General features: G+C 72.3%; 40 protein-coding genes. 16 read left to right on the top strand and 24 right to left on the bottom strand.

The annotated features are described in order from the left end of the window. Positions 1 to 382: 382 nt before the first annotated feature. The gene (locus C1I92_RS20665; RefSeq protein WP_111256571.1) at positions 383 to 1294 is read left to right on the top strand and encodes a COX15/CtaA family protein; all 912 of its coding nucleotides are present in this window, start codon (positions 383 to 385) and stop codon (positions 1292 to 1294) included. A gap of 119 nt (positions 1295 to 1413) precedes the next feature. Then, entirely contained in the window at positions 1414 to 1644 is a 231-nt protein-coding gene (locus C1I92_RS20670) for a DUF6458 family protein (RefSeq protein WP_111256572.1), read from the top strand. A gap of 84 nt (positions 1645 to 1728) precedes the next feature. Here the strand turns inward: C1I92_RS20670 and C1I92_RS20675 are convergent, their stop codons facing one another. Genes C1I92_RS20675 through C1I92_RS20685 form a run of 3 tightly spaced genes read right to left on the bottom strand, consistent with a single transcriptional unit; the run spans position 1729 to position 4582 of the window. Then, on the bottom strand, positions 1729 to 2676 hold the full coding sequence (locus C1I92_RS20675) for a MerR family transcriptional regulator (protein ID WP_199521427.1): 948 nt from the start codon (positions 2674 to 2676) through the stop codon (positions 1729 to 1731). A gap of 58 nt (positions 2677 to 2734) precedes the next feature. Further along, the gene (locus C1I92_RS20680; protein WP_146605219.1) at positions 2735 to 3586 is read right to left on the bottom strand and encodes a hypothetical protein; all 852 of its coding nucleotides are present in this window, start codon (positions 3584 to 3586) and stop codon (positions 2735 to 2737) included. A 42-nt stretch (positions 3587 to 3628) separates the two neighbouring features. Continuing rightward, positions 3629 to 4582, bottom strand: a complete 954-nt coding sequence (locus C1I92_RS20685; protein WP_199521428.1) for a heme o synthase — start codon at positions 4580 to 4582, stop codon at positions 3629 to 3631. Positions 4583 to 4790: 208 nt separating this feature from the next. Between C1I92_RS20685 and tkt the strand changes: the two genes are divergently transcribed. The 7 genes from tkt to C1I92_RS34560 are packed head-to-tail and all read left to right on the top strand — an operon-like array spanning position 4791 to position 13071. Next, positions 4791 to 6884: a transketolase gene (gene tkt, locus C1I92_RS20690; protein ID WP_233507128.1), complete on the top strand. Its 2094-nt coding sequence runs from the start codon at positions 4791 to 4793 to the stop codon at positions 6882 to 6884. Between the two features lie 10 nt (positions 6885 to 6894). After that, positions 6895 to 8007 carry a transaldolase gene (gene tal / locus C1I92_RS20695; protein ID WP_111256542.1) on the top strand — a complete coding sequence of 371 codons (1113 nt, stop codon included), beginning with the start codon at positions 6895 to 6897 and terminating at the stop codon, positions 8005 to 8007. Beyond that, positions 8004 to 9596: a phosphoglucose isomerase-related protein gene (locus tag C1I92_RS20700; protein WP_111256543.1), complete on the top strand. Its 1593-nt coding sequence runs from the start codon at positions 8004 to 8006 to the stop codon at positions 9594 to 9596. Before tal ends, C1I92_RS20700 begins: the two co-directional genes overlap by 4 nt. Continuing rightward, positions 9593 to 11122, top strand: a complete 1530-nt coding sequence (zwf, locus tag C1I92_RS20705) for a glucose-6-phosphate dehydrogenase (RefSeq protein ID WP_111256544.1) — start codon at positions 9593 to 9595, stop codon at positions 11120 to 11122. Before C1I92_RS20700 ends, zwf begins: the two co-directional genes overlap by 4 nt. Continuing rightward, positions 11119 to 12075, top strand: a complete 957-nt coding sequence (gene opcA / locus C1I92_RS20710) for a glucose-6-phosphate dehydrogenase assembly protein OpcA (protein ID WP_111256545.1) — start codon at positions 11119 to 11121, stop codon at positions 12073 to 12075. The genes zwf and opcA overlap by 4 nt, the downstream gene beginning before the upstream one ends. After that, on the top strand, positions 12072 to 12845 hold the full coding sequence (gene pgl, locus C1I92_RS20715; protein WP_111256546.1) for a 6-phosphogluconolactonase: 774 nt from the start codon (positions 12072 to 12074) through the stop codon (positions 12843 to 12845). Before opcA ends, pgl begins: the two co-directional genes overlap by 4 nt. A gap of 52 nt (positions 12846 to 12897) precedes the next feature. Next, a complete protein-coding gene (locus C1I92_RS34560) occupies positions 12898 to 13071 on the top strand; it encodes a hypothetical protein (RefSeq protein WP_199521429.1) in 174 nt (57 codons plus the stop codon). Positions 13072 to 13089: 18 nt separating this feature from the next. On the opposite strand, the gene C1I92_RS20720 is transcribed toward C1I92_RS34560, so the two are convergent. Together C1I92_RS20720 and C1I92_RS20725 are read right to left on the bottom strand one after the other, a co-directional pair. Next, positions 13090 to 14484 carry an FAD-binding oxidoreductase gene (locus tag C1I92_RS20720; RefSeq protein WP_158564217.1) on the bottom strand — a complete coding sequence of 465 codons (1395 nt, stop codon included), beginning with the start codon at positions 14482 to 14484 and terminating at the stop codon, positions 13090 to 13092. A 22-nt stretch (positions 14485 to 14506) separates the two neighbouring features. Then, positions 14507 to 15382, bottom strand: coding sequence for a DinB family protein (locus tag C1I92_RS20725; RefSeq protein ID WP_146605220.1), 876 nt, complete (start codon positions 15380 to 15382; stop codon positions 14507 to 14509). Between the two features lie 49 nt (positions 15383 to 15431). Between C1I92_RS20725 and C1I92_RS20730 the strand changes: the two genes are divergently transcribed. Beyond that, positions 15432 to 16370 carry a helix-turn-helix transcriptional regulator gene (locus tag C1I92_RS20730; RefSeq protein ID WP_111256549.1) on the top strand — a complete coding sequence of 313 codons (939 nt, stop codon included), beginning with the start codon at positions 15432 to 15434 and terminating at the stop codon, positions 16368 to 16370. On the opposite strand, the gene C1I92_RS20735 is transcribed toward C1I92_RS20730, so the two are convergent. From C1I92_RS20735 to gap, 5 genes are all read right to left on the bottom strand, one after another. Continuing rightward, positions 16367 to 16708, bottom strand: coding sequence for an RNA polymerase-binding protein RbpA (locus C1I92_RS20735; protein ID WP_111256550.1), 342 nt, complete (start codon positions 16706 to 16708; stop codon positions 16367 to 16369). The genes C1I92_RS20730 and C1I92_RS20735 overlap by 4 nt on opposite strands. A 20-nt stretch (positions 16709 to 16728) precedes the next feature. Beyond that, the gene (secG, locus tag C1I92_RS20740) at positions 16729 to 16959 is read right to left on the bottom strand and encodes a preprotein translocase subunit SecG (RefSeq protein WP_111256551.1); all 231 of its coding nucleotides are present in this window, start codon (positions 16957 to 16959) and stop codon (positions 16729 to 16731) included. 172 nt (positions 16960 to 17131) lie between these two features. Beyond that, positions 17132 to 17917, bottom strand: coding sequence for a triose-phosphate isomerase (gene tpiA, locus C1I92_RS20745; protein ID WP_111256552.1), 786 nt, complete (start codon positions 17915 to 17917; stop codon positions 17132 to 17134). Beyond that, the gene (locus C1I92_RS20750; protein WP_111256553.1) at positions 17917 to 19107 is read right to left on the bottom strand and encodes a phosphoglycerate kinase; all 1191 of its coding nucleotides are present in this window, start codon (positions 19105 to 19107) and stop codon (positions 17917 to 17919) included. Before C1I92_RS20750 ends, tpiA begins: the two co-directional genes overlap by 1 nt. A gap of 5 nt (positions 19108 to 19112) precedes the next feature. Next, a complete protein-coding gene (gene gap / locus C1I92_RS20755; protein ID WP_111256554.1) occupies positions 19113 to 20117 on the bottom strand; it encodes a type I glyceraldehyde-3-phosphate dehydrogenase in 1005 nt (334 codons plus the stop codon). Positions 20118 to 20313: 196 nt separating this feature from the next. Between gap and C1I92_RS20760 the strand changes: the two genes are divergently transcribed. Together C1I92_RS20760 and C1I92_RS20765 are read left to right on the top strand one after the other, a co-directional pair. Next, complete coding sequence (locus C1I92_RS20760; RefSeq protein ID WP_111256555.1) at positions 20314 to 20799, top strand: NfeD C-terminal domain-containing protein; 486 nt, start codon at positions 20314 to 20316, stop codon at positions 20797 to 20799. 18 nt (positions 20800 to 20817) lie between these two features. Continuing rightward, on the top strand, positions 20818 to 22353 hold the full coding sequence (locus C1I92_RS20765; RefSeq protein ID WP_111256556.1) for a flotillin family protein: 1536 nt from the start codon (positions 20818 to 20820) through the stop codon (positions 22351 to 22353). A gap of 4 nt (positions 22354 to 22357) precedes the next feature. Here C1I92_RS20765 and C1I92_RS20770 read toward each other — a convergent pair whose 3' ends face one another. The 5 genes from C1I92_RS20770 to uvrC form a co-directional block, all read right to left on the bottom strand. Then, positions 22358 to 23029 (bottom strand): aminoacyl-tRNA hydrolase, encoded by a 672-nt coding sequence (locus tag C1I92_RS20770; protein ID WP_199521430.1) that lies wholly within the window; start codon positions 23027 to 23029, stop codon positions 22358 to 22360. Next, the gene (gene whiA / locus C1I92_RS20775; protein WP_111256557.1) at positions 23026 to 24006 is read right to left on the bottom strand and encodes a DNA-binding protein WhiA; all 981 of its coding nucleotides are present in this window, start codon (positions 24004 to 24006) and stop codon (positions 23026 to 23028) included. The genes C1I92_RS20770 and whiA overlap by 4 nt, the downstream gene beginning before the upstream one ends. A gap of 63 nt (positions 24007 to 24069) precedes the next feature. Beyond that, positions 24070 to 25083 (bottom strand): gluconeogenesis factor YvcK family protein, encoded by a 1014-nt coding sequence (locus C1I92_RS20780; protein WP_111256558.1) that lies wholly within the window; start codon positions 25081 to 25083, stop codon positions 24070 to 24072. Further along, positions 25080 to 25967 carry an RNase adapter RapZ gene (rapZ, locus tag C1I92_RS20785; RefSeq protein WP_111256559.1) on the bottom strand — a complete coding sequence of 296 codons (888 nt, stop codon included), beginning with the start codon at positions 25965 to 25967 and terminating at the stop codon, positions 25080 to 25082. Before rapZ ends, C1I92_RS20780 begins: the two co-directional genes overlap by 4 nt. A 76-nt stretch (positions 25968 to 26043) precedes the next feature. Next, a complete protein-coding gene (uvrC, locus tag C1I92_RS20790; protein ID WP_111256560.1) occupies positions 26044 to 28020 on the bottom strand; it encodes an excinuclease ABC subunit UvrC in 1977 nt (658 codons plus the stop codon). A 212-nt stretch (positions 28021 to 28232) separates the two neighbouring features. Here uvrC and C1I92_RS20795 point away from each other — a divergent pair, with 212 nt between their 5' ends. Further along, a complete protein-coding gene (locus C1I92_RS20795) occupies positions 28233 to 29045 on the top strand; it encodes a mechanosensitive ion channel family protein (RefSeq protein ID WP_158564218.1) in 813 nt (270 codons plus the stop codon). 217 nt (positions 29046 to 29262) lie between these two features. On the opposite strand, the gene C1I92_RS20800 is transcribed toward C1I92_RS20795, so the two are convergent. Both C1I92_RS20800 and uvrA read right to left on the bottom strand, forming a co-directional pair. Next, on the bottom strand, positions 29263 to 29820 hold the full coding sequence (locus tag C1I92_RS20800; RefSeq protein ID WP_199521431.1) for a Rieske (2Fe-2S) protein: 558 nt from the start codon (positions 29818 to 29820) through the stop codon (positions 29263 to 29265). Between the two features lie 80 nt (positions 29821 to 29900). Next, complete coding sequence (uvrA, locus tag C1I92_RS20805) at positions 29901 to 32765, bottom strand: excinuclease ABC subunit UvrA (protein WP_111256562.1); 2865 nt, start codon at positions 32763 to 32765, stop codon at positions 29901 to 29903. A gap of 191 nt (positions 32766 to 32956) precedes the next feature. On the opposite strand from uvrA, the gene C1I92_RS20810 reads away from it, so the two are divergent. Both C1I92_RS20810 and C1I92_RS20815 read left to right on the top strand, forming a co-directional pair. Further along, positions 32957 to 33688, top strand: coding sequence for a maleylpyruvate isomerase family mycothiol-dependent enzyme (locus C1I92_RS20810; protein ID WP_111256577.1), 732 nt, complete (start codon positions 32957 to 32959; stop codon positions 33686 to 33688). Between the two features lie 2 nt (positions 33689 to 33690). Continuing rightward, complete coding sequence (locus C1I92_RS20815) at positions 33691 to 34347, top strand: MBL fold metallo-hydrolase (protein WP_111256563.1); 657 nt, start codon at positions 33691 to 33693, stop codon at positions 34345 to 34347. Positions 34348 to 34371: 24 nt separating this feature from the next. On the opposite strand, the gene C1I92_RS20820 is transcribed toward C1I92_RS20815, so the two are convergent. The 6 genes from C1I92_RS20820 to uvrB form a co-directional block, all read right to left on the bottom strand. After that, positions 34372 to 35037 carry a hypothetical protein gene (locus tag C1I92_RS20820; protein WP_111256564.1) on the bottom strand — a complete coding sequence of 222 codons (666 nt, stop codon included), beginning with the start codon at positions 35035 to 35037 and terminating at the stop codon, positions 34372 to 34374. Then, positions 35021 to 35218 (bottom strand): hypothetical protein, encoded by a 198-nt coding sequence (locus C1I92_RS20825; protein WP_111256565.1) that lies wholly within the window; start codon positions 35216 to 35218, stop codon positions 35021 to 35023. Before C1I92_RS20825 ends, C1I92_RS20820 begins: the two co-directional genes overlap by 17 nt. 216 nt (positions 35219 to 35434) lie before the next feature. After that, a complete protein-coding gene (locus tag C1I92_RS20830; protein WP_111256578.1) occupies positions 35435 to 36496 on the bottom strand; it encodes a TerC family protein in 1062 nt (353 codons plus the stop codon). A gap of 235 nt (positions 36497 to 36731) precedes the next feature. Beyond that, complete coding sequence (locus C1I92_RS20835; RefSeq protein WP_111256566.1) at positions 36732 to 37085, bottom strand: MmcQ/YjbR family DNA-binding protein; 354 nt, start codon at positions 37083 to 37085, stop codon at positions 36732 to 36734. 7 nt (positions 37086 to 37092) lie between these two features. Then, entirely contained in the window at positions 37093 to 38040 is a 948-nt protein-coding gene (locus tag C1I92_RS20840; RefSeq protein WP_158564219.1) for a helix-turn-helix domain-containing protein, read from the bottom strand. A 114-nt stretch (positions 38041 to 38154) separates the two neighbouring features. Next, positions 38155 to 40266, bottom strand: coding sequence for an excinuclease ABC subunit UvrB (gene uvrB, locus C1I92_RS20845; RefSeq protein WP_111256568.1), 2112 nt, complete (start codon positions 40264 to 40266; stop codon positions 38155 to 38157). A 59-nt stretch (positions 40267 to 40325) separates the two neighbouring features. Between uvrB and C1I92_RS20850 the strand changes: the two genes are divergently transcribed. Further along, positions 40326 to 41762: an AAA family ATPase gene (locus C1I92_RS20850; protein ID WP_111256569.1), complete on the top strand. Its 1437-nt coding sequence runs from the start codon at positions 40326 to 40328 to the stop codon at positions 41760 to 41762. Between the two features lie 901 nt (positions 41763 to 42663). Here C1I92_RS20850 and coaE read toward each other — a convergent pair. Continuing rightward, the gene (gene coaE / locus C1I92_RS20855) at positions 42664 to 43842 is read right to left on the bottom strand and encodes a dephospho-CoA kinase (RefSeq protein ID WP_111256570.1); all 1179 of its coding nucleotides are present in this window, start codon (positions 43840 to 43842) and stop codon (positions 42664 to 42666) included. Positions 43843 to 44055 lie beyond the last annotated feature (213 nt).

Raw genomic sequence — 44055 nt, forward strand, 5'->3', positions numbered from 1 at the left:
CCGTCCCACCCACCACCTGCCAGGGCAGCGGCGAGCGCCGCGACCACGGCCAGCGTGGCGCGAAGAGGAACGGATCGAAGAGCCATGCCTCGGACGCTAAGCGCGGATCCGGCCGTTCCAGCGGTTCGGGCGTTTGCCCGAACGGCCAGGGCGTTTGCCCGAATCCGGGCTAGTCGTGGCTGCCGCCGCCGGCGGGGAGGGCTAACTTCCGGGCTAACGCTGCGCAGGGTCGGGCAAAGCGCGGGCTCTTGACAGATCCGCGATCGTGAGGTTGCCCACGTCGGCCGGGAGATCGGCGCCGGATGCCGGGTCCTACCATGACGTGGTGACCGCGACCCTCCCGACGACTCCGGCACCGGCGCCCGGCCGGGCCGCCCGGCTCGTGCGGCGGCTGCCGCTTCCGTCGGAGGCGACGTTGCGGCGACTGGCGGTGGCGTCGCTGGTCACCCAGGCCGGCATCATCGTGACCGGCGGGGCCGTCCGGCTCACCGACTCCGGGCTCGGCTGCCCGGACTGGCCGCACTGCACCGCCGGCTCGATCGCCGCGACTCCCGAGATGGGGCTGCACGGCGCGATCGAGTTCGGCAACCGGCTGCTCACCTTCGTGGTGGGCGCCGTTGCGCTGGCGATGCTGGTCGCGGTGCTGCGGACGCTCACCTCGGACCGGCCGCGGCGTGACCTGCTGGTCCTGTCGATGGTCCTGCTCGGCGTCGTGCCGGCGCAGGCCGTGATCGGCGGCGTGACCGTCTGGACCGACCTGAACCCGTGGGTCGTCATGTTCCACTTCCTGGTGTCGGCGGCACTGGTCGGTGTCGCGACGGTGCTGGTCAGGCGCACGCAGCGACCGCTCGGGGTGGTTCCGGCGCGGGTCGGGCTGCCGTGGCTGGAACGGCTCGGCCTGCTCACGCTCGTGGTCACGGCGGTCGCCGTGTACCTGGGCGCCGTGGTCACCGGCAGCGGCCCGCACTCCGGCGATCCCGACTCCAAGCGCACCGGCCTCGACGTGGCGGTCGTGACCCAAGTGCATGCCGACTCGGTCCTGCTGCTGATGGGCATCTCCATCGGCCTCTACTTCACCGCGCGAGCGGTCGGCGCTCCCGGCCGGGCCGCGCGCGCGGCCGCCGTCCTGCTCGCCGTCGAGTTCGGGCAGGGGCTCATCGGGCTGGTCCAGTACCGGCTGGAGCTGCCGGAACTGCTCGTCGGCCTGCACATGCTCGGCGCGGCGCTGATGGTCATGGCCGCGACCGACGCCTGGTACGCGACGCGCTGGATGCCCTCGCGCCGGCCGGCCTGACGGCTGGGCGGAGCGGGCGCACGGCTCGGCCCGGCTCGGGGTGGGCGGGTCTCGTCGTTTGCTGATCGGCGGGCCGGGTAACTCGTCATGAGTTCGCCGATATGGGAGGTGTGTCCGACATGAGTATCGGCCTTGGAGTCTTCCTGATGGCGCTGGGCCTCATCCTGGCGCTCGGGGTCCGGGATCGGCTCTCCGACTTCGACCTCAGCATGATCGGCTGGGTCCTGACCGGCGTAGGCGCGCTGGCCATCGTCGTCTCGGTGATGGTCGCCTCGATGCGCACCCGCCGCGGCGTAGGCGGCCGCACGACCGAGTACGTCGAGCGACGCGACGACATCGACCCGCTCTGACGGGAGGGAAACGGACCACGGGTGGGTCCGCGCCACTGGAGCTCTGCCATGAAGCAGCTGGCAGAGCTCCAGTGCTGTGTCGGCTCAGCTCTCCCCGGCCGACGCGGTCAATGCGGCCGCGAACCACTCCATCGCGGCGACGCTGCCGGAGCCGGCCTGCCGAGCCGGCCAGCCGTTGATGACGCCGACCAGCTCCCAGTACCGCTCCACCCGGCGATCGGAGAACAGGGCGATCTGCTCACCGAGCTCGCGCCGGAACCCGTCGGTGTCGTCGACGCCGCGAGCGTGGGCGTAGCGGGGCGCCAGCTGGTCCACGACGAGGCGGGCCTCGGCGGCGGTGGGCGGGGTGCCGGCGCTCTGCAGCGGCGTCACCAGTTCCAGCACGCTCTCGTAGAGAGCGGTCTCGGCGGGCGACGGGGCGCCGGAGCGGGCGCCGGCCTCGGCCATCTGCCGCACCCGGGCCCGGTAGTCCGGGTCCTGCACCAGCTCCGCCAGCTCCACCCAGGCCTCCACCTGGGCCGGCGTCGGGTCGTCGGGAAGGTCGACGCGGACCGAACGCATGCGGTCGGCGAACGCGGGGTCGGTGTCGAGGCCCTCGAAGGCCGACGACCAGTAGTCGTCGATGATCTGCTGCCGTTCGGCGGCGGACAGATGGGCCAGGCGGTTCATGAGATCCAACTCCTCGTGGTCGTGGATCCCCAGCGCGGCCACCGCACGCAGCACCGAGCGCCGGGTCCGGAGCAGCCGGATCTGCGCGTCGAGAGCAGCCGCGTGCGCCGTCGCCATCTCGGCCAGCGACAGGGTCCGGTCGAGGACCTGCCGCACGGTCGCGAGGTCGATGCCGAGCTCGCGAAGCGTGCGGACGAGGTCCAGCCGGGCCACGGCGACGGCGTCGTAGCGGCGGTAGCCGGCCGGGGATCGGCCGGTCGGCGGCACCAACCCGATGTCGGCGTAGTACCTGATCGTCTTCACCGGGAGTCCGGTGCGCCGGGCCAGGTCGCCGATGCTCAGGAAGGCGTCGTCGTCGTTCACGAGAACCACGGTGGAGTCTCCAGCGACTGGAGAGTCAAGTCGGACACGAACACGCACGTCATGCGAGCACCTCGCCGGCACGGAGCCGATGCAGGGCGGTCCCGCCGGCCAGTTCGTGGCGGCACTCCGGGTGCTGCAGGTAGAACCGAAGCGCCCAGTACACCAGCACCGGGTCGTTCACGAGCCGGGAGGTGAGGATGGTCGCGACGGAGCCGGGCGGCGCGCCGGCGGCCTGGCGCCAGAGGGCGTCGACGGTGCCGGCCTCGTCGTGCAGGTCCACCGGCGACACCTCGACGACCACGCAGTTCGGAGTGGCCCAGCCCAGCGACATCAGGCCCTGCCGGCGTGCGGCGGAACTGATCCGCCGGACCTGTTCCCACTCCAGGACGACGGGGTGGCGGCTGACGCGAAGCACGAGGTGGGACGGCGTCAGCTCGATCGCGTCGCTCCTCCCCCAGGCGGCCAGCCCGACGAACCCGGACCCCACCAGGGCGGCCACGGCGCCGGCGCCGATCGTCAGTATGACGGCCCGGTCCCACCCGCCGTCGACCGATCCGGCCATGGCGCCGGTCACCAGGGCCGCCGCCAGCCCGGCGACGAGGAACGCGACGGCCGCCGCCGGTGAGATCGTGCGGACGGGGAACCGCAGACCCCAGGACGCGACGCGCGCGATGTCGACCCGCACGGGCGGACCCACCGGCCGGTGTCGCCGCGGCAGGACATGCCGGGCGAGCGCGCCGGCGACCAGAGCAGCCCCGGCGGCGCCGGCGGCGGTGACCCAGTTCCCCGCCGCGATGCTGACCGCCGTCCCGAACAGGCACTGCAGCGCGACGAAGGCGAGGAACACCGTCATGAACCAGCCGCCGATCGGCGGGCGCGCCCAGTTCTCGGGCCGGGGCAACTCGACCATGACGCCCATAGTGGCAGCAGTCCCGCGTCCGCGGGACGGACGTCAGCCCAGGATGAGAACGTCGGCCATCACGGCGGCGAACACCACCGTCAGGTAGGTGATCGAGCCGTGGAAGAGGCGCATCGCGGACAGCCCGGCGCCGTCGGGGGCGCGCCGCGCCTGGCGGTACAGCCGGTGCGCCTCGACGAGGAACCAGACGCCGGTCAGCGCCGACGCCAGCCCGAAGATCCAGCCCAGCGACGCCACCGGCCACAGCACGAACGTCGTCGCGACCATGGCCCACGAGTAGAGCAGGATCTGCAGCGCGACGGTCCGCGCCGACGCCACCACCGGCAGCATCGGCACGCCGGCCCGGGCGTAGTCCTCGCGGTAGCGCATCGCCAGCGGCCAGTAGTGCGGCGGCGTCCAGAAGAAGACGATGAGGAACAGCAGCACCGGCGGCCAGTCCAGCGACCCGGTGACGGCGGCCCAGCCGATCAGCGTCGGCACGCAGCCGGCCACCCCGCCCCACACGATGTTCTGCGACGTGCGCCGCTTGAGCAGCATCGTGTAGACGAGCACGTAGAACAGGTTGGCCGCGATGGTCAGCGCCGCCGCCAGCGGGTTGACCCACGCGAGCATGATCGCGACCGACGCCGCCAGCAGGACCGCGGCGAACGCGAACGCCCGGTATGGCGAGACGACGGCGCGGGCCAGCGGCCGGCGCCGGGTGCGGTGCATGACGGCGTCGATGTCGCGCTCGAGCACCTGGTTGAACGCGTGCGCGCTACCGCCGGCCAGCGTGCCGGCCCCCAGCGTCGCCAGGACGAGGCCCAGCGACGGCAGCCCGCGCTCGGCGAGCACCATGGCCGGCAGCGTCGTGACGAGGAGCAGCTCGACGACGCGAAGCTTCATCAGCGACGCGTACGCGCCGACGACGGCAGCGAGCCGTCCCCACCGCCCACGCGGCACCGGTGCGCGCCGGGTCGCCGCAGGGCTCGGCTCGACGGACGTCAACGTTCACCTTCGTGTGGTCGAAGAGACAGCTGGGAGTGGGAACATCCCCCAGCATGGCCTGTTGAGTCTAACGGTGCCCCCAAACCGCCGAGCGGCCGGGCACGCGTGCGGGTGACGTCGATACGCTCGACCGTGGAAGGGCCGTCTCGCCGACGGCGCCATGAGCAGAGACGCAGGGATCCATCCGTCTGAGAGGAACGTCACGCCGGTGAACACGACACCCGAGAACAGCGCAGACTTCGAGTGGACGGAGCTCGACGACCGGGCGGTCGACACCGTGCGGTTGCTGGCGATGGACGCCGTCGAGAAGACCGGCAACGGGCACCCGGGCACCGCGATGAGCCTGGCCCCCGTCGCCTACACCCTGTACCAGCGGGTGCTCCGGCACGACCCGTCCGACCAGCACTGGCTGGGCCGCGACCGGTTCGTGCTGTCCGCCGGCCACAGCAGCCTGACGCAGTACATCCAGCTGTACCTGTCCGGCTACAACGTCACGCTGGACGACCTCAAGGCGTTCCGCACCTGGGGCTCGTCCACCCCCGGCCACCCGGAGTACCGGCACACCGACGGCGTCGAGGTGACGACGGGCCCGCTCGGCTCCGGCTTCGGCACCGCGGTCGGCATGGCGTTCGCGCAGCGCCGGGTCCGCGGCCTGCTCGACCCGGACGCGCTGCCGGGCGAGAGCGTGTTCGACCACCACGTCTACGTGATCGCCTCCGACGGTGACCTGGAGGAGGGCGTGTCGAGCGAGGCCAGCTCGCTGGCCGGCACGCAGGAGCTGGGCAACCTCGTCGTGCTGTGGGACGACAACCACATCTCGATCGAGGACGACACCAACATCGCCTTCACCGAGGACACCGTCGCCCGCTACGAGGCCTATGGCTGGCACACCCAGGTCGTCGACTTCACCGCGGACGGCGAGTACAAGGAGAATCCGCGGGCCGTCTACGAGGCCCTCGCGAACGCGAAGGCCGTCACCGACCGCCCGTCGTTCATCGCGGTGCGGACGATCATCGGCTGGCCGGCGCCGAACAAGCAGAACACCGGCGCGATCCACGGCTCCGCGCTGGGCGCCGACGAGGTCGCCGCCACCAAGCGCGTGCTGGGCGCCGACCCGGACAAGCACTTCGACGTCGCCGACGACGTGCTCGCGCACGCCCGTGAGGTGACCGCCCGCGGCAAGGCCATCCGCACGGAGTGGGACGAGCGCTACGCCGCCTGGCGCGCCGCGAACCCCGAGCGTGCCGAGCTGCTCGACCGGCTGCAGAACCGCGAGCTGCCGGCCGGCTGGGCCGACGCGCTCCCGACGTTCGAGGCCTCGGAGAAGGGCGTCGCCACCCGGGCCGCGTCGGGCAAGGTCATCAACGCCATCGCGCCGGTGCTGCCGGAGCTGTGGGGCGGCTCGGCCGACCTCGCCGGCTCCACCAACACGACGGTCGAGGGCGAGCCGAGCTTCCTGCCGGAGAAGCGCTCCAGCAAGATGTTCCCCGGCGACCCGTACGGCCGCACGCTGCACTTCGGCGTCCGCGAGTTCGCCTCCGGCCTGATCGTCAACGGCATCGCGCTCAACGGCCTGACCCGCCCGTACGCGGCGACGTTCCTGGTGTTCAGCGACTACCAGCGGGCCGCGGTCCGGCTGGCGGCGCTGCAGCAACTGCCGGTGACGTTCGTGTGGACGCACGACTCCATCGGCCTGGGCGAGGACGGCCCGACGCACCAGCCGGTCGAGCACCTGTCGGCGCTGCGGGCCATCCCCGGCCTCGACGTCGTCCGCCCGGCCGACGCGAACGAGACGGCGGTCGCGTGGCGGACGATCCTGGAGCGGCAGCACCCGGCCGGGCTGGCGCTGACCAGGCAGAACGTCCCGACGTTCGACCGTAGCGTGTACGGCGACCCCGAGGGCACCGCTCGCGGTGGCTACGTGTTCGCCGAGGCCGACGGCGGCACGCCGCAGGTGATCCTCATCGGCACCGGCTCGGAGCTGCAGCTGGCCGTCGAGGCCCGCGAGACGCTGCAGGCCGACGGCGTGCCCACCCGCGTCGTGTCGATGCCGTCGCAGGAGTGGTTCGAGGAGCAGGACGCCGAGTACCGCGAGTCGGTGCTCCCCGCCGCCGTCACCGCCCGTGTCTCCGTCGAGGCCGGCATCGCGATGAGCTGGCACCGCTACCTCGGCTCCGCAGGCCGCGCGGTCAGCCTCGAGCACTTCGGCGCGTCGGCCGACTACCAGACCCTGTACCGCGAGTTCGGCATCACGGCCGACGCCGTGGTGGCCGCGGCCCGCGAGTCCATCGCCAACGCCTGAGAGGGACATCATGAACACCAACGATCCGCTCGGCCGGCTCTCCGCGGAGGGCGTCGCCATCTGGCTCGACGACCTGTCCCGCGACCGCCTGACCACCGGCAACCTGCAGTCGCTGATCGACGAGAAGCACGTCGTCGGCGTCACCACGAACCCGTCGATCTTCCAGGCCGCGATCACCAAGAGCAGCCTGTACGACGACGACCTGCGCCGTCACGCCGGGCTGGGCTCCGACGCCGACGCCGCCGTGCGCGACCTCACCACCGACGACGTCCGCGCCGCCGCCGACCTGTTCGCGCCGGTCGCGCAGCGCAGCACGAACGGCGACGGCCGGGTCTCGATCGAGGTCGACCCGCGGCTGGCGCACGACACCGACGGCACCATCGCCCAGGCCAACGAGCTCTGGGCCGAGGTCGACCGGCCGAACGTGTTCGTGAAGATCCCGGCGACGAAGGCCGGCCTGCCCGCGATCACCGCCGGCATCGCGGCGGGAATCAGCGTGAACGTCACGCTGATCTTCTCCATCGACCGCTACCGTGAGGTCATGGACGCCTACCAGGCGGGGCTGGAGCAGCGGCTCGCCGCCGGTGAGTCGCTCGACGGCATCGCCTCGGTCGCGTCCTTCTTCGTGAGCCGGGTCGACTCCGAGATCGACAAGCGGCTGGAGGCCATCGGCTCCGACGAGGCGCTGGCGCTGCGCGGCAAGTCGGCCATCGCCAACGCCCGGCTGGCCTACGCCGCCTACGAGGACGTCATCGCCGCCGACCGCTGGCAGCGGCTGGAGGCGGCCGGCGCGCAGCGGCAGCGGCCGCTGTGGGCGTCGACGTCGACGAAGAACCCCGACTACGACGACACGATGTACGTCACCCAGCTCGTCGCGCCGGACACCGTCAACACGATGCCCGAGGCCACCATCGAGGCGGTCGCCGACCACGGCGAGATCACCGGCGACACGATCCGGCCCCACCGCGAGAACGCGTGGAACACGCTGGCCGCGGTCCGCGCCGCCGGCGTCGACCTCGACGACGTCAGCGAGGTCCTCGAGCGCGAGGGCGTGGAGAAGTTCGAGACCAGTTGGAACGACCTGCTGGAGTCCGTCGACGCCAAGCTGGAGGCGGCCAAGTGACCGCACTGTCCGTCAGCACGTACGGGCTCGACGCGGACGCCGTCGTCGACGGCCTGGTCGGGGAGAAGGTCGCGTCGCGCATCGCGGCGAAGGACGCCACGCTGTGGGGTCCGGAGGCCGAGCCCGAGGCGTCCATCCGGCTGGGCTGGACCGACCTGCACGAGACGTCGCGGCCGCTGCTGGCCGAGATCGAGGCGCTGTCCGCCGAGCTGCGCTCGGAGGGCCTGGACCGGATCGTGCTGGCCGGCATGGGCGGCTCGTCGCTGGCGCCGGAGGTCATCACCCGGTCGGCCGGCGTCGAGCTGACGGTGCTGGACACCACCGACCCGGGCGCGGTCGAACGGGCGCTGGCCGACCGGCTGGACCGCACCGTCATCGTCGTCTCCAGCAAGTCCGGCTCGACGGTCGAGACCGACAGCCAGCGACGCGTCTTCGCGGCCGCGTTCGAGGCGGCCGGCATCGACCCGGCCAGCCGCATCGTCGCCGTCACCGACCCGGGGTCGGGCCTGGCCGAGCTGGCCGAGACCGGCGGCTACCGCAAGCTGTTCCTCGCCGACCCGAATGTCGGCGGCCGCTACTCCGCGCTGACGGCGTTCGGCCTGGTCCCGAGCGGGCTGGCCGGCGCCGACATCGCCGCGCTGCTGGACGAGGCGGCCGCCGTCGCCGAGCGGCTGGGCGGCGACGTCCCGGACAACCCCGCACTGCGCCTCGGGGCCGCGCTCGCCGGCGCGCACGAGCAGGGCCGGGACAAGGTCGCGATCGCCGACGCCGGCTCCGGCATCGTGGGGTTCGCCGACTGGGCCGAGCAGCTGATCGCCGAGTCCACCGGCAAGCAGGGCACCGGCGTCCTTCCGATCGCCAGCGGCAGCGTCGACGACCCCGAGGTCGCCCACCCGGCCGACGATGTCCTCCCGGCCATCGTCGGCGAGCCGGCGCAGCCGCCGGCGAAGGGCGTCGTCGTCGCCGGTGAGCTGGGCGCGCAGTTCCTGCTCTGGGAGTACGCGACCGCCGTCGCCGGCAAGCTGCTGGGCATCAACCCGTTCGACCAGCCCGACGTCGAGAGCGCGAAGGTCGCCGCCCGCGGCCTGCTCGACGCGACGCCGGAGCCGGAGCCGGCCGCGTTCACCGACGGCGGCATCGAGGTGCGCGGCTCGGCCGGACTGCTGGACGGGGTCGACTCCCTGGCCGGTGCCGTCGACGCGCTGCTCGGCCGGCTGGCGCCGGACGGCTACCTCGCCGTCATGGCTTACCTCGACCGCCAGGGCCCCGACGCCGGCCTGGCCGACGTCCGCGTCCCGCTGGAGCGGCGGACCGAGCGACCCGTCACGTTCGGCTGGGGCCCGCGGTTCCTGCACTCCACCGGCCAGTACCACAAGGGCGGCCCGGCGCAGGGCGTGTACCTGCAGGTCACGGGCGCGCCCGCGAACGACCTGGAGATCCCGGACCGGCCGTTCACGTTCGGGCAGCTGATCGCCGCGCAGGCCGCCGGCGACGCCCAGGTGCTGGCCGACCACGACCGTCCGGTGCTCCGTCTGCACCTGACCGACCGCACCGCCGGCATCGACACCCTGAGGGGCATCCTGAGGTGAGCTACCAGAACCCGCTGCGCGACAAACGCGACAAGCGGCTGCCACGCATCGCCGGCCCGTCCGGGCTGGTGATCTTCGGCGTCACCGGCGACCTGGCCCGCAAGAAGCTGATGCCTGCGGTGTACGACCTCGCCAACCGCGGCCTGCTGCCGCCGGGCTTCTCGCTGGTGGGCTTCGCCCGGCGCGACTGGGCCACACAGGACTTCGGCAAGATCGTGCACGACGCCGTCAAGCAGCACGCACGCACGCCCTTTCGCGAGTCGACCTGGCGGCAGCTGGCGCAGGGGTTCCGGTTCGTGCCGGGCGACTTCTCCGACGACGACGCCTTCGATCGGCTGGCCGACACCGTCCACGAGCTCGACCGGCAGCAGGGCACCGGCGGCAACTTCGCGTTCTACCTGTCGATCCCGCCGTCGTTCTTCGACATCGTCAGCAAGCAGCTCGACCGCTCCGGCCTGGCGCATCCCGACGGCCCGGAGCAGTGGCGGCGGGTGATCATCGAGAAGCCGTTCGGCCACGACCTCGAGAGCGCGCGGCAGCTCAACGCGACGGTCGAGAGCATCTTCCCGCCCGACGCGATCTTCCGGATCGACCACTACCTGGGCAAGGAGACGGTCCAGAACATCCTGGCGCTGCGCTTCGCCAACCAGCTGTTCGAGCCGATCTGGAACGCACACTACGTCGACCACGTGCAGATCACGATGGCCGAGGACATCGGCATCGAGGGCCGGGCCGGCTACTACGACGGCATCGGCGCGGCCCGCGACGTCATCCAGAACCATCTGCTGCAGCTGCTGGCGCTGGTGGCCATGGAGGAGCCGGTCTCGTTCAACGCGTCGGACCTGCGGGCGGAGAAGGAGAAGATCCTGTCCGCGGTGCGGCTGCCCGAGGACCTCTCCCAGTACACCGCCCGCGGCCAGTACGCGTCGGGTTGGGCCGGCGGCGTCAAGGTCAACGGCTTCCTCGACGAGGACGGCATCCCCGAGGGCTCCACGACCGAGACCTACGCCGCCGTCCGCCTCGACATCGACACCCGTCGATGGGCCGGCGTGCCGTTCTACCTGCGCACCGGCAAGCGGCTGGGCCGCCGCGTCACCGAGGTGGCGATCGTGTTCAAGCGGGCGCCACACCTGCCGTTCGAGTCCACCGCCACCGAGGAGCTGGGCCAGAACGCGCTGGTCATCCGGGTGCAGCCGGACGAGGGCACGACCATCCGGTTCGGCTCCAAGGTGCCGGGGACGGCCATGGAGGTCCGCGACGTCACCATGGACTTCGGCTACGGCGGCTCGTTCACCGAGGAGAGCCCCGAGGCCTACGAGCGGCTGATCCTCGACGTCCTGCTCGGCGACCCGCCGCTGTTCCCCCGTCACGAAGAGGTGGAGCTGTCCTGGCAGATCCTCGACCCGATCGAGGAGTTCTGGGCCAAGAGCTCCGACCGGCCCGAGCAGTACGCGCCCGGCGGCTGGGGTCCGGCGTCGTCCGACGAGATGCTGGCCCGCGACGGCCGGAGCTGGAGGCGTCCGTGATCATCGACATCCCCTCGACCACCGCCGCCGCCGTCGGCAAGCGGCTGGTCGACCTGCGCGAGAAGCACGGCGCCGTCGCGCTGGGCCGCGTCCTGACGCTCGTCCTCGTCACCGAGGAGGCCAACGCCGAGGACGCGATCGAGTCGGCGAACCAGGCCAGCCACGAGCACCCGTGCCGCATCATCGCGGTCATCCGCGGCACGTCGCGCGGGTCGGCGCGGCTGGACGCGCAGATCCGGGTCGGCGGCGACGCCGGCGCCAGCGAGGTGGTCGTGCTGCGGCTGTTCGGACCACTGACGGGGCACGCGGAGTCCGTCGTGGTCCCGCTGCTGCTGCCGGACAACCCGGTGGTCGCCTGGTGGCCCGCCGAGTCGCCCGAGGTGCCCGCCGACGACCCCGTCGGGCGGCTGGCGCAGCGGCGCATCACCGACGCCGCGGCGTGCAAACGGCCGATCGCGGCCCTGCAGGAGCGGGCCGAGAGCTACCGGCCGGGCGACACCGACCTCGCGTGGACCCGGCTCACGCTGTGGCGCGCGCTGCTCGCCGCCGCCCTCGACCAGCCGCCGCACGAGGAGATCACGGCGGCCCGGGTCGTGGGCGGGCCGGACAACCCGAGCGCCGACCTGCTCGCCGCATGGCTCGCGCACACCCTGAAGGTGCCGGTGACACGGACCAAGGCGACCGGCGTCGAGGGCCTGCTCAGCGTGCGGCTGGACCGCCCCTCCGGCGCGATCGGCATCGAGCGCCCCGACGAGGAGGTGGCGACGCTGACCGTGCCCGGCCGGGCCGACCGCCGCGTGGCGCTCCCCCGCCGCTCGGCCGGCGAGTCACTGGCCGAGGAACTGCGCCGGCTCGACCCCGACGAGGTCTACGGCGAGGTCATCCACGAAGGGCTGACCGAGCTGCACGAGTTCGGCAAGGTCACCCGGACCAAGGCGAAGGTCAAGCGGTGACGACGCCCACGATCGTCATCCACCACGACGCCGGCGTGCTGGTCCAGGCCGTGGCGGCCCGGCTGATCACCCGCCTGGTCGACGCCCAGGCCACGCATGGCGACGCGTCGGTCGTGCTCACGGGCGGGACGGCGGGCATCGCGACGCTGCGTGCGGTGGCGGCGTCCCCGGCCTGCACGGCGGTAGACTGGTCCGCGGTGTCGGTCTGGTGGGGCGACGAGCGCTTCTTGCCCTCCGGCGACCCGGACCGCAACGAGACGCAGGCCCGCGACGCGCTGCTGGACCACGTGCCGGTGGACCCGGCCCGGGTGCACGCGATGCCGGCGGCCTCGGGCGACCTGACGCCGGAGGACGCGGCCGCGGCCTACGCCGACGTGCTGGCCGCCGCGACGGAGAAGCGGCTGCACTCCGGTGCGCCCGCGTTCGACGTCCTGCTGCTCGGCGTCGGGCCGGACGGTCACGTCGCGTCGCTGTTCCCCGAGCACCCCGCGCTGCACGACGACCGCGCCGTCGTCGGGGTGCGCGGCGCGCCCAAGCCGCCGCCGCTGCGGGTCAGCCTCAGCCTGCCGGTGATCCGGTCGGCGGACGAGGTCTGGCTGGTCGTCGCGGGTTCGGACAAGGCGCCGGCGGTGCGGCTGGCGCTCGGCGGATCGGGACCGGTGCAGATCCCGGCTGCCGGCGCGCAGGGTCAGCGGGCCACGCGGTGGCTGCTGGACCGGGCCGCCGCCGCCGAGCTGCCGCCGGGCCTCGGCCGTCCGGCGTCCCCCTGACGCCGCCGCCGTCCGATTTGTACCGCGAGGAAGGCTTGCCTATCCTTCGTGCATGGCGTCGGTGAAGGCGAAGAAGAAGTGCTGCCGGGACCGGCCGCGGTGCAAGGTGTGCCCGGTCGTGCTCAAGCGGCTGTCCGACGCCGGCCTGCTGGAGCGCGAGGGCAAGCGTAAGTACTCGTTCGACACGAAGCCGCCGAAGGCCGCCGTCGCCGCCGCCCGCGCCTGACGCCGTCGCTCAGCCGGTTCAGCCCGCCGGCGTCACCGACTGCGGGAACCGGAACCAGTCGTCGGGGTCGTAGCGGCGCTTGACCGCCCGCAGCCGGGCGAGGTTCGCACCGTGGTACGCGGTCTCGCCGTCGTCGAGCAGCCGGTCGGGGAAGTTCACGTAGGCGCCGCCGGTCCCGTGCCGATGCACGACGTCCCACAGCTCGGCCAGCCGGTCCGACGCGGCCGACGTCACCGGCGGCGCGGGGTCCTCGACGACGGTGGCGACGTTGACCAGGAACGACGCCTCCCGGTGCGGGAACGCCGTGGCGTCGACGGGCACCCGGCCGTAGCCGGCGGCCCAGGCGAAGAACGTGCACTCGCGGGCGAACCCGGGGGTCCGGTCCGCCACCAGCCCCTCGACCAGCGCGGACACCGTCGCCGCCGGCAGCGTGCGGTCGAAGAACATCGACCGGCCGGTGATGAGGTCGGCCGGGATCGTGCCCTCCGGCAGGGCCGAGCCGAGCAGGTTGAGCCGGCGCACGGCCGGCAGGTACGGGCCCGGCTCGTGGATCTCCCAGGTCGGCTCGATCCCCACGGCGTCGAGGACCGGCCCGAGCGCCCCGGTCGCCGTCGAAGCGTCGAGGACCATCCCGAACAGGCTCACGCCGGGCGCCTCGTCCGGGTCGGCGGGCACGACGAGGCGCAGCTCGGCGACGACCTCGTCCGGAGCCCGCGGCGCCCATTCCTGCCACGCGCCGATGACCGCGGCGGCCTGCTCGTACGGCCAGGTCACGTGGAACGCGGACACACCGGCCGGCAGCGGCACGGTGGCCAGGACCAGCGTCGTGACGACGCCGAACTGCCCGCCGCCGGAGCCGCGCAGTGCCCAGAGCAGGTCCGGCTCGCGGAGCTCGTCGCACCACACCACGCTGCCGTCGGCCAGCACCACCTCCGCGGCGACCAGACGGTCACTGGCCAGCCCGTGCCGGCGGCCGAGGAACCCCAGGCCGCCGCCCAGCACGTGCCCGGCGGCGCCGACCGTCGGGCAGGTGCCCATCGGCAGGGTGACGTCGTACGGCTCCAGCGCGCCGTAGAGCGGCCCGAGCCGGACGCCCGCGCCGACGGTGACGCGGCCGTCCGCGACCGACACCTGGTCCAGCGGCGTGACGTCGACCAGCAGCCCGGACGTCGACGACCGGCCCGCGTAGCAGTGGCCGCCGCTGCGCGGCACCGTCGGGATGTCGTGCTCGCGGCCGAACGCGATCGCCGTCGCCACGTCGGCCGCGCCGACGGCCCGGACGATCGCGGCCGGCTGGAGGTCGACCGGCTGCCGCCGCATCGTCCGGCGCGCCGTCTCGTAGCCCTCGTCGCCGGCCAGCAGCAGCGTGCCCTTCAGCGACGCCGAGAGGCGTTCCCACGCCGGTGGATTCATGCTCCCCCACCCTAGAGGGAGCTCAGCTCCGGAGGTAGGCCGCGACATCGGGGTGCTGGAAGAAGTCGGCCCAGCCGGCCGGGTCGAGCTGGAAGCGGTCGTCGATCGCGGTGATGTCGGCGCCGTGCTCGACCAGCAGCTTCACCACGTCCAGCTCGCCCGCGCCGGCGGCGTAGTGCAGCGCGCCGTCCACCGGCGCGCCGGCCTCGACCAGTGCCCGGACCACGTCCCACCGGTGCAGCCCGGCCGCCTCGGCGACGAGCGACGCAGACACGCCGCCGCCCACGCCGACGGCCGTGACCGCGGCCGCGTCGCCCCGGCGCACCGCCGCCACCAGCGGGTCGCGGGCGTCGGCCCGGGCCCGGTAGAGGTCGCGCAGCAGGCAGATCTCCGCGCCGTGCGCCATCACCTCCCGGTTGACGTGCTGGACCAGCGCCGCCATCGAGTCCTCGGCGTACGGCCCGCCGCGCGGCCCGAGCGGGCGCAGCAGCGCGTCGTCGTCCAACGCGGCGACCCCGTCGCGCCACAGCGCGTACGCCTCGTCCAGCAGCGCCACCGCGCCGGCCGCGGTGTCCGGCAGCGGCGACGGCCAGTGCCGCGCGTCGAACATGACGGCGTCGGCGGCGGCCGGGTCGAAGAACGCGCGGGCCCGCTTGCCGAGCACGTCCCGGCCGACGTGCATCGCTCGCCAGGCGATCGTCGTCACCGGCGGGACCGGCGGCTCGGGCCGGACGAACTCCGGCTCCAGCGCGCCGCCGGGCCCGGTGGGACGCAGGCTCCAGGCCCCGTCGGCCGGCTCCCACCAGTACTCGTCGTCGGTGAGACCGGCCAGCCGCGGCCGGAAATGGGCGGTCCAGTAGAACTCGAGCTGGTCGAGGAGCAGCGCACGCCATGTCATGCCGGCCACGGTAGGACCTGAATAGGACACCGTCTGTCATATTGGGGAGATGCGCGCCGAACGCCTGGTCCGGATCGTCCTGCTGCTGCAGACGCACGGCCGGCTGACGGCCGGCGAGCTGGCCCGGCGGCTGGAGGTGTCGGCCCGGACGGTGCAGCGCGACCTCGACGCGCTGAGCGGCGCCGGCTTCCCCGTCTACGCCGACCGCGGCAGCGGCGGCGGCTGGTCGCTGGCCAGCGACTACCGGACCCGGCTGACCGGCCTCTCCCCCGCCGAGACCGCCGCGCTGTTCGTCGCCTCGACGGCGCACGTGCTGGCCGACCTCGGGCTGGACGCGGCGGCGGACACGGCCGAGACGAAGCTGCTGGCGACGGTCCCGGCGCACGCCCGGCGGCAGGCCGACCTCGCCCGGGAGCGGGTCCTCGTCGACCACGCCGACTGGCTGGAGAAGCGCGAGCAGTCACCCTGGCTGACGGTGCTGCGGCAGGCCGTGTGGGACGACGTCCGCGTCCGCCTCACCTACGGCAGCGCGCCCGAGGCGGTCACCGTCGAGCCACTGGGGCTGGTCGCGAAGAAGCGGTCCTGGTACCTCGTCGCCCGCAAGCAGGACGACTACCGCACCTACCGGGTCGGCCGGATCACGCACGCCGAGACCAGCGGCGAGCGGTTCGAGCGACCGGCCGGCTTCGACCTCGCCGAGTACTGGCAGCACAACAGCGAGCGGTACTTCGCCGGCCTGCGCCGCTACCCCGTCACGCTGCGGGTCCGTGGCTACGCCGGGACCCGGCTGCGCTGGGCCCGCAACGCCGTCATCGACAGCGAGACGTGCGACGACGACGGCTGGTCCACGGTCGAGATGACGTTCGAGTCGGCGCTGGAGACGCGGATCTTCCTGCTCGGGCTGGCCGGCGACGTGGTGATCCTCGAGCCCGCGGAGCTACGAGCCGACATGCGCCGAGCGGCCCAGGCGTTCCTGGACCAGAACTAGAGCGAACGACGCTTGCGCAGCGCCTGCAGCGCCTCTTCCAGGATGGCGGCGCCGTCCTCATCGCTGCGCCGCTCCTTCACGTACGCCAGGTGCGTCTTGTACGGCTCGGTGCGCGGCGCGGCCGGCGGGTGCTCGCGGTCCTGGCTGGCCGGCAGCCCGCAGCGGATGCAGTCCCAGGAGTCGGGGATGACGGCCTCGGCGGCGAAGCTGGGCGAGCTCTCGTGCCCGTGCTCGCAGTAGTACGTCACCTTGCGGCGCGGTGCGGAATCGCCGCGCTCCGCCTCACCCATGGGACCGGCGCCCACCCGGCTGCCACGGATCGCGTTGCCTCCGACCACGGTGCGTCCTCCTGAGGGTTCTAGCTGGCGTTCAGCAGACCGAGCGCGATGATCGCGGCGGCCCACACGAGGCCCAGGGCGATGGTGAGCCGGTCGAGGTTGCGCTCGGCCACCGAGGAGCCACCCAGCGAGGTCGACACGCCGCCCCCGAACATGTCGGACAGGCCGCCACCCTTGCCCTTGTGCATGAGCACCAGCAGGATCAGCAACGCGCTGGTGATGACCAGCAGGATCGAGAATGCCAGTTCCACGGTGGTGTGCCTTCGTCCTTCCGGATCGGCGCCGGCGAGAGCCGCCGGACGCACGGTCCAAGACTACGCGTTCGAGCCTGACCTGCCGAATGGTACCTGTTCCCCGCCAAGGATCGCGTCCCCGCCCCCGGCGGGTCATATCGGCCGGGCGACGGGGACGCGAAGGCGGTGCTCAGGGGTTGCGGTGATACCGCGCGATCAGCGCGAACTCGTCGGCGTTGATGCTCGCGCCGCCGACCAGCGCGCCGTCGACGTCGGGCTGCTCCATGATCGGCTTGACGTTCGCCGCCTTCACCGAGCCGCCGTAGAGGATGCGGATGCCCGCGGCGACGTCGGCGCTGTACAGCTTGGCCAGCCGCTCCCGGATGGCCGCGGCCAGCTCCTGCGCGTCGTCGGGCGTCGCCACCTCGCCGGTGCCGATCGCCCACACCGGCTCGTAGGCGACGACGATCGTGGCGGCCTGCTCGGCGGGCAGGCCCTCGAGCGCGCCGTCCAGCTGCGCCAGCGTGTGCTCGACGTGCCGGTTCTCCTGCCGGACCTCCAGCGGCTCGCCGACGCACAGGATCGGCGTCAGCTCGTGCTGGTAGGCGGCCTTGATCTTCGCCGCGACCAGCTCGTCGGTCTCGCCGTGGTACTCGCGCCGCTCGGAGTGGCCGACGACGACGTACGTGCAGCCCAGCTTCGCCAGCATGGCGCCGGAGATGTCGCCGGTGTAGGCGCCGGACGCGTGCTGGGAGAGGTCCTGCCCGCCGTAGGCGATGTTGTACCGGTCGGCGTCGATCAGCGTCTGCACCGAGCGCAGGTCGGTGAACGGCGGCAGCACCGCCACCTCGACCTGCTCGAGGTCGTCGTCGTTGAGTGAGAACGCGAGCTTCTGCACCAGCGCGATGGCCTCGAGGTGGTTGAGGTTCATCTTCCAGTTGCCGGCCATCAGCGGCCGGCGGGACTTCGTCGCCATCAGGACTCCAGAACGGTGAGGCCGGGCAGTTCCTTGCCCTCGAGCAGCTCCAGCGAGACGCCGCCGCCGGTCGAGATATGCGTGAACGCGTCCTCGTCCAGGCCGAGCTGACGGACGGCGGCCGCGGAGTCGCCGCCGCCGACGACGCTGGTGCCGTCGACCTCGGAGACCGCGATCGCGACCTGGCGGGTGCCCTCGGCGAACGGCGCCAGCTCGAACACGCCCATCGGGCCGTTCCAGACCACCGTCTTCGCGTCGGCCAGCTTGCCGCGGAACAGCTCGATGGTGGCCGGGCCGATGTCGAGGCCCTTCTGGTCGGCCGGGATGGCCGACGCCGGCACCACCGACGTCGCCGCGTCGGCGCTGATGTCGGCCGCGACGACGACGTCGACCGGCAGCACCAGCTCCACGCCGCGGTCGGCCGCGCGCGTCAGGTACTCGCGGACGGTGTCGAGCTGGTCCTCCTCGAGCAGCGAGCCGCCCACCTCGTAGCCCTGGGCCTTGAGGAAGGTGAAGGCCATGCCGCCGCCGATGAGCAGCCGGTCGACCTTCTCCAGCAGGTTGTCGATGACGCCCAGCTTGTCCGACACCTTCGAGCCGCCCAGCACGACGACGTACGGGCGCTCAGGGTCGTCGAGGACCTTGGAGAAGGCCTGGGTCTCGGCCCGCACCAGCAGGCCGGCCGCGTGCGGCAGCGCCTGGGCGAGGTCGTAGACGCTGGCCTGCTTGCGGTGCACGACGCCGAAGCCGTCGGACACGAACAGGTCGCCGAGCTCGGCCAGCTCGGCCGCGAACGCGCCACGCTCGGCGTCGTCCTTGCTGGTCTCGCGCGCGTCGAAGCGCAGGTTCTCCAGCAGCGCGACCTCGCCGTCGGCCAGCGCGGCGACGGTCTTGCGCGCGCTCTCGCCGACGGTGTCGGCAGCGAACGCGACGTCGGCGCCGAGCAGCTCACCGAGCCGCTTGGCCACCGGCGCCAGCGAGTACTTCGCCTCCGGGGTGCCCTTCGGCCGGCCCAGGTGCGCCATCACGACGACGCGGGCGCCGGCCGCGGTCAGCTGCTGGATGGTCGGCACCGACGCGCGGACGCGGCCGTCGTCGGTGATGGTGTCGCCGTCGAGCGGCACGTTGAGGTCCGAGCGGAGGAGGACCCGCTGACCGCGCAGGTCCCCCAGCTCGTCGATTCCCCTCATCGCGCTCAGAGCGAGGTGCCGACGTAGCGGACCAGGTCCACCAGCCGGTTGGAGTAGCCCCACTCGTTGTCGTACCAGCCGACGACCTTGACCTGGTCGCCGTTGACGCGGGTCAGGCCGGCGTCGTAGATGCACGACGCGGGGTCGGTGACGATGTCGGCGGAGACGATCTCGTCCTCGGTGTAGCGCAGGTAGCCGGCCAGCGCGCCCTCGGCGGCGGCCTTGTACGCGGCGTTGACCTCGTCGAGGGTGACTTCGCGCGACAGCGTGACGGTGAGGTCGGTGGCCGAGCCGGTCGGCACCGGGACGCGCAGGGCGAAGCCGTCGAGCTTGCCCTTCAGCTCCGGCAGCACCAGGCCGATGGCCTTCGCCGCGCCCGTGCTGGTCGGCACGATGCTCAGCGCGGCCGCGCGGGCCCGGCGCAGGTCCTTGTGCGGGCCGTCCTGCAGGTTCTGGTCGGCGGTGTAGGCGTGCACCGTCGTCATCAGGCCGCGCTCGATGGTGAACGTGTCGTGCAGCACCTTGGCCAGCGGGGCCAGGCAGTTCGTGGTGCAGGACGCGTTGGAGATGATCGTGTGCGCGGCCGGGTCGTACTCGCCCTCGTTGACGCCCATGACGACGGTGACGTCCTCGTTCTTCGCCGGGGCGGAGATGACGACCTTCTGCGCGCCCGCGTCGACGTGCGCCTTCGCCTTGGCGGCGTCGGTGAAGAAGCCGGTGGACTCGAGCACGACGTCGGCGCCGAGCTCCTTCCAGGGCAGCTGGCCCGGGTCGCGCTCGGTCAGCACCTTGAACGACTGGCCGCCGGCGCTGATGGTGTCGCCCTCGTAGCTGACGTCGGCGAGGGTGCCCAGGATCGAGTCGTACTTGAGCAGGTGCGCCAGCGTCTTGGTGTCGGTGAGGTCGTTGGCGCCGACGATCTCGATGTCGCCGCCGCCCTGCGCGAAGACCGCGCGAGCGAAGTTGCGCCCGATGCGGCCGAAGCCGTTGATGCCTACACGAACGGTCATCAGGAGGTACTCCTCACGGTTCAGGGGCGTACAAGAACGGTCGTCCACCCCGTCGTGGTGACCCAGACGAAACATTAGGGCATCGCTGCCGGAAACGTTGAGTGGCCCGTCATCCGCATGCTAGTACCCACCTCGTCGCCGAGAACGCCACCCGCTACCATCGGGCCGTCCGCGCGGCCGGCAGGGGGAGCTCCGAGTGACCATCTATCTCGTCCTGGGCATCGCCGGCCTCGCGTTCCTGCTGGTGTCGCTGCTCGCCGGCGAGTTCCTGGACGGGGTCCTGCACCTCGACACGGACTGGTTCTCCAGCGCCGCCGTGGCCGCGTTCGTCTCCGCGTTCGGCTTCTGCGCCTCGCTCGCGCAGTCCGCCGACGTCGGCACGCCGGCGACGCTGGGCCTGGGCGCCGTCGCGGGCGTCGCGTTCGCCGCGCTCACCGCCTGGCTGACCCGGATGCTCAAGAACAGCGCCACCGACCAGACGCCGCGCACCGCCGACATCGTCGGCTACGACGGCGTCGTGGTGTCGTCCATCCCGGAGGCCGGGTTCGGCGTCGTCAACATCAGCGTCGGCGGTCATCTCACCCGGCTCAACGCCCGCGCGACCGAGACGATCGAGTCCGGCGCCGCGGTCACCGTCGTCGGCGTGCTGTCACCCACCGCCGTGTCCGTCGCCCGCCTGTAACCACGGGGAGTTCCACGTATGAACCAGACGACCATCACCGTCATCGGCCTGATCGTCCTGCTCGTGCTGATCGTCCTGCTGATCACCAGCCGCTACAAGGTGGCCGGGCCGAACGAGGCGTACATCGTCACCGGACGCCGCGGCAAGGCCGTGCGCAACCCGGAGACCGGCATCGTCTCCACCGACCTGTCCGGGCAGCGGGTCGTCATGGGCGGCGGCACGTTCGTCATCCCGTTCGTGCAGAAGCTGCACATCCTCGACCTCTCCAGCCGCCGGCTGTCGGTGCAGATCCGCGGCGCCGTGTCCGGCCAGGGCATCAAGCTCAACGTCGAGGGCGTCGCGATCGTCAAGGTCGGCGGCAACGAGGACCAGATCCGGGCCGCCGCGCAGCGCTTCCTCACCCAGCAGGAGGAGGTCGAGACGTTCACGCAGGAGGTGCTGGCCGGCGCGCTGCGCTCCATCGTCGGCGGCCTCTCCGTCGAGCAGATCATCCGCGATCGGGCCGCGTTCGCCCAGCGCGTGGCCGACGAGTCGGAGAACTCACTGACCGGCCAGGGCCTGGTGCTCGACACGTTCCAGATCCAGGACATCACCGACGACGGCAGCTACCTGTCCGACCTGGGCCGTCCGGAGGCCGCGCGGATCGGCCAGGAAGCGGCGATCGCCGAGGCCAACGCGAGGCAGGCCGCCGAGCAGGCCCGCATCCTGGCCGAGGAGGAGATCGCCGTCGCCCAGCGCGGGCTGGCGCTGCGCCAGGCCGAGATCAAGGCCGAGACCGACGCCGCGTCGGCGAAGGCGGCCGCTGCCGGCCCGCTGGCCCAGGCCGACCAGGACCAGGCCATCCTCGCCGAGCAGGAGAAGGTCGCCGTCCGCCAGGCGGCGCTGACCGAGCGGCAACTGGACACGCAGGTGCGCAAGCCCGCCGACGCCGAGCGGTACCGCGTCGAGCAGGAGGCCGAGGCGAAGCGCAACTCCGACATCGCCGAGGCCGAGGCGCGCAAGGCCGCGGCCATCGCCGCCGCCCAGGGCGCCGCTGAGGAGGCCCGGCTGGTCGGTGAGTCGGAGAAGGCGCGGCGGGCCGCGCTGGCCGAGGCGGAGGCGATCGAGGGCGCCAAGCGTGGTGAGGCCGAGAAGGCCCGCCGCGTCGCCGAGGCCGAGGCCGTCCGCGCCGAGGGTGACGCCGAGGCGTCGTCGATCCTGGCGCGCGGGCACGCCGAGGCGCAGGCCATGGACAAGCGGGCGGAGGCGTTCGCGCACTACAACGAGGCGGCGGTGCTCCAGATGCTGGTGGAGGTGCTGCCGGCGATCGCCCGCGAGGTGTCGGCCCCGATCGGCGCGATCGACAAGCTGACGGTGGTCTCCACCGACGGCGTCGGCTCGCTGCCGCGGCAGGTCACCGACAACGTCGTGCAGACGCTGGAGATGCTGAAGAACGCCACCGGACTCGACCTCGACCAGCTGATCAAGAGCGCGGCGTCGGGTGCGGTCGGCCGGTTGGGCGGCTCGCCCAACGGCGTGGACGGGGTCGACGGCGCCACCGTCACGCAGCCCTGACAGGTCACCACCAGGCGACGGCGGTCGTGGTGCCGGGGGCGACCTCGGTCAGGCCGCCGTCGCGGACGACGACGCCGGCCCGGGCCCACTGGTCGCCGGTGGCCGGCATGACGGCGACCGGGCAGCCGGCATCGGCCCAGGCACGCCGGCGGTCCGGCGGCATGGCATGCCAGGCCAGCTGGGCGGCGTGCCCGGTCTGGGCGGCGGCCTTGCCCGCCGTCATGGTCACCCTCGGGTTCAGGGCGACGGCGAGCGCAGCGGGGTCGGTGCGGGCCGGCGGCTCCGCGGCCGCGTCGTCCACCTCGGTCCCGCCGACCTGCAGCTTGCGTACCGCGTCGGGCAGGTCGCTGATCGGGCCGGGCAGCAGCGCCCGCACGCTCGCGCCGTCGTGCTCGACGCCGACGCCGGGTAGGTCCTGGACCCGTCGCCAGCCGACGCCGCGGGCCCGCCGGACCACCTTGCGGATCCAGCCGTCCTCGTAGCGCCGGACGGCGTCCGCCCACGCCGGGTCCGCGTCGTCGGCGTACGCCGCGTCAACCAGCCGGGCGACCGCCGTCGCGGCCGCCGCCAGCAGCGCCCGCCGGCTCGGCGGGTCGCCGTCGGGTGAGCCGGGCCGGGGCAGGTGGACGACGATCTGCATCGCCCACACGTCCCCGCCCGGCTCGGCGGAGCTCACGGGGCGAGCATGTCCGGGGTGAGGCTGGCCTCGGTGTCCGGGATGCCCTCGTCGGCGGCCTTGCGGTCGGCCATCGCGAGCAGCCGGCGGATCCGCCCCGCCACCGCGTCCTTCGTCATCGGCGGGTCGGACAGCTGGCCCAGCTCCTCGAGGCTGGCCTGCTTGTTCTCCAGCCGGAGCAGCCCGGCCGTGCGCAGGTGCTCGGGCACGTCCTCGCCGAGGATCTCCAGTGCCCGCTCGACCCGCGCACCGGCCGCGACGGCCGCCCGCGCGGACCGGCGCAGGTTGGCGTCGTCGAAGTTGGCCAGCCGGTTCGCCGTGGCCCGGACCTCGCGGCGCATCCGCCGCTCCTCCCACGCCAGCACGCTGTCGTGCGCGCCGAGCCGGGTCAGCAGCGCGCCGATCGCGTCGCCGTCGCGGACCACCACCCGGTCGGTGCCCCGCACGTCGCGCGCCTTGGCCGAGATCTCCAGCCGTCGCGCGGCGCCGACCAGCGCGAGCGCCGCCTCCGGGCCCGGGCAGGTCACCTCCAGCGCGGAGCTGCGGCCCGGCTCGGTCAGCGAGCCGTGTGCGAGGAACGCGCCCCGCCAGGCCGCCTCGGCGTCGTGGTCGGCGCCGTTCACCACCTGCGGGGGCAGCCCGCGGACCGGCCGCCCGCTGCCGTCGATCAGCCCGGTCTGCCGCGCCAGCCGCTCGCCGTCGCGCACCACGCGCACGACGTAGCGGCTCCCCTTGCGCAACCCGCCGGCCGCGACCATCGCCAGGTCGCTGTCGTGGCCGAACACCTCCGCTATGTCACGTCGCAGCCTGCGGGCCGCGACCCCCGTATCCAACTCGGCCTCGATGACGATCTTCCCACTGACGATGTGCAGGCCGCCGGCAAAGCGCAGCAGCGACGACACCTCAGCCTTACGGCAGCACGTCCTTGTCACCTCGAGGCGAGCCAGCTCGTCCTTCACGGATGCTGTCATCGCCATGCGGTGATCCTGCCACACCGGAGCGGCCGTCCGGTCACGGTCACCGCCCGCCGAACGGACGGTTCAGCGCCACGTGCCGATGCCGCCGTTGCCGAGCGTCTCGGCGTACACGCGGCCGAGCCGGACGGGGTCGTGCCGGGCGGTGCCGTCGGCCTTCGCGACGTCGGCGACGACGAGCTCGGCGCCGAACTCGCCGGCGATGCGGCGCAGCAGCTTCTCGTCGGCGCCGGACCGCCGGTCGGCGATGACGAGGTCCAGCCGCAGGTCCGGCGCGTACGCGCCCAGCACCTCCAGGTGCATCTCCGGCGTGAAGCCGGTGGTCTCGCCGCCCTCCTCGGACAGGTTCAGCGTGACGGCCCGCCGCGCGGACGTCGTCGCGAGCGCGTCGCGCAGCTCCGGGACGAGCAGGTGCGGCACGACGCTGCTGAACCAGGAGCCGGGGCCGAGCACCACCCAGTCGGCGCCGGCGATCGCGTCCAGCGCCTCCGGGCAGGCCGGCGGGTTCTCCGGCACCAGGCAGACGGCGACGATGTCGCCGTCGGTCGTCGCCACCGCGTGCTGGCCGCTGACGGTGAAGATCTCGCGCGGCTCGCCGGGCCGCGCCGCCGGCGTGCCGACCAGCGCCTCGATCGTCAGCGGGACCAGCGACATCGGGAGCACCCGGCCCTGCGCACCGAGCAGCCGGCCGACCCAGTCCAGTCCCTCGACGTGGCCGCCGAGCAGCTCCCACAGCGCGACGATGAGCAGGTTGCCGGCCGCGTGGTTGTGCAGCTCTCCCCCGCTGTGGAACCGGTGCTGCAGCACCCGCGCCCACGTCCGGCCCCAGTCGTCGTCGCCGCAGAGCGCGGCCAGCGCCATCCGCAGGTCGCCGGGCGGCAGCACCCCCAGCTCCTCGCGCAGCCGGCCGCTGGAGCCGCCGTCGTCGGCGACGGTGACGACGGCGGTCAGCCGCCCGGCCATCCGGCGCAGCGCGGACAGCGACGCGGCCAGGCCGTGCCCGCCGCCGAGCGCGACGACCTTCGGACCGGCGAGCCGGCCCCGGGCGCCGTCGACCCTGTCAGTGAGTGTTCCCGTCATTCCCGTCCGAGATCGCGATGGACCACGAGGGTCTCGATGCCCTGTTTGCGCAGCCGCTGCGCGAGCGCCTCGCTCATCGCGACGCTGCGGTGCTTGCCGCCGGTGCAGCCGATGCCGATGGTGACGAAGCGCTTGCCCTCGTGCACGTAGCCCGGCGCGACCATGGCGACCAGGTCGTTGTAGTGCTCGAGGAAGTCCTCGGCGCCCGGCTGCGCCAGCACGTAGTCGCTGACCTCGGCGTCCGTGCCGTTCTGCGGCCGCAGGTGCGGCACCCAGTGCGGGTTCGGCAGGAACCGCATGTCGGCGACCATGTCGGCGTCCACCGGCAGACCGTACTTGAACCCGAACGAGATGACGATGGCCCGCAGCCCGGTGATCTCCGGCGCGGAGAACGCCGACCGGACCCGCCCGGCCAGCTCGTGCACGTTGAGCAGTGACGTGTCGATGACGACGTCGGCGGCGGTCCGCAGCGACGCCAGCTCCTCCCGCTCCCGCTCGATCGCCTCGAGGATCCGGCCGCCGCCCTGCAGCGGGTGCGGCCGCCGCGCGGACTCGAACCGGCGCACCAGCGCCTCGTCGCCGGCCTCCAGGAACAGCACGGTCGGCCGGTAGCCCTGCTCGGTGAGCCGGTCCAGCGCGCCGCGCAGCTCGCCGAAGAACACTCCGCCGCGGACGTCGGCGACGACGGCGACGCGGCGCAGGTCGGTGCGCCGGGTGACGGTGGTGACGAGGTCCATCAGCAGCGACGGCGGCAGGTTGTCGACGACGAACCAGCCGATGTCGTCGAGGGCTGCCGTCGCCGCCGTCTTCCCGGCGCCGGACATGCCGGTGACCAGGAGCAGCTCGAGCTTCTCCGAGTCCTCCGGTCGGCCCTGGTCGGTCATGGTGCATTCCCCTTGTGCGGTGCGGCGGTGGTGTTCAGTTGTGGGGTGCGACTGGCAGGCCCGGCCCGTGAGGGTGTCACGGATCGAGGATCTCGCCGGTTGCCGTGTTGACGGCCGGGGCCGCCGGGCGCTGCGCCAGCGCCTCGACCACCGCCTGCGCCGTCGCAGGACCGAAGCCGGGGACCTCCGCGATCTGCTCCATGGTCGCAGTTCGGAGCCGTTTCAGCGAGCCGAACTCCTTCATGAGTGCCTTGCGCCGGGCCGGCCCCAGCCCCGGCACGCCGTCGAGCAGGCTGTCGACCATCGACGTCGACCGGCGCTGCCGGTGGAACGTGATGGCGAACCGGTGCGCTTCGTCCCGTACCCGCTGCAACAGGTACAACCCCTCGCTGGTGCGCGGCAGGATGATCGGGTGGTCGGAGTCGGGCGGCCAGACCTCCTCCAGCCGCTTGGCCAGCCCGACCACCGGGATGTCGCTGACGCCGGCCTCGTCCATGGCCTGACGTGCGGCGTTGACCTGCGGCTGGCCGCCGTCGACGACGACGAGGCCGGGCGCGTAGGCGAACTTGCGCGGCCGCCCGGTCTCGGGGTCGATGCCCGGCCGCAGCTCCGGCCCGGCGCCGGCCTCGTCCTGGTCGGCCTGCGGCGCCTCGCGCAGCCGGCGGAACCGGCGCGTCAGCACCTCGCGGATGGAGGCGACGTCGTCGGTGCCGCCCTGGTCGCCGCGGACGGTGAACTTGCGGTACTCGCTCTTGCGCGGCAGCCCGTCCTCGAACACGACCATCGACGCGACGACCTCGGTGCCGGCCAGGTTGGAGATGTCGTAGCACTCGATGCGCAGCGGCGGCTCGTCCAGCTCCAGCGCCTCCTGGACCTCCTGCAGCGCCCGGCTGCGGGTGGTGAGGTCGCTGGCCCGCTTCGTCTTGTGCAGGTTCAGCGACTGCTTGGCATTGGCGGCGACGGTCTGCAGGAGCGCCCGCTTGTCGCCGCGCTGCGGCACCCGGATGTCGACCCGGCCGCCGCGCAGCTCGGCCAGCAGCTCCGTCAGGGCGGCCGCCTCGCCGGCGTCGTCGGGCAGCGCCGGGACGAGGATCTCGCGGGGCACCGACTCGCCGCCCACGTCGCCGTAGAGCTGCAGCAGGAACCGCTCGACGAGCTCGCCGGCCGGCGCGTCCTCGGCCTTGTCGGCGACCCAGCCGCGCTGCCCGCGGACCCGGCCGCCGCGCACGTAGAACACCTGGACGGCGACCTCCAGCGCGTCGTCGGCCAGCGCGACGACGTCGGCGTCGGTGCCGTCGCCGAGCACGACCGCGTTGGCCTCCATGGCCCGGTCCAGCGCCGCGATGTCGTCGCGCAGCCGGGCGGCCCGCTCGAAGTCGAGGTCGGCGGCGGCGGCCTTCATCTCCTTCTCCAGCCGCCGGACATACCCCGTCGTCTTGCCGTCGAGGAAGGCGACGAGGTCGTCGGCGATGTCGCGGTGCTCGTCGGCGCCGACCCGGCCGACGCACGGCGCGGAGCACTTGCCGATGTAGCCGAGCAGGCACGGCCGGCCGATCTGCTTGGACCGGTTGAACACGCCCTTGGAGCAGCTGCGCACCGGGAACACCCGCAGCAGCTGGTCCAGCGACTCGCGGATGGCCCAGGCGTGCGCGTACGGGCCGAAGTAGCGCACGCCGCGCCTCTTCGCCCCGCGCATGACCATGGCCCGCGGGAACTCCTCGTTCAGCGTGACCGCGAGGTACGGGTAGGACTTGTCGTCGCGGTAGCGGACGTTGAACCGCGGGTCGAACTCCTTGATCCAGGAGTACTCCAGCTGCAACGCCTCGACCTCGGTGCGCACCACCGTCCACTCGACCTTCGCCGCGGTGGTGACCATGGCGAATGTGCGTGGGTGCAGCGCGGAGAGGTCCTGGAAGTACGAGTTCAGCCGGGCCCGCAGGCTCTTGGCCTTGCCGACGTAGACGACCCGGCCCTGGGCGTCGCTGAAGCGGTAGACCCCCGGCTCGACCGGGATCGACCCCGGGGCCGGTCGGTATGTCGTCGGATCGGCCACGACAGACAGCCTATGACCTCGCACCGACAGTATCGGCACGGCCATGTTCGCCGTCGGCGTGACAACGCCCGCACCGGCAATGTGCGGCGATGTGCCGACAATTCCGCCACCGAAGGCCGGAACAAATCGGAATCGCCTGATCGGCTCGGCGAGCAGAACTATCTTCGGGGCCACCTACGAGACATGGCGGGAGGCATGGAATGCCCACATCTGTGCGAACGGAGAATTTCGTCGACCAACTCGGCGACTCGTTCAGCCGGCTCGGTTCCGACATCGGCGAATTCGTGCCGCGCCTGGTGGTCGCGCTCCTTCTGCTGCTGGTCGGGCACTGGATCGCCAAGCTGATCCGGCGGCTGCTGACGGCAGGACTGAACAAGATCGGCGCCGGGCGGCTGACCGAGGCGGCCGGACTCGAGAACACGCTGCGCCAGGCCGGCACCAGCGGCGTCGCGCTCATCGGCCAGGTGGCCTATTTCCTCATCTTCATCATCTTCGTGCAGATCGCCGCGGAAGTGCTGCGGATCGATCAGCTGACGGCGATGCTGAACCGGCTCATCGCCTATCTGCCGCTGGTCGCCATTGCGCTTCTGGTGCTGTTCGTCGCGGCCGCGATCGCGAATTGGGCCGCGAATGTCGTCCGGCCGTTCGCGGAGAGCCGGAACATGGCCTGGGTCAGCAGCGCGGTGCGTATCGGCGTCCTGGTGATCGGGATCCTGGCGGCGTTCGACACGCTGAACTTCGCGTCGTCGGTGACGTCGAAGATCGAGAACACGCTGCTGCAGTACCTGCCGCTGGCGATCCTGGCCGCCGGCACGATCGCGTTCGGCGTCGGCGGGATCAACACCGCGCGCGAGTGGTGGCGCAAGCTGGCGCCGTCGAACTTCGGCTCGCCGATGGGGCAGACGGCGACGGCGTCAACGTACGGGTCCACCGGGTCGGCCGCCACGCAGGCCCCACCGGCCGAGCCGCCGGGACAGCCCCTCTTCGGCGACGAGGAGCCGCCGCCCCCGGAGCCGCGGGTCTGACCTCGCTGCTCCCCTGACGCCGCACCCGGCCGCCGGTTCACCCCGTTCGCACCGGCCGGGTGCGGCCCCGTCAGACCACCGGCTCCCGGCCGACAGCCGGGTGCGGGCCATCACAGTTCGGACACATCGGATCGGCCTCGGTCCCGCCGACCCCCGGCGTACGCGAGCCGGCCGCCGCCCCCTCAGCAACCTGGGCGGCGGCCGGCTCGCCCCCGTTTCAGCCGGCGAGGATCTGGTCGCCCTCGACGACGATCGCGACGGGCGGCAGCGGCTGCTCGGCCGGGCCGTTCGCCACGGTCCCGTCCGCGGCGTTGAACTGGCTGCCGTGGCAGTCGCAGGTGATCAGGCCGTCGGCGACCGAGGTCACCGAGCAGCCCTGGTGCGTGCAGGTGCTGCTGAAGGCGGCGAACGTGCCGGCCGACGGCTGCGTCACCACGACACCGGCGCTGTGCAGCACGACGCCGCCGCCGACCGGCACGTCGGCCGTCGTCGTCAGCGCCTCGCCGCCCGGCTCCCCCGCCGGTGTCGTCGCCTCGTCCTCGGGCGGCTCGCTGCTCGGCGGCGGCTCGCTGGCCGAGGCCTCGGGCTCGGTGGTGGCCGGCGGCGCGCCGCCCGTGCTCGGCTCGTCGTCACCGCCGCCGCAGGCCGCCAGCAGGCCCGCGACGCCGACGGCGCCCATGCCCATCAGCGCGGTCCGGCGGCCGATGCAGTGCCCGCAGCTCGCATGGTCGCCGGTCTCGCCGGTCGGAGTGGTTGCCGTGTGGTGCCGTGCCATCGATCGCCTCTCCGTAGGGGTGCCCGCACATCATCTTGTACGAACGGGCGGCCCGAACGGATTCCGCGCATTCAGGTCGGCTAGACCCCGAGGATCTCCTGGAGGAACGCGCCGGTGTGCGACGCCTTCACCTTCGCCACCTGCTCGGGCGTGCCGGTCGCGACGACGGTGCCGCCGCCGGTGCCGCCCTCGGGCCCCATGTCGACGATCCAGTCGGCGGTCTTGACGACATCGAGGTTGTGCTCGATGACGACGACCGTGTTGCCCTTGTCGACCAGTCCCTGCAGGACGCCGATGAGCTTGCGGATGTCCTCGAAGTGCAGCCCGGTGGTGGGCTCGTCGAGCACGTAGATCGTCTTGCCGGTGGACCGCTTCTGCAGCTCGGCCGCGAGCTTGACCCGCTGCGCCTCGCCGCCGGACAGCGTCGGCGCTGGCTGGCCCAGCCGCACGTAGCCCAGGCCGACCTCCTTGAGCGTGCGCAGGTGCCGGGCGATCCGCTCGACCGGCGCGAAGAAGTCGGCCGCCTCCTCGATCGGCATCTCCAGCACCTCGGAGATGCTCTTGCCCTTGTAGTGCACCTCGAGCGTCTCGCGGTTGTAGCGGGCGCCGTGGCAGACCTCGCACGGCACGTACACGTCGGGCAGGAAGTTCATCTCGATCTTGATGGTGCCGTCGCCGGTGCACGCTTCGCAGCGCCCGCCCTTGACGTTGAACGAGAACCGGCCCTGTTGGTAGCCGCGGACCTTCGCCTCCTGCGTCTCCGCGAACAGCTTGCGGATGACGTCGAACACGCCGGTGTACGTGGCCGGGTTGCTGCGCGGGGTGCGGCCGATCGGCGACTGGTCGACGTGCACGACCTTGTCGACCAGGCCCATGCCCTCGATGCGCTTGTGCCGGCCGGGCACCGCCCGGGCGTTGTAGATCTCCTTCGCCAGCGACGTGTACAGGATGTCGTTGACCAGCGTCGACTTGCCCGAGCCGCTGACGCCGGTGACGGCGACGAAGCAGCCCAGCGGGAAGCTGACGGTGACGTCCTTGAGGTTGTTCGCCCGCGCCCCGACGACCTTGATGGCGCGGTCCTTGGCCGGCGGCCGGCGCACCGCGGGGATGTCGATGCGCTTCTTCCCGGACAGGTACTGCCCGGTCAGCGAGTCCTCCTCGGCCAGCAGGTCGTCGACGGTGCCGCTGACGACGACCTGGCCGCCGTGCTCGCCGGCGCCCGGCCCGATGTCGACCACCCAGTCGGCGACCTTGATGGTGTCCTCGTCGTGCTCGACGACGATCAGCGTGTTGCCGAGGTCGCGCAGCCGGACCAGCGTCTCGATCAGCCGGTGGTTGTCACGCTGGTGCAGCCCGATGGACGGCTCGTCGAGCACGTACAGCACGCCGACCAGGCCGGACCCGATCTGCGTCGCCAGCCGGATGCGCTGCGCCTCGCCGCCGGCCAGCGTGGCCGACGCACGGTCCAGGCTCAGGTAATGCAGGCCGACGTCGACGAGGAACTGCAGCCGCTCGTTGACCTCCTTGAGCACCCGGGCGGCGATCTGCTCCTCGCGCTCGGACAGCTTCAGCTCGCGCAGGAACTCGGCGCACTCGCCGATCGGCAGCGCGGCGACGTCGGCGATGCTCTTGCCGCCCACCGTCACCGCCAGCACCACCGGCTTGAGCCGGGTGCCGCCGCAGGCCGGGCACGGCACCTCGCGCATGAAGCCCTCGAACCGCTCGCGGCTGGCGTCGGACTCGGCCTCGGCATAGCGGCGCCGCACCCACGGCAGCACGCCCTCGTAGGACGTGTAGTAGGAGCGCTCGCGGCCGTAGCGGTTCTTGTAGCGGACGTGCACCTGCTCGGGGTGGCCGTGCAGGACGGCCTCGCGGGCCTTCTTCGGCAGCGACTCGAACGGCACGTCGGTGCGGAACCCGAGGGCCTCGGACAGCGCCGTGACCAGCCGGTCGAAGTACTCCGACGTGGTGCCGGGCGCCCACGGGGCCAGCGCGCCGCCGTCGAGGCTCTTCGACGGGTCGGGGACGATCAGTTCCTCGTCGACCTCCATGCGGGTGCCCAGGCCCGTGCACTCCGGGCAGGCGCCGAACGGCGAGTTGAACGAGAACGACCGCGGCTCCAGCTCCTCGAACGACAGCTCGTCGTACGGGCAGTACAGGTGCTCGGAGTAGACCCGCTCGCGGTGCTCGTCGTCCTCGGGCAGGTCGACGAAGTCGAGTGTGACCAGGCCGCCGGACAGCCGCAGCGCCGTCTCGACCGAGTCGGTCAGCCGGCGCTTCGCGGACTCCTTCACCGCCAGCCGGTCGACCACCACCTCGATGGTGTGCTTCTCCTGCTTCTTCAGCTTCGGCACGTCGGTGAGCTGGTAGACGGTGCCGTCGACGCGGGCCCGGGAGTAGCCCTGCCCCTGCAGGGTGCGGAACAGGTCGGCGTACTCGCCCTTGCGCTCGCGGATCACCGGCGCCAGCACCTGGAACCGGGCCCCCTCCTCCAGGTCGAGCACCTGGTCGACGATCGACTGCGGCGTCTGCCGGCCGATCGGGCGGCCGCAGACCGGACAGTGCGGGTGGCCGGCGCGCGCGTAGAGCAGGCGCAGGTAGTCGTAGACCTCGGTGATGGTGCCGACGGTCGAGCGCGGGTTGCGCGACGTCGACTTCTGGTCGATGGAGACCGCCGGCGACAAACCCTCGATGAAGTCGACGTCGGGCTTGTCCATCTGCCCCAGGAACTGGCGGGCGTACGCCGAGAGGGATTCGACGTAGCGGCGCTGGCCCTCGGCGAAGATCGTGTCGAAGGCCAGGCTGGACTTCCCCGACCCGGACAACCCGGTGAACACGATGAGCGCGTCACGCGGCAGGTCGATGGAGATGTCCTTGAGGTTGTGCTCCCGTGCGCCGTGGACCACCAGGCGGTCGCCGGCGCGGGCGGCGGTTCGTTCGGTCATGGGACCCCGTGGACTCCGGTATCAGTGGGTGGTGCGGTGGGTGGTGCGGTGGGCAGGTGTACGGCTCATTGCATCGTAGGGGGAGGCTCCGACAAGGTCGCTCAGACGAACGACCCGGGAGGGCCAACCCTGTCGCCGCGGCGCGCGATGACGACTAGGTTCGAACCGTGCCCTCCGTGAACGCCGAACCGATGTCCCACGATTCCGGCGGTGACTCGCCCGCCGCCGGTCCGGTGACCGCCGCGACCGAGCGCCTCATCGCGACGGCCGCCACGCTCGACGACGCCGACCTGGCCGCGTCCAGTCTATGTCCCGGCTGGACCCGCGCCCACGTCCTCACGCATGTGGCCCGCAACGCCGACGCGCTGTCGAACCTGCTGAGCTGGGCCCGCACCGGGCGCGAGAACCCGATGTACGTCAGCGCCGAGGCCCGGGCCGCCGACATCGAGGCCGGCGCCCGCCGCTCCGGCGCCGAGATCGTCGACGACCTGCACGAGACCGCCGACCGCTTCGTCCGCGCCGTCATGGAGATGCCCGACGACGGCTGGGAGCGCCAGGTCCGCGGCGGCCCGGCCGCCACCGGCGACCCGCTGCCCGGCCGGCGGGTGCTCTGGCTGCGGCTGCGCGAACTGGAGGTCCACCACGTCGACCTCTCCACCGGCTACACGCCGGCGGACTGGCCGTCCGCGTTCGTGCGCCGCGCGCTGGACGAGACCGTGCGCGCGTTCGGCCGCCGCGACGACGTCCCCGCCATCACCCTCGAGGTCGACGGCGGCGGCGTGGAGCACCTGGGCGCGGAGGCCCCGGTCACCGTCGGCGGCCCGCCCGCGGCGCTGCTCGGCTGGCTGACCGGCCGCTCCCCCGGCAGGGACCTGCGGGTACAGCCGGCCGGCCCGCTGCCGGCGCTGCCGTCCTGGCTGTGACGATGTACAGCGGCCGCGTGCGGCCCGGCGGCGCGCCGGGGGTGCACGAGCTGGCCCGGCTGGTCGTCATGAAGGGCGTCGTCGGTCCCCTGGCCACCAACGTCTACGTGCTGCGGGACCGGTTCAGCGGCGACGAGCTGCTGATCGACGCCGGCGCCGCGCCGGACCGGGTGCTGGCGCTGGCCGGCGACGGGCCGCTGCGCTACCTCGTCACCACGCACCGGCATCCGGACCACTGGGGCGCGCTGGCCGCGGTGGCGGCGGCCGCGCCTGACGCCGTCACCGTCGCGCACGAGGCGGACGCGCCGGCCATCCCGGTGCCGACCGCGCTGGCCGTCTCCGGCGACGGCGACCGCCTGACGTTCGGCGACGTGTCGGTGGAGCTGATCCACCTGGCCGGCCACACGCCCGGGGGTCTCGCCGTCCTGTACGACGACCCGACCGGCCCGCCGCACCTGTGGACCGGCGACTCGCTCTTCCCCGGCGGCGTCGGCAAGACCCATTCCGCCGCCGACTTCACCTCCCTGCTCGACGACGTCGAGGCGAAGCTGTTCGACCGGCTGCCGGACGAGACCTGGGTCTACCCCGGCCACGGCGACGACACGACGCTCGGCGCCGAGCGTCCGCACCTGGCCGCCTGGCGGGCGCGCGGCTGGTAGGGCGCCCGGCCGCGCGCGACGGCCCTATGCAGAGTTCTCCATGTCAGCGAGCACGGCTCTCGCGATGTCCGGATGACGCCGCACAAGCGCGCTGAGCTGCTTTTGATGGAAGCGGTCTCGGTGCTGCGCGACGATCCGACCCCAGCCGTCGCGGCCCTTGGCGAAGCCTTCGCTGATGACGAATTCGACCATGTCCTCGATCGTGGGTCGATAGCGTCTGCCGCCGACCGGGAAGTGAAGCTTCGCCAGTTCGTCAGCACTCCGTTTGCCTGGCAACTCACCGAGCGCTGGGCATGTTCCGGCGACCTGCAGATGGGCTGCGGGATACCCGGCCTTGTTGCGTTCATAGTCGTAGTGGCACAGGGTCTTCACTCCGTCCGGGGCGTAGATCCCGAAGTAGGAGCTGACCACCATGAGGAAACGGCCACGATCGTCGAAGTCACACCGATACTGAGCGTCGAGCCAGCACTTCGGCCGCTCGCGGCCGAGGCAGAGCCGAACCGGTTGCGCGACGACCCCGTCGAGCAACGTCCCCACAATGACGATGTCCTGCTTGGAGGTCCTGTCCCAGGAGACAACGGCTCCGACGACCGCTCCATTGCAGACCGTCTTGTTCAGTACGTCTTGGACCTCAGCAGCGAACTCTCTGGCCAGGTCCAGCAGTCTGTGGGTATCAGCGGGCGTGGCCACCGATGGCGACCCATACCTTGTGGGCGCGCGGTGAGCTGAACTGACCCGAGCGAGCCTGGCGCTCCAACTGCCGATAGGTCAAACCGACCGACTTGAGCGCGGCGCGCTTTGCCTTCGCATACTCGTCCGGAGTCAGCTCGACTGCCTCGACCGGTGGAGCGGAGTTCGGCTTGGTTGCCATGAGGAGCCTCCTTCGCTCTAGAGCCTGATTGTGCACGACCGGACTGACAATGTCTGTCAGCCCGACACTATCCGGCCCCCCGGACACAGCCTCCGCGCGAGCAGCGACGACTCATCGGGCAACCGTCGCGCCGTGCAGCCACGACGTCCCGTGGACGAGTGCGCCACGAACCTCGGGGGGCGCCCGGCCGACTCCGGCCGGGCGCCCCTACCGCCGTCAGGACGGGCGGTCGGCGGGCTCGTCCGAGCCGGCCTCGACCTCGTCGGCCGCGTCGCCCGCCGAGCCGGACCGCGCCGCCTTGCGGTCGTCGCTGCGGGACTTGAGCAGGCTGAGCACCGTGGTGACCAGCAAGGTTCCGACGATGACCGTCAGCGACAGCCAGATCGGCACCTCGGGCACGCTGTGGAACGGCTCGCCGCCGTTGACGAACGGCAGGTTGTTCTCGTGCAGGGCGTGCAGCACCAGCTTCACGCCGATGAACGCGAGGATCACGGCCAGGCCGGCGGAGAGGTAGACCAGCTTCTCCAGCAGCCCGCCGATGAGGAAGTACAGCTGCCGCAGCCCCATCAGCGCGAAGATGTTCGCGGTGAAGACGATGAACGCCTCCTGCGTCAGCCCGAAGATGGCCGGGATCGAGTCGACGGCGAACAGCAGGTCGGCCGAGGCGATGGAGAGGAAGACGATGACCATCGGGGTGTAGAGGCGCTTGCCGTTCTCACGGATGCGCAGCTTGACGCCGTGGTACTCCTGCGTCATCGGCAGCACCCGCTGGGCCCGGCGGACGAACGCGTTCTCGTACTCGTCGTCGTGGTCCTCGTGGTGGACCTGCTGGTTGGCCAGCCTGATCGCCGTGTACACGAGGAACGCGCCGAAGATGTAGAACACCCAGGCGAACTCGTTGATCAGCGCCGCGCCGAGCAGGATGAACACGCCGCGCAGGACGATCGCCGTCAGGATGCCGAACATCAGCACCGACTGCTGGTACTTCCTGGGCACCCGGAACTGGGCCAGGATGATCACGAAGATGAACAGGTTGTCGACGCTGAGGCTGTATTCGGTGAGCCAGCCGGCGAAGAACTCGCCGGAGGCCTGGCCATGGCCGACGAACCCGAGGACGATGCCGAACACCACGGCGAGCCCGACGTAGAACGACACCCACAGGCTGGCCTCGCGCATGGACGGGGCGTGCGGGCGGCGGGTGACGATGAGCAGGTCCGCGGCGAGCAGCAGGGTCAGAACGACGAACGTCCCGACTTCGAACCACACGGGCAGGTTCAACACGAAGACAGAGTCCTCTCCGGTGAGCTGACCGCACAGCGGGCGCTGTGCGCAACCGGAGGTCTCGTCCGCCCGGGATCACCGGGCCGGAGGCACCGGGAGGCTCCCGGTGTAGGGAGCATCCGTGATGACGATGCCACCGCGTCGGGAGTACTCCCCTCCACGCTGATCCCCATTGTATTTCACAGCCACCGCCGGGAGCGCAATTCGTCGTCCCAGCCGACGTTTCCCGGACTCACGCCGGCCGGAGCCGTTTCGGGAGCTTCGCGACGACCATCGCGTACGAGTCGTCGATGGCCTGCCGGATCTCCTCGTCGGGGATCGCACCGCCGACGCGCAGCGTGTTCCAGCCGGACCGGCCGATGTAGGCCATGATCGAGGCGTCGTCCGGGTACCGCGCCAGCCACTCGTCGGCCTCGTCGCGGTCGCGGCCGCACTTGACGCCGACGCTCGCGCCGCCGGGCGACGCGCCGGAGCCGAGGAACGCGAAGATCTTGTCGCCGACCTTCGCGACGACGTCGCCCTCCCACGGCTCGTCCCGCCAGGCGCCGGGCTTGGACAGGCAGTACGTCAGCAGCTCATCGCTCATGGGTCCATCACAGCACTCCGTTGCGGGCCGCCTGCAGCCCCGCCTGGAACCGGGTCCGCGCGCCGAGCCGGCCGCTGATCTCCCGGATCCGCCGCTGGACGGTGCGCTGACTGGCGCCCACGTGCCGGGCGATCGACTGCTCGGTCAGGCCCGCGGCCAGCAGGTTCAGGATGACACGGTCGTCATCGACCTCGCTGGGATCCAATCGCAGCGGCATCGCGCGCAGCCAGGTCTCCTCGAACACCTCGGCCAGCACATCCAGCAGCCCGCCGGGATGGACGACGAGCAGCTGGTCGGTGATCAGCGCGCCGGCCCTCGCCGGGATCATCGCGAAGCGGTCGTCGACCAGCAGCATCCGCGCCGGCAGCGTCGGCGTGACCCGGGCCTCCTCCCCCGCGGCGATGCCGCCGATCAGGTCCGCCACCCGGCCCGGCAGGTCGACGGCGCTCTGCTCGTACAGGACGCGATGCCGGACGCCGGCCTTGAGCAACTCGACCTCGATCGGGTTCGGCTCGCTGTTCACCACGCCGTACGGCGGCCGTTCCATGGCCCTGACCTGCGTGCGGGCGCCGCTGTAGACGTCGACCAGGCGGCGGGCGGTCGCCTCGGAGCCGGTGACGATCTCGACCAGGTCACCCGGCTCGACGGCGTCGTGGCGGCGGCGGTGCCGCACGGCGAGCTCGTCGACGAGGACGCGGCTGCGCTGCAGGTCGCGCTCGCGGGCGGCCAGCGACTCGGCGAACGCCAGCGCCGGGTCGACCAGCCGATACGCCGGCGGCTCCCCCGGCAGCCGGTCGGCCAGGCCGCGCCGCTCCAGCCCGTCGAGCAGCTTCTCGACGGCGTCCGGCGGCAGGTCCGGCAGGCCGAGCTCGGCCGCCGTCGCCGGCCGGGCGTGGTCCAGCAGCGCGAGGTAGACCGACTGCTCCTCGTCGCCGAGGCCGAGCTGTTCCAGCATGCGCGGCTCCCGGGGGCTCGAGACCGCTGGCCACAACGCGCCACTGACGGATTTTCGCCACAGCATAACGCTTGTCACGGTTCGGCGGCCGGAGTGGGCGCCGGACCCGCGCCGTCAGCGCACGCCGGCCTCGTGCATGCCGCGCAGCTCCTTCTTCAGCTCCGAGATCTCGTCGCGCAGCCGGGCCGCCAGCTCGAACTGCAACTCCGCCGCCGCGGCGTGCATCTGGTCGCTGAGCTGCTGGATCAGGGCGGCCAGGTCCGCGGCCGGCATGCCGGCGAGGTCGGCTGCGTGCTTGCCGGCGCTGCCGACGCTGGCCCGGACCCCCGGCACCGGCGACTTGCCCCGGCTCGCGGCCCGCCCGGATCCGCCGATCAGCGCCTCGGTGTCGGCGTCCTCGCGGGCCAGCATCTGGGTGATGTCGCTGATCCGCTTGCGCAGCGGCGTCGGGTCGATACCGTGCTCGCGGTTGTAGGCGACCTGCTTCTCGCGCCGCCGGTTGGTCTCGTCGATCGCGTTCTGCATGGACGGCGTGATCGTGTCGGCGTACATGTGCACCTGGCCGGACACGTTGCGGGCCGCGCGGCCGATGGTCTGGATCAGCGAGGTGCCGGAGCGGAGGAAGCCCTCCTTGTCGGCGTCGAGGATGCTGACCAGCGACACCTCGGGGAGGTCGAGGCCCTCGCGGAGCAGGTTGATGCCGACCAGCACGTCGAACTCGCCCATCCGCAGCTCACGCAGCAGCTCGACCCGGCGCAGCGTGTCGACCTCGCTGTGCAGGTAGCGCACCTGGATGCCGCGTTCGAGCAGGTAGTCGGTGAGGTCCTCGGCCATCTTCTTGGTCAGCGTGGTGACGAGGACCCGTTCGTCGCGCTCGATCCGCAGCCGGATCTCGTGGATGAGGTCGTCGATCTGGCCCTTCGTGGACTTGACCACCACCTCGGGGTCGACCAGGCCGGTCGGGCGGATGATCTGCTCGACGACGGTGTCGACCTTCTCCAGCTCGTACGGCCCGGGGGTGGCCGACAGGTACACCGTCTGGCCGATCCGCTCCAGGAACTCCTCGAACCGCAGCGGCCGGTTGTCCATGGCGCTGGGCAGCCGGAACCCGTGGTCGACGAGCGTGCGCTTGCGGCTCATGTCGCCCTCGTACATGCCGCCGATCTGTGGCACGGTGACGTGCGACTCGTCGATGACCAGCAGGAAGTCGTCGGGGAAGTAGTCGATGAGGCAGTTCGGCGCCGACCCGGGCGCGCGCCCGTCGAGGTGACGCGAGTAGTTCTCGATGCCGGAGGTGAACCCGACCTCGCGCATCATCTCGATGTCGTACGTGGTGCGCATGCGCAGCCGCTGCGCCTCGAGCAGCTTGCCCTGCCGCTCGAACTCGGCCAGCCGCTCTTCCAGCTCGGTCTCGATGCTGCCGATGGCCCGCTCCATGCGTTCCCGGCCGGACACGTAGTGGGTGGCCGGCGCGACGTACGTCTCCTGCTCCTCGCGCATGACCTCGCCGGTGAGCGGGTGCATGGTCATGATGCGTTCGATCTCGTCGCCGAAGAACTCGACCCGGACAGCCAGCTCGTCGTACATCGGGATGATCTCGAGCGTGTCGCCGCGGACCCGGAACGTGCCACGCGTCAGGTTCTGGTCGTTCCTCGTGTACTGGACGTCGACCAGCTCGCGCAGCAGCCCCTCGCGGTTCTTCTCGTCGCCGACCTTGAGGTGCACCATGCGGTGCAGGTACTCGTCGGCCGAGCCGAGGCCGTAGATGCACGACACCGTCGCCACCACGATGACGTCGCGCCTGGTCAGCAGCGACCACGTCGCCGAGTGGCGGAGCCGCTCGACCTCCTCGTTGATGGAGGAGTCCTTCTCGATGTAGGTGTCGCTCTGCGGGACGTAGGCCTCGGGCTGGTAGTAGTCGTAGTACGAGACGAAGTACTCGACCGCGTTGTTGGGGAACATCTCGCGCAGCTCGTTGGCGAACTGGGCGGCCAGCGTCTTGTTCGGCACCATGACCAGCGTGGGCCGCTGCAGCCGTTCGACCAGCCAGGCCGTGGTGGCGCTCTTGCCCGTGCCGGTGGCGCCGAGCAGGACGGTGTCCTTGTCGCCCGCGCGGACCCGCCGCTCGAGCTCGTCGATGGCCGCCGGCTGGTCGCCGGACGGCTCCCACTCGCTGACGACCTTGAAGGGCGCCACCACCCGGGAGAGTTCACCTGCCGTACGCATGCATACAAAGGTATGCGGTCCCACCGACAAGGTCCGGGGGTACGGCTACGCTCACAGCGATGGACGACGAAACCCGCAGGTTCGTGACCACCTTCCGCGAGTTCATGACCGACGTCGTACACCAGGTGCGCGCCGACTCCGACGGGGTCGAGCCGCTGCTGCCGATCCTCCAGGAGCACCTCGGCGTCGCGCCCCGCTCCCTGCCCGTCGTGAACGAGCAGGTCTCCCCGCTCCGGTACGCCGACGCCGACGTCGCGCTGGAAGCCCTCGCCGGCCTCCACGGCGGCCGCCGCCTCATCGGCGTCGGTGGTGGCATGGCGCGGCGGCACTCGTCATTGGCCGAGATCATCGAGAACGCCGGCCAGCACGGCATGTTCCCCGTCGGGCCGGTCGACTACGCGCGCGTCCCGACCGGCCCGGACACCAACCGGCAGGTGATCTCGTTCGGGCTACAGCTGCTCACCTACGACGGCGTCCCGCTCGTCGTGCTCCAGCGCGACGCCCAGCCGCAGTTCGGACGGGAGTTGCCGGGGCTGGAGGTGCTGGCCGCCGCCGACGCCGTCGTGCCGGCCTTCCTCGACGAGCTGCGCCGGCTGATGGCCGAGCGCAGCGTGCTGCGCGGCCAGGTCGTCGCGTTCGCGCCGGCCGTGTTCGGCGCCAGCAACGGCAGCGTCACGTTCCTGCGCCGCCCCACCCTCACCGCCGCCGACGTCATCCTCCCCGACGGCGTCCTCGCCCGCGTCGAGCGCCATCTCACCGGTGTCGCGCGGCATCGTGACGCGCTGACGGCGGCGGGTCAGCACCTCAAGCGCGGGATCCTGCTGTTCGGGCCGCCCGGGACCGGCAAGACGCACACCGTCCGCTACCTCATGGCGGTCAGCCCCGGCACGACGGTCATCGTGCTGTCCGGGCAGTCGTTGCGGCTGGTCCAGACCGCCGCCGAGACCGCCCGCGCGCTCGAGCCCGCCGTCGTCGTGCTGGAGGACTGCGATCTGATCGCCGAGGACCGGACCCTCTCCGCCGGCCCGCAGCCGCTGCTGTTCGAGGCGCTCGACGCCCTCGACGGCCTCGCCGACGACGCCGACGTCGCCTTCGTCCTCACCACCAACCGCGCCGACCTGCTGGAGCCCGCCCTGGCCCAGCGCCCCGGCCGGGTCGACCTCGCGGCCGAGATCCCCCTCCCCGACGCCGAGGCCCGGCGGCGGCTGAACCGTCTCTACGCGCGCGGCCTGCCGTTCAGCCCGGCCGCGCTGGACGAGGCGGCGGAGCGGGCCGAGGGCACGACGGCGTCGTTCGCGAAGGAGCTCATGCGCCGCGCCGTCCTCGCCGCCGCCGACGCCGGCCACCCTCCGGCCGACGCCGACCTGGCCTCCGCTCTGGACGAGATGCTGGCGGACTCGGACCTACTCACCCGCAGCCTCTTCGGCGGCCCTGCGGGCGACGCCGACGGCGGGCACTGGACGGCCGGCCCTCAGCCCGGCCTCGCCCCCGGCTGACGCGCGATGCGGCGGAATCGGTGGCTGTGACGGTGTGAGATCGCTGTCGCCCCCACGACAGCGATGCCGCAGCGTTCTCGCAGCGAACCCACACCGTTGCCGCCCTCGCGCCGTCGCGGGACGTGCTCGCCGCGGGTGCGAAGACCAGGCGGCGGACGAGACGGGCGCCAGTACCCGCGCCGACGGCCGATGCCCGCGAAACCGCCGAACCCGGACCGACGAGGGCCAGGAACCGCCGATATGGCGTGCATCCGCCGGTCTCGCGGGCTTGACCGGCCCCAAAGGACCGCCCGCCACGAGAGCAGAGCCAACCCCACGGAAGTAGCAGAAGCGCCTCATCTCGGACCAGCAGAGGCCGGCGAACACCACACCGCGCAGAGGCTGGTAGCCAAGAGCCAGAAGCGAACCGCAAGCGGCCAGCCAACACAGACCCCAGCAAAGCCGGTAGCCAAAAGCCCAGACGCAACCCGCCACCGGCCAGCCAACACCGAGCCCAGCGAAGCCGGTAGCCAAAAGCCCAGACGCAACCCGCCACCGGCCAGCCAACACCGAGCCCAGCAAAACCGGTAGCCAAAAGCCCAGACGCAACCCGCCACCGGCCAGCCAACACCGAGCCCAGCAAAACCGGTAGCCAAAAGCCCAGACGCAACCCGCAAGCGGCCAGCGAACCAAAAGCCCAGCGAGCCTGGAAGCCAGGGCCCCTTCTCCGGGTGGTCCCCTCCGAGTCTTGCCCCCGGTCTCGGGACCACGGGTCAAGTCCAAGCGCCGCCAGGGCGCGCGGACTTGAGGCGTGGTCCCGAGACCGGACAATGGGCAAGCGAGGGGGCCACCCGAACGTGGCGAACCCAACCAACGAGAGCCCGGCGCGACGAGAAACCCCGGCGCAACGCACCCCCACGAACTAGGGCGACCAGCCCACCTGCGCAGCCCACTCCGAGGCGCGAGCCAACGCCCCATTCACCCAAGGCGTCTTCCGGCTCGCATACTCGTCCACCGACGAGTGCGGTTGCGCCGCCAGCTCCCGCTTCAACTCCGCGTACTCCCGAACCGCATCTGGATGCGCCCGCAGCCAGTCCCGCAACAGCAGCCCGTCCCGCCACGTCGGCGACTCGACGGGCCGGATGTGACAGTTCACCGCACGCCCGGGGTCGGCGTTCACGCACATCGCCTTGTCGCGCTCGATCCCGTCCTGGTCGACGTCCCACCAGCGGTCCGGCAGCCGGACCAGCCCCGCCTCGCCCAGCTCCCCCGCCACGGACGCGGCGGCGGCGAGGTCGGCGACGACCAGCTGGACGTCGATCACGTCCTTCGCCGGCAGGCCGGGCACCGAGGTGGAGCCGTGGTGGTCGGCGCGGATCAGCCGGTCACCTGCGACGTGGCGGATGCGGTTCAGCAGCCGGCGGCCCTGGTCGGCCCAGGTCGGGTCCGGCTCGACGATGACGGCACGTGGCGGCCGAGGCGCCCGGATCCCGGCCCGCAGGTTCGCCTCGAACGGCGCCAGCCGCTCTGTCCACAGGTCGTCGACGGCGGCCTCGGTATCCACAAGCGGACCGGAGTTGTCCAGCCAGACGTCCGCCGCGGCCCGCCGCTGGTCGTCGGTCGCCTGGGCGCGGATCCGGGCCAGCGCGTCCGGCTCGGCCATCCCGCGGTCGTCGATCAGCCGGCGCAGCCGCTCGGACTCAGGCGCGTGTACGACGATGACCAGCGGGAACCCGGCGGCCAGGCCGTTCTCGACCAGGAGCGGGATGTCCTCGACGACGACCGCGTCCGGGCCGGCGGCCGCTACCAGCTCCTGCCGGCGCCGTCCGACCAGCGGGTGCACGATCGCGTTCAGCGCCCGCCGCCGGTCCTCGTCGGCGAAGACGATCGCGCCGAGCGCGGGCCGGTCCAGCGCGCCGTCGGGGGTCAGGACACCGGGACCGAACTCGTCCACGACGGCGGCCAGTCCGGGCGCGCCCGGCTCGACCACCTCACGGGCGATCAGGTCCGCGTCGACGACCGTCGCACCCCGTTCGGCGAGGCGACGCGCCACCACCGACTTGCCGGCCCCGATCCCGCCCGTCAGCCCGACTCTCAGCACCCCACGACCCTAGCGGGCCGGGTGTGGACGCTAGGGGCGCGGTGGACGAAGTCGACGCGGGAGGCGTCCCCGGCCGTGCGCGCGAACGCCAAGAGGCGATGGGTTGAAGGGGTTGCGCGGCTGCGCCGCCGCCGGGCGCAGCGCGACGGCAACGGCGGGTGGAGGGCGCCGCCAGCGGGGGGTGTGAACGCCAAGGGGCGACGGGTGAAGGGG

The sequence above is a fragment of the Jiangella anatolica genome (genome assembly GCF_003236295.1).
Taxonomy (GTDB): Bacteria; Actinomycetota; Actinomycetes; order Jiangellales; family Jiangellaceae; genus Jiangella; species Jiangella anatolica.

What these genes read in the sequence shown, in the direction of transcription:
- C1I92_RS20670 (WP_111256572.1), top strand. Translation starts at nt 1,414, where the DNA reads ATGAGTATCGGCCTTGGAGTCTTCCTGATGGCGCTGGGCCTCATCCTG.
- C1I92_RS20680 (WP_146605219.1), bottom strand. Translation starts at nt 3,586, where the DNA reads ATGGTCGAGTTGCCCCGGCCCGAGAACTGGGCGCGCCCGCCGATCGGC.
- tal (WP_111256542.1), top strand. Translation starts at nt 6,895, where the DNA reads ATGAACACCAACGATCCGCTCGGCCGGCTCTCCGCGGAGGGCGTCGCC.
- C1I92_RS34560 (WP_199521429.1), top strand. Translation starts at nt 12,898, where the DNA reads ATGGCGTCGGTGAAGGCGAAGAAGAAGTGCTGCCGGGACCGGCCGCGG.
- C1I92_RS20720 (WP_158564217.1), bottom strand. Translation starts at nt 14,484, where the DNA reads ATGAATCCACCGGCGTGGGAACGCCTCTCGGCGTCGCTGAAGGGCACG.
- C1I92_RS20725 (WP_146605220.1), bottom strand. Translation starts at nt 15,382, where the DNA reads ATGACATGGCGTGCGCTGCTCCTCGACCAGCTCGAGTTCTACTGGACC.
- C1I92_RS20730 (WP_111256549.1), top strand. Translation starts at nt 15,432, where the DNA reads ATGCGCGCCGAACGCCTGGTCCGGATCGTCCTGCTGCTGCAGACGCAC.
- tpiA (WP_111256552.1), bottom strand. Translation starts at nt 17,917, where the DNA reads ATGGCGACGAAGTCCCGCCGGCCGCTGATGGCCGGCAACTGGAAGATG.
- C1I92_RS20750 (WP_111256553.1), bottom strand. Translation starts at nt 19,107, where the DNA reads ATGAGGGGAATCGACGAGCTGGGGGACCTGCGCGGTCAGCGGGTCCTC.
- gap (WP_111256554.1), bottom strand. Translation starts at nt 20,117, where the DNA reads ATGACCGTTCGTGTAGGCATCAACGGCTTCGGCCGCATCGGGCGCAAC.
- C1I92_RS20765 (WP_111256556.1), top strand. Translation starts at nt 20,818, where the DNA reads ATGAACCAGACGACCATCACCGTCATCGGCCTGATCGTCCTGCTCGTG.
- whiA (WP_111256557.1), bottom strand. Translation starts at nt 24,006, where the DNA reads ATGGCGATGACAGCATCCGTGAAGGACGAGCTGGCTCGCCTCGAGGTG.
- C1I92_RS20780 (WP_111256558.1), bottom strand. Translation starts at nt 25,083, where the DNA reads ATGACGGGAACACTCACTGACAGGGTCGACGGCGCCCGGGGCCGGCTC.
- rapZ (WP_111256559.1), bottom strand. Translation starts at nt 25,967, where the DNA reads ATGACCGACCAGGGCCGACCGGAGGACTCGGAGAAGCTCGAGCTGCTC.
- C1I92_RS20800 (WP_199521431.1), bottom strand. Translation starts at nt 29,820, where the DNA reads ATGGCACGGCACCACACGGCAACCACTCCGACCGGCGAGACCGGCGAC.
- uvrA (WP_111256562.1), bottom strand. Translation starts at nt 32,765, where the DNA reads ATGACCGAACGAACCGCCGCCCGCGCCGGCGACCGCCTGGTGGTCCAC.
- C1I92_RS20810 (WP_111256577.1), top strand. Translation starts at nt 32,957, where the DNA reads ATGTCCCACGATTCCGGCGGTGACTCGCCCGCCGCCGGTCCGGTGACC.
- C1I92_RS20815 (WP_111256563.1), top strand. Translation starts at nt 33,691, where the DNA reads ATGTACAGCGGCCGCGTGCGGCCCGGCGGCGCGCCGGGGGTGCACGAG.
- C1I92_RS20825 (WP_111256565.1), bottom strand. Translation starts at nt 35,218, where the DNA reads ATGGCAACCAAGCCGAACTCCGCTCCACCGGTCGAGGCAGTCGAGCTG.
- C1I92_RS20835 (WP_111256566.1), bottom strand. Translation starts at nt 37,085, where the DNA reads ATGAGCGATGAGCTGCTGACGTACTGCCTGTCCAAGCCCGGCGCCTGG.
- C1I92_RS20840 (WP_158564219.1), bottom strand. Translation starts at nt 38,040, where the DNA reads ATGCTGGAACAGCTCGGCCTCGGCGACGAGGAGCAGTCGGTCTACCTC.
- uvrB (WP_111256568.1), bottom strand. Translation starts at nt 40,266, where the DNA reads ATGCGTACGGCAGGTGAACTCTCCCGGGTGGTGGCGCCCTTCAAGGTC.
- C1I92_RS20850 (WP_111256569.1), top strand. Translation starts at nt 40,326, where the DNA reads ATGGACGACGAAACCCGCAGGTTCGTGACCACCTTCCGCGAGTTCATG.